The 56,809-nt window shown below is 59.0% G+C and carries 48 protein-coding genes (1 of these 48 only partly in view); 18 read left to right on the top strand and 30 right to left on the bottom strand.

The window, feature by feature from the left end:
• Nucleotides 1-165: 165 nt before the first annotated feature.
• The 5 genes from BLQ12_RS06905 (at nt 166) to BLQ12_RS06885 (ending at nt 5,549) form a co-directional block, all read left to right on the top strand.
• The gene (locus BLQ12_RS06905; protein ID WP_175469559.1) at nt 166-1,632 is read left to right on the top strand and encodes a DHA2 family efflux MFS transporter permease subunit; all 1,467 of its coding nucleotides are present in this window, start codon (nt 166-168) and stop codon (nt 1,630-1,632) included.
• Between the two features lie 134 nt (nt 1,633-1,766).
• A complete protein-coding gene (locus BLQ12_RS06900; protein WP_092209611.1) occupies nt 1,767-3,434 on the top strand; it encodes an aminotransferase class I/II-fold pyridoxal phosphate-dependent enzyme in 1,668 nt (555 codons plus the stop codon).
• A gap of 338 nt (nt 3,435-3,772) precedes the next feature.
• Nucleotides 3,773-4,225 (top strand): DUF1499 domain-containing protein, encoded by a 453-nt coding sequence (locus BLQ12_RS06895; protein WP_092209609.1) that lies wholly within the window; start codon nt 3,773-3,775, stop codon nt 4,223-4,225.
• Nucleotides 4,222-4,980: a helix-turn-helix transcriptional regulator gene (locus BLQ12_RS06890; RefSeq protein ID WP_092209607.1), complete on the top strand. Its 759-nt coding sequence runs from the start codon at nt 4,222-4,224 to the stop codon at nt 4,978-4,980. Before BLQ12_RS06895 ends, BLQ12_RS06890 begins: the two co-directional genes overlap by 4 nt.
• Nucleotides 4,981-5,060: 80 nt before the next feature.
• Nucleotides 5,061-5,549, top strand: a complete 489-nt coding sequence (locus BLQ12_RS06885; RefSeq protein WP_092209605.1) for a C-GCAxxG-C-C family protein — start codon at nt 5,061-5,063, stop codon at nt 5,547-5,549.
• 85 nt (nt 5,550-5,634) lie between these two features.
• On the opposite strand, the gene BLQ12_RS06880 is transcribed toward BLQ12_RS06885, so the two are convergent.
• Nucleotides 5,635-8,109 (bottom strand): hybrid sensor histidine kinase/response regulator, encoded by a 2,475-nt coding sequence (locus BLQ12_RS06880; protein WP_175469558.1) that lies wholly within the window; start codon nt 8,107-8,109, stop codon nt 5,635-5,637.
• A gap of 49 nt (nt 8,110-8,158) precedes the next feature.
• Nucleotides 8,159-8,821 (bottom strand): response regulator transcription factor, encoded by a 663-nt coding sequence (locus tag BLQ12_RS06875; RefSeq protein WP_175469557.1) that lies wholly within the window; start codon nt 8,819-8,821, stop codon nt 8,159-8,161.
• Between the two features lie 633 nt (nt 8,822-9,454).
• Here BLQ12_RS06875 and BLQ12_RS06870 point away from each other — a divergent pair.
• A complete protein-coding gene (locus tag BLQ12_RS06870) occupies nt 9,455-10,207 on the top strand; it encodes a hypothetical protein (protein ID WP_139163881.1) in 753 nt (250 codons plus the stop codon).
• Between the two features lie 77 nt (nt 10,208-10,284).
• Here BLQ12_RS06870 and BLQ12_RS06865 read toward each other — a convergent pair whose 3' ends face one another.
• From BLQ12_RS06865 to BLQ12_RS06840, 6 genes are all read right to left on the bottom strand, one after another.
• Nucleotides 10,285-10,770 carry a hypothetical protein gene (locus BLQ12_RS06865; RefSeq protein ID WP_092209597.1) on the bottom strand — a complete coding sequence of 162 codons (486 nt, stop codon included), beginning with the start codon at nt 10,768-10,770 and terminating at the stop codon, nt 10,285-10,287.
• Between the two features lie 454 nt (nt 10,771-11,224).
• The gene (locus BLQ12_RS06860) at nt 11,225-13,069 is read right to left on the bottom strand and encodes an Lnb N-terminal periplasmic domain-containing protein (protein WP_175469556.1); all 1,845 of its coding nucleotides are present in this window, start codon (nt 13,067-13,069) and stop codon (nt 11,225-11,227) included.
• 64 nt (nt 13,070-13,133) lie between these two features.
• Nucleotides 13,134-13,598, bottom strand: coding sequence for a DUF3015 family protein (locus tag BLQ12_RS06855; RefSeq protein WP_092209593.1), 465 nt, complete (start codon nt 13,596-13,598; stop codon nt 13,134-13,136).
• Nucleotides 13,599-13,868: 270 nt separating this feature from the next.
• Complete coding sequence (locus BLQ12_RS06850) at nt 13,869-15,605, bottom strand: VWA domain-containing protein (protein ID WP_092209591.1); 1,737 nt, start codon at nt 15,603-15,605, stop codon at nt 13,869-13,871.
• Between the two features lie 412 nt (nt 15,606-16,017).
• Entirely contained in the window at nt 16,018-17,436 is a 1,419-nt protein-coding gene (locus BLQ12_RS06845) for an MFS transporter (protein ID WP_092209589.1), read from the bottom strand.
• Nucleotides 17,437-17,556: 120 nt separating this feature from the next.
• Entirely contained in the window at nt 17,557-17,952 is a 396-nt protein-coding gene (locus BLQ12_RS06840; RefSeq protein WP_092209587.1) for an acyl-CoA thioesterase, read from the bottom strand.
• Nucleotides 17,953-18,503: 551 nt separating this feature from the next.
• Here BLQ12_RS06840 and BLQ12_RS06835 point away from each other — a divergent pair.
• Entirely contained in the window at nt 18,504-20,756 is a 2,253-nt protein-coding gene (locus BLQ12_RS06835; RefSeq protein ID WP_217640249.1) for a vitamin B12-dependent ribonucleotide reductase, read from the top strand.
• Between the two features lie 560 nt (nt 20,757-21,316).
• Here the strand turns inward: BLQ12_RS06835 and nadB are convergent.
• A complete protein-coding gene (gene nadB / locus BLQ12_RS06830; RefSeq protein ID WP_092209583.1) occupies nt 21,317-22,957 on the bottom strand; it encodes an L-aspartate oxidase in 1,641 nt (546 codons plus the stop codon).
• A gap of 138 nt (nt 22,958-23,095) precedes the next feature.
• Nucleotides 23,096-23,728, bottom strand: coding sequence for a TIGR04211 family SH3 domain-containing protein (locus BLQ12_RS06825; protein ID WP_092209581.1), 633 nt, complete (start codon nt 23,726-23,728; stop codon nt 23,096-23,098).
• 509 nt (nt 23,729-24,237) lie between these two features.
• On the opposite strand from BLQ12_RS06825, the gene BLQ12_RS06815 reads away from it, so the two are divergent.
• Nucleotides 24,238-24,666 carry a DUF1178 family protein gene (locus tag BLQ12_RS06815; RefSeq protein ID WP_092209577.1) on the top strand — a complete coding sequence of 143 codons (429 nt, stop codon included), beginning with the start codon at nt 24,238-24,240 and terminating at the stop codon, nt 24,664-24,666.
• Between the two features lie 21 nt (nt 24,667-24,687).
• Here the strand turns inward: BLQ12_RS06815 and recD2 are convergent, their stop codons facing one another.
• The 3 genes from recD2 to BLQ12_RS06800 are packed head-to-tail and all read right to left on the bottom strand — an operon-like array spanning nt 24,688 to nt 28,164.
• Nucleotides 24,688-26,865 (bottom strand): SF1B family DNA helicase RecD2, encoded by a 2,178-nt coding sequence (gene recD2 / locus BLQ12_RS06810; protein ID WP_092209575.1) that lies wholly within the window; start codon nt 26,863-26,865, stop codon nt 24,688-24,690.
• Between the two features lie 12 nt (nt 26,866-26,877).
• Nucleotides 26,878-27,438: a D-glycero-beta-D-manno-heptose 1,7-bisphosphate 7-phosphatase gene (gene gmhB, locus BLQ12_RS06805; protein WP_092209573.1), complete on the bottom strand. Its 561-nt coding sequence runs from the start codon at nt 27,436-27,438 to the stop codon at nt 26,878-26,880.
• 9 nt (nt 27,439-27,447) lie between these two features.
• Nucleotides 27,448-28,164, bottom strand: a complete 717-nt coding sequence (locus BLQ12_RS06800; protein WP_092209571.1) for a septal ring lytic transglycosylase RlpA family protein — start codon at nt 28,162-28,164, stop codon at nt 27,448-27,450.
• Between the two features lie 440 nt (nt 28,165-28,604).
• On the opposite strand from BLQ12_RS06800, the gene BLQ12_RS06795 reads away from it, so the two are divergent.
• The 3 genes from BLQ12_RS06795 to BLQ12_RS06785 all read left to right on the top strand — a co-directional run bounded on the left by BLQ12_RS06795 (nt 28,605) and on the right by BLQ12_RS06785 (nt 31,699).
• Entirely contained in the window at nt 28,605-29,450 is an 846-nt protein-coding gene (locus tag BLQ12_RS06795; protein ID WP_092209569.1) for a M15 family metallopeptidase, read from the top strand.
• Nucleotides 29,451-29,452: 2 nt separating this feature from the next.
• A complete protein-coding gene (locus tag BLQ12_RS06790; RefSeq protein WP_092209567.1) occupies nt 29,453-30,859 on the top strand; it encodes a M14 family metallopeptidase in 1,407 nt (468 codons plus the stop codon).
• Between the two features lie 306 nt (nt 30,860-31,165).
• Entirely contained in the window at nt 31,166-31,699 is a 534-nt protein-coding gene (locus BLQ12_RS06785) for a dihydrofolate reductase family protein (RefSeq protein WP_092209565.1), read from the top strand.
• Nucleotides 31,700-31,731: 32 nt separating this feature from the next.
• Here BLQ12_RS06785 and rocF read toward each other — a convergent pair whose 3' ends face one another.
• Nucleotides 31,732-32,613 carry an arginase gene (gene rocF, locus BLQ12_RS06780; protein ID WP_092209563.1) on the bottom strand — a complete coding sequence of 294 codons (882 nt, stop codon included), beginning with the start codon at nt 32,611-32,613 and terminating at the stop codon, nt 31,732-31,734.
• Nucleotides 32,610-33,698 carry a putative NPN-dependent ornithine cyclodeaminase gene (locus BLQ12_RS06775; RefSeq protein WP_092209561.1) on the bottom strand — a complete coding sequence of 363 codons (1,089 nt, stop codon included), beginning with the start codon at nt 33,696-33,698 and terminating at the stop codon, nt 32,610-32,612. Before BLQ12_RS06775 ends, rocF begins: the two co-directional genes overlap by 4 nt.
• 554 nt (nt 33,699-34,252) lie before the next feature.
• Between BLQ12_RS06775 and BLQ12_RS06770 the strand changes: the two genes are divergently transcribed.
• From BLQ12_RS06770 to BLQ12_RS06755, 4 genes are all read left to right on the top strand, one after another.
• Nucleotides 34,253-35,326, top strand: coding sequence for a formylglycine-generating enzyme family protein (locus BLQ12_RS06770; RefSeq protein ID WP_092209559.1), 1,074 nt, complete (start codon nt 34,253-34,255; stop codon nt 35,324-35,326).
• Between the two features lie 108 nt (nt 35,327-35,434).
• On the top strand, nt 35,435-35,905 hold the full coding sequence (locus BLQ12_RS06765) for a universal stress protein (protein WP_092209557.1): 471 nt from the start codon (nt 35,435-35,437) through the stop codon (nt 35,903-35,905).
• Nucleotides 35,906-36,137: 232 nt separating this feature from the next.
• A complete protein-coding gene (locus BLQ12_RS06760; protein ID WP_092209555.1) occupies nt 36,138-38,264 on the top strand; it encodes a DUF3141 domain-containing protein in 2,127 nt (708 codons plus the stop codon).
• Between the two features lie 6 nt (nt 38,265-38,270).
• Nucleotides 38,271-39,194, top strand: coding sequence for an MBL fold metallo-hydrolase (locus BLQ12_RS06755; protein ID WP_092209553.1), 924 nt, complete (start codon nt 38,271-38,273; stop codon nt 39,192-39,194).
• Nucleotides 39,195-39,512: 318 nt separating this feature from the next.
• Here the strand turns inward: BLQ12_RS06755 and BLQ12_RS06750 are convergent, their stop codons facing one another.
• The 5 genes from BLQ12_RS06750 to BLQ12_RS06730 all read right to left on the bottom strand — a co-directional run bounded on the left by BLQ12_RS06750 (nt 39,513) and on the right by BLQ12_RS06730 (nt 44,353).
• Entirely contained in the window at nt 39,513-40,508 is a 996-nt protein-coding gene (locus BLQ12_RS06750; protein WP_092209551.1) for a 4Fe-4S binding protein, read from the bottom strand.
• 589 nt (nt 40,509-41,097) lie between these two features.
• A complete protein-coding gene (locus BLQ12_RS06745) occupies nt 41,098-41,652 on the bottom strand; it encodes a hypothetical protein (RefSeq protein WP_092209549.1) in 555 nt (184 codons plus the stop codon).
• Nucleotides 41,653-41,673: 21 nt separating this feature from the next.
• Entirely contained in the window at nt 41,674-42,468 is a 795-nt protein-coding gene (locus BLQ12_RS06740; RefSeq protein ID WP_092209547.1) for an ABC transporter ATP-binding protein, read from the bottom strand.
• Nucleotides 42,465-43,352: an ABC transporter permease gene (locus BLQ12_RS06735; protein ID WP_092209545.1), complete on the bottom strand. Its 888-nt coding sequence runs from the start codon at nt 43,350-43,352 to the stop codon at nt 42,465-42,467. Before BLQ12_RS06735 ends, BLQ12_RS06740 begins: the two co-directional genes overlap by 4 nt.
• A gap of 14 nt (nt 43,353-43,366) precedes the next feature.
• On the bottom strand, nt 43,367-44,353 hold the full coding sequence (locus tag BLQ12_RS06730) for an ABC transporter substrate-binding protein (protein WP_092209543.1): 987 nt from the start codon (nt 44,351-44,353) through the stop codon (nt 43,367-43,369).
• 461 nt (nt 44,354-44,814) lie between these two features.
• On the opposite strand from BLQ12_RS06730, the gene BLQ12_RS06725 reads away from it, so the two are divergent.
• Nucleotides 44,815-45,798 carry a DUF3187 family protein gene (locus tag BLQ12_RS06725; protein ID WP_175469555.1) on the top strand — a complete coding sequence of 328 codons (984 nt, stop codon included), beginning with the start codon at nt 44,815-44,817 and terminating at the stop codon, nt 45,796-45,798.
• A 3-nt stretch (nt 45,799-45,801) separates the two neighbouring features.
• Here the strand turns inward: BLQ12_RS06725 and BLQ12_RS06720 are convergent, their stop codons facing one another.
• The 4 genes from BLQ12_RS06720 to serC form a co-directional block, all read right to left on the bottom strand.
• Nucleotides 45,802-46,458, bottom strand: a complete 657-nt coding sequence (locus tag BLQ12_RS06720; protein WP_092209539.1) for a metallophosphoesterase family protein — start codon at nt 46,456-46,458, stop codon at nt 45,802-45,804.
• A 232-nt stretch (nt 46,459-46,690) separates the two neighbouring features.
• Nucleotides 46,691-47,215 (bottom strand): peptidylprolyl isomerase, encoded by a 525-nt coding sequence (locus BLQ12_RS06715; RefSeq protein ID WP_092209537.1) that lies wholly within the window; start codon nt 47,213-47,215, stop codon nt 46,691-46,693.
• Between the two features lie 143 nt (nt 47,216-47,358).
• Nucleotides 47,359-48,021, bottom strand: a complete 663-nt coding sequence (ung, locus tag BLQ12_RS06710) for a uracil-DNA glycosylase (RefSeq protein WP_092209535.1) — start codon at nt 48,019-48,021, stop codon at nt 47,359-47,361.
• Nucleotides 48,022-48,224: 203 nt separating this feature from the next.
• On the bottom strand, nt 48,225-49,310 hold the full coding sequence (serC, locus tag BLQ12_RS06705) for a 3-phosphoserine/phosphohydroxythreonine transaminase (protein ID WP_175469554.1): 1,086 nt from the start codon (nt 49,308-49,310) through the stop codon (nt 48,225-48,227).
• 920 nt (nt 49,311-50,230) lie between these two features.
• Here serC and BLQ12_RS27345 point away from each other — a divergent pair.
• Nucleotides 50,231-50,395 (top strand): hypothetical protein, encoded by a 165-nt coding sequence (locus BLQ12_RS27345; RefSeq protein WP_175469553.1) that lies wholly within the window; start codon nt 50,231-50,233, stop codon nt 50,393-50,395.
• Between the two features lie 97 nt (nt 50,396-50,492).
• Here the strand turns inward: BLQ12_RS27345 and BLQ12_RS27340 are convergent, their stop codons facing one another.
• From BLQ12_RS27340 to BLQ12_RS06685, 4 genes are all read right to left on the bottom strand, one after another.
• Nucleotides 50,493-51,176 (bottom strand): AMP-binding protein, encoded by a 684-nt coding sequence (locus tag BLQ12_RS27340; RefSeq protein ID WP_254782015.1) that lies wholly within the window; start codon nt 51,174-51,176, stop codon nt 50,493-50,495.
• Nucleotides 51,177-51,217: 41 nt separating this feature from the next.
• Complete coding sequence (locus BLQ12_RS06695) at nt 51,218-52,318, bottom strand: AMP-binding protein (RefSeq protein ID WP_092209533.1); 1,101 nt, start codon at nt 52,316-52,318, stop codon at nt 51,218-51,220.
• Nucleotides 52,319-52,446: 128 nt separating this feature from the next.
• Entirely contained in the window at nt 52,447-53,304 is an 858-nt protein-coding gene (locus BLQ12_RS06690; RefSeq protein WP_092209531.1) for a CoB--CoM heterodisulfide reductase iron-sulfur subunit B family protein, read from the bottom strand.
• A 4-nt stretch (nt 53,305-53,308) separates the two neighbouring features.
• Nucleotides 53,309-53,836: a 4Fe-4S dicluster domain-containing protein gene (locus BLQ12_RS06685; protein WP_175469552.1), complete on the bottom strand. Its 528-nt coding sequence runs from the start codon at nt 53,834-53,836 to the stop codon at nt 53,309-53,311.
• Nucleotides 53,837-54,036: 200 nt separating this feature from the next.
• Between BLQ12_RS06685 and BLQ12_RS06680 the strand changes: the two genes are divergently transcribed.
• Entirely contained in the window at nt 54,037-54,690 is a 654-nt protein-coding gene (locus BLQ12_RS06680; RefSeq protein ID WP_092209527.1) for an endonuclease III domain-containing protein, read from the top strand.
• A 390-nt stretch (nt 54,691-55,080) separates the two neighbouring features.
• Here the strand turns inward: BLQ12_RS06680 and BLQ12_RS06675 are convergent, their stop codons facing one another.
• Nucleotides 55,081-56,271, bottom strand: coding sequence for a vWA domain-containing protein (locus BLQ12_RS06675; protein WP_092209525.1), 1,191 nt, complete (start codon nt 56,269-56,271; stop codon nt 55,081-55,083).
• A 135-nt stretch (nt 56,272-56,406) separates the two neighbouring features.
• Nucleotides 56,407-56,809, bottom strand: the 3' end of a protein-coding gene (locus BLQ12_RS06670; protein WP_092209523.1) for an AAA family ATPase. The gene runs 452 nt beyond the window's last position; 403 of the gene's 855 nt are visible here — the last part of the coding sequence; its start codon lies off the right edge, out of view; its stop codon occupies nt 56,407-56,409.

Here is a 56,809-nt window from a genome sequence, read left to right as displayed (position 1 = left end):
TTATTTTCAGGCCTTCTTATATCAACCCCCAGGGGGCGGTGTCAAACAGTGTGAACCGAAGTTCATGTTTTGCAATTGACAACCTGAACCATAGTTCATATTGTGGGGTTAACATGAACTATGGTTCAGGTATGGCTACGCGGACTTTTTCCAAGGAGAGCAGGCATGGCTTCAAGCACATGTGCCCGGGGCACAGATATCAAAGAGGGGCATCCCCGTGATGCAAAGTGGCGGGTACTGGCTGCCGTTTCCACCGGGGCCTTTCTGGCCTCCCTGGACAGCAGCATCGTCAACATATCGCTTCCGACACTTGTCAGGGTCTTTGACGCCGGGTTTGTCCGGGTTCAATGGGTGGTCCTGGCGTATATGGTGACCGTGGTGTCGCTGATCCTTCCCCTTGGCCGCATCGGGGACATTCTGGGCAAGAAGAACATATACCTGGGTGGTTTTATCGTGTTTACCGCGGGCTCTGCCCTTTGCGGCACGGGGGCAAGCCTTTCAGGTCTTATCGCGTTTCGGGTCATCCAGGGGGTGGGGGCGTCCATGATCATGGCCCTGGGATTTGCCATTGTCACCGAGGCTTTTCCGGCACAGGAGAGGGGGCGGGCCATCGGGATCCTTTCGGCATTGTGCGCCGCAGCCATCGCCCTGGGGCCGGTCCTCGGCGGTGTGTGCATAGAGGCCCTGTCCTGGCCATGGATTTTTCGGGTCAATGTCCCCCTGGGGATTATAGGGTGTGCCATGGTGCATGGGTACGTTCCGGGCGACACCGTCAAAAAGGGGGAGTCCTTCGGGGGTTCCGGTGCCGTGTCGCTATCCGCGGCTCTGGTCTTTCTTTTTGTGGGGATCACCTGGGGCCAGGTTCACGGATACACCCCCCTTACGGCCCTGGCCGTGGGGGTAGGGTTTGTGTTTAGCTCAGCCGTGTTCATCACGAGTGAAAACCGGGCCGTCCAGCCCCTCATTGATGTCTCGCTGTTTTCGGATCGGCAGTTTACACTCAATCTGGTGACAGGGTTTATCGCCTTTGTGGCGTACGCCGGGATGGTGCTGCTCCTGCCCTTTTACCTGGAAGAGGTTGCCGGGTACCCCACCCGGAGGGCAGGCCTCTTGATGGCTGTGGTCCCGGTTTCCCTGGGGGTGATGTCTCCCCTTTCCGGGGCGCTTTCGGATCGATTCGGGTCGCGGCTTGTGACAACGGCGGGCCTTTGTGTCTCCCTTGGGGCCTATTTTGCGGCGTCTTCCCTTGACGGCGGCACCTCCGTGCCGGGCCTCGTCGCACGGCTGGTGGCCCTGGGGGCCGGTATGGGGCTTTTCATGTCGCCCAACAACAGCGCCATCATGGGCTCTGTTGCCCGCGACCGGCTGGGGATTGCCTCAGGTCTCCTCACGGCCGCCCGGACCTTGGGGCAGGCCATGGGGGCCGCTGGGGTGGGGGCCTTCTGGGCGTTCAGGGTTTCCGTATATTCCGGCCGCACACCGGCTGTGTCTTCTGCGGATATCTGCGGGTTTCACGACACGTTTATGGGGCTTTTTTTTCTGACGGCGGGCGGGATCGTGGTGGGCCTTTTGGGGTGTGCCCCGCACCGGGGCACCTCGGACGCACCGGCACGGCAGGGGGCCCAGCGGTGAGTGCACGGCTTGACCGGTGGCTTTTTTTGTCCCATTGACAATGGTGGAGGCGGGCGGTACCTTTTTTCTTTCCAATGGACCAGATATGACGGTGAGATACCACCGGGACGTGTTGATGTATGGAGGAGATGGAGATGCAAGACGAGATGATCAGCCTGGCCAGTGACAACTATGCAGGGGCTCACCCTGAGATTGTTTCCGCGGTGGGGGCCGCGGCCGTGGGCACGGCAGGAGCCTATGGGGCAGACCCCTGGACGGCCGTGGCCGAGGAGCGGTTTAAAAAGATCTTTGGCGAGGAGACCTCCGCCTTTTTGGTGATGACCGGAACAGCCGCCAATATCCTTTCCATCGACGCCGTGACCCGGCCCTTTGAGGCTGTGCTTATCTCAGACTGTGCCCACCTGCATATGGACGAGTGCGGTGCGCCGGAGCGATTCACCGGCAGCAAGTTCATCGTGGTGCCGTCGGTGCAGGGCAAACTCACCGTGGAGGGTCTCCGGCCCTGGGTGGAGCGGGAACCGGACTACCACAGGGTCCGGCCCAGGGTGGTCTCCATCACCCAGACCACGGAGTTCGGCACCGTCTATTCCGTGGATGAGATAAAAGCCATCACCGGGTACGCCCACGAACACGGGCTCCTGGTCCACATGGACGGCTCCCGCATCTCCAACGCCGCCGCATCCCTGGGGCTCGATTTCCCCGCGTTTACAAAGGATGCCGGGGTGGATTTTCTCTCCTTCGGCGGCACCAAAAACGGCATGATGTTCGGCGAAGCCGTGGTCTTTTTTACCCGGGATTTTGACGAAGCCTTTCAGTACACCCGCATGCAGGGCATGCAGCTTGTCTCCAAGATGCGCTTTGTGGGGGCCCAGTTCGAAGCCTTTTTAAAGGATGGCCTCTGGAAGCGCAACGCAGACCACGCCAACACCATGGCCAGAAAGATTGCAGAAGCCCTTGACGGCGCCCCGGGGGTGACCCTCACCCAGCCCGTGGACGCCAACGCCGTCTTTGCCCTTCTGCCGCCGGAAATGATCGAAGCGCTTCAGAAGCGGTTTCACTTTTACGTCTGGAACAACCAGACAAACGAGGTCCGCCTCATGGCCTCCTTTGCCACCACGGAGAACGAGATTCAGGCCTTTGCCGAGGCTGTGAAAGCCCTTGTTAACCTGGAGAGCTTTATGACAGACAGCCTTAAGACCACCATTTCCACCTACGATGATTGTGCAGACGCTTACGCGGACAAGTTCATGGATTACCCCGCGTACCGGGAGATGATGATCCGTTTTCGTGACACCTATGTGAAAAAAGGGGCTGCGGTGCTGGATATCGGTTGCGGTCCGGGAAACAACGCCGCGCTGCTGAGTGAAAAAAAGGTGGCCCTGACGGGTATCGACCTCTCTGCCGAGATGGTGAACCGGGCCAGGGCCCATGTGCCGTCGGGTGATTTTCGGGTGGGGGACATCCGGGACCTCTCAGGGCTCGGCACCTTTGATGTGGTCATCGCCTCGTTTTGCATCGTGCACATCACGCCGGAGGAGGCCCGGGGTGTCATCAAAGAGGCGGCCTCTCTTCTGGTACCGGGCGGGGCCCTGTACTTAAGTTTTATGGTGGGGAAAAAAGACGGCTACGAGACCACCAGCTTTTCGGGTGGCGGCGAGATTCATTTTACCTACCACGATCCGGAGGCGGTCAAAGGCTGGCTTGCGGAGAATCAGCTATCCGTGGTGGAAACCCATCTGAGCGACTATCCGGAAGGGGACGGCAGCATCACAACGGATACCTTCCTGTTTATCCGTAAATAGAGCCGGCAGATATGGGCAACGTGCATAAAAAAGAGCCTCCGGCGGCCCTGCCGGGGGCCAAACTTTTGAAAAGTTTGACAAACAGGTTTTGCTCAATTTAACAGAAACCTTCGCGGAAGCCCTCTCCCTGGGGAACGAAGGGGGAGGGCTTTCGCAACCTGGGGTCAAGGGGATCATCCCCTGGCCACCGGAGGCAGGTTTTCCCTGCCCATTTTAACCATAGAAGGCATCTTTGAGCCCGGATTCCAAAAGCTCCGAACGATTGCGTGTATTTTATGGTATGGTGACCGGCACGTCGCACCGGTTTGTCCCTGTCAACCCGATTTCAGGAGGCCACCATGACCCTCAAGACCTTTCTGCTTGTTCTGTTTGTTCTCTGCGTCTTTCTCGGCTGTTCATCCACTGCGGCAAAAAAGTCCGGTGGGTTGGGCGTCACCGACGGAAGGCTTGCTCCCTGCCCCGATTCACCCAACTGCGTCTCTTCCCAGGCGGAAGATGAGGCACACCGTGTGGCCCCGCTGCCCCTTGAGGACTCCCCTGCCGATGCCATGGACCGCATCGTTTCCTGCCTCATGGCGACCCCCCGCGTTACCCTTGTCACCCGCACCGACACCTACCTCCACGCAGAGGTCCGCTCGGCCCTCTTCCGGTTTGTGGACGATGTGGAGGTCTCCATCGACGAGGCCGGTCAAACCATTCATTTTCGATCTGCTTCCCGCACAGGGCACAGCGATCTCGGCGTTAACCGAAAGCGCGTGGAGCGTTTGAAACAAAAGGTGCTTGCTCGTTGAGTCTGCATGGTATTGCCCCCCCCCTGGCATGGGCGCCCTTCATCGCGTCATACTGGCATCTGGATGGTGATTCCGTTGTGGATATACATGGCGGGGTGGCCCTTGTCTTCAACCTGGGAGATCCCGTCACCGTGGATGTTCAGGGGCACGATTCCCTGCAGGTCGCCTCTCCTTTTCTTTTGGGCGGGCTGTCGCGCCGGGTAGGGTTTCGGGCAGACGGCGACCTGCGGCTGTTTGGCGTCAGGTTTCGTCCCTGCGGGGTGTTTCCTTTTTTTTCCATGCCCCAGATGGAGTTTGCCGGGCAGTGCGTGGTCCTGGACGAACTCTGGGAGCTCAAGGGCCTGGGGGTCGTTGAGGCGATGGCCCGGGGCAGGGGTGACGCGCCGGATGATTACGCATGCCGTTTCAATGAATTTTTTGCCGCACGCAGGGACTCGTTTTTATCCTATGGCCGAGTGGTGGCGATGGCTGTGGCCGTTATCCGGCGGGAGTGCGGAAATGTGACCATGGCCGCCCTTGCCGCAGAGTGCGGGGTGAGCCGGAGGCACTTGGAGCGGCTTTTTGATGAGCGTATCGGGGTGACTCCGAAGCACCTTGCCCGTATGTTTCGTCTTTCCCTCGCCCTGGGGCATCTTCCGTCTTCGGACGCCGCCGACGTTGCCGCCCGCTGCGGTTACTTTGATCAGCCCCACCTGATTCGTGAGTGCCGGTGTCTGACCGATTACTCCCCTTCCCAGATGCATCCCTCATCATAAAAAAGCGGTCCCTGTCGCATTTGTCCAATACCGGAGCCTTCCCCCTGTTGCAGACTCCTTGCGACGGAAAGGAACTTGCCATGGAACACCTGACGACCGGAACCGAAACGATAAAAGGGGAGAACATGACGACAACGACGCGCGTGACCGTTGCCATGGATTTGCTGCAGGCCGGGTACTCCTGCTCGGAGGCCCTGGTGCTTGCCTATGCGGACGATTTACAGCTGGACTCCTCCCTTGCCCTGAAGCTTGCATCGGGTTTTGCCGGGGGCATGGGGGACAGGTACGGGACCTGTGGCGTTATGACGGCGGCCTGCCTGGTGATCGGCCTTGTGGCGGGACCTGATGAGATATCGAACCCTGCATCACGGAATCGTGTCAGGGGTCTGGTGGCTGCCTTTCGAGAAGGGTTTGCTGCCGACCACGGGGCCCTGGCCTGCGGGGACCTCAACGGCGGGTTTGACCCCGCCAGCCAGGAAGGCAAGGTGGCGATTCGGGCCGGGGGAAGGGTTCAGCGGCTTGTGGCCCGTGCTGTCCAACGTCTTGACGCATTGCTGGACCGCCCATGACCGACAGCCGGGTTAGGGGCGGGTCAAAAATAAAACATACAAAAACGATGCCTCCGGCGGCAAGGTGAGCCACCTTGAAAGCGGGTTACCCCGTGGCTTGCTCCAGTTCCGCGATGAGGTTGCGGGCCTCGTCCATCACCTTGTCCGCAGCCCGGGCCAGGGGAGCAAGCTCCCCGATGCCGATGGCTTCCCCTGCCTCCAGCCGCTGCTCCAAGGCTGCCGCCGTGGCTGCGGGGCCAGGGGCTCCGATGTTCATCAGGGCACCCTTGAACCGGTGGACCCTGACCTCCAGATCCGAGAAACGCCCCTCCCTTGCCATCCCCTCCATGAGGTGCATGCCCTCCTTATGATCCTTCAGGAAAACCCGCAGCAGTTTCAGGTAGAGGTCGGTGCCGTATTTTTTTTCATACGCAGCGCTGTCCACGGAAGGCTCAGGTGCGGGCTTTATGGCGTTGCCTGCAATGATTTTCTCTTTCGGGAGCCAGGCCAGCAGGGTCCTTCGAAAGGTGGTGACGTCGATGGGCTTTCGGATGAAGGCATCGAAGGGGCCCTGCTTCACGGGTTCCACGGTGTCCACGGCGCTGAAGGCGATGAAAGGCGGCAGATCAGGGGGATGGATGCCGGCTTTTAACCGTCGTACCACGTCGCGACCGTTGATGTCCGGGAGTTTCATATCGGTGATGACGAGGTCGAAGGTGCGGCCCGAGGCCATGGCGTCAAGGAAGGCCTGGCCCGTCTCGGCGGTGTGGATCACCATCCTGTGGCCCTTGAGGAGTTCGGTGACCATGGTGCGGCTCAAGGGATCATCCTCCACCAGGAGTATGGATACCCCGGGGGCGGTGAAGTCATGGACGAGACCCTGGGCGCAGGAGGGGGCGGCAGGGGGCACCTGGGGCTTTTTCGGAGAGGCCTCGATTTTTTTGCACACGGGTTTTTGCATCACATGGAAGCTGAACCGGGTTCCTTTGCCCGGCCTGCTCGTGCAGGAGATACTGCCTCCCATACGCTCCACCAGCTGCCGGGTGAGGGTGAGGCCCAGGCCCGTGCCCTGGACCGTGGTTGCAGCAAACTGGGTGAACTCATCGAAAATATGGGGGAGATGTTCCGGGGCGATGCCGGAGCCGGTGTCGGTGATGGTGAACTTCAGGCAGAGCTGCTCCCCGTCCGTCCGGCACCCGATGCGAAGGGAGATGATGCCGGTGTCGGTGAACTTGACGGCGTTTTGCAGGATGTTGAAGAGCACCTGCTTCAGTCGCATGCTGTCCCCTAACATGGCGTGGGGAATCTCCGATGCGGCGGAGACGTGGAGTCGGATGTCCTTGCCCCTTAAGGTCTGTTCCACAAGGGCCACGATGTGACCGATGAGATCGTGAAAGAGGTAGGGCTGCTCCACGATGCGGTATTTTCCGGCCTGCATGCTGGAAATGTCCAGGACATCGTTGACGATACCGGAAAGGTGTTTTGCCGCCGTCCGGGTATGGCCTACGTAGGTCTTCTGCTTTTGGCCCAGGGGTGTCTCGCTGAGGAGATCGATAAACCCCACCACGGCATTCAAGGGCGTTCGGATCTCGTGGTTCATGTTTTTGAAAAAATCCTGTTTGGCCCGGATGGTGGCCTGCTCCACCCGCAGGGTGTTCCGTGCGAGGCGGGACCCGGTGATGCCCACAATGAGAAGGATCACCCCGGCAGTGAGGGTGTAAAGGAGAATGTAACTCTGCCGGATATCCTGGAGGGTGCACTCCGAGACAAAGGTGAGGATTTTGAGTTTGTATTGGTCGATCTCCCGCATGTAGGCGGTGTACCGATTGCCGTGGATGATGACTGTCTCGCCGTTGACGGCACTGTTGGCCAGGGCAAGGTCCCTGTTTTCCGGTGTGGACAGGCTGGTATACCCTGCGGAAGGGTCCTGGGAGTGGGCGATGAGGGAGGCGTTGTTGTGGGTGATGACGATGAACCCGGACTCAAAGGCTAGGTTCTGCATGATGGTGTGGTACCGGGAAAAAAGAAAATCAACGCCCACCACCCCTGCGACGTGCCCGGAGGGCCCCTTGATGGCAAGGGAGATGGAGGTAATATCCTCGCCCTCGGGCATGCTTTGGTAGAGGTCGTTGATGAAGGGGCTGCCGGGTTTTTTGAGGGCGCCGGTGTACCACGGCCGGACAACGGGTGTGTACCCCTGGGGCATGGCAATATACCGGTCCACGATGAGGGAGCCGTCCTCTGTGCCCAGGTAGACGTACTTGAAGCGTGCGTTGAACTGTCGGTAGTGGTGGAACAGATTCTGGGCATCCCGGAGCAGAGCCTCGCTCCTTTCGCCTTTCGGTGTGGTCAGCAGGGTGGCCACCGTCTTATGGTCGGCGATTTCCTCCACATGGGAAAAGGCGGTGCCTATATCTTCGGAGAGGGTCGTGGCAATGGAGGTCAGGGCGATGTTCGCCGCCTCTTTAAGGTTTCGTTTGGCCTGCCGGATGGAGATGTTGATGCCGATGACCGCCATGACCATCAGGGCGGAGAGTACGCTGACATAAAAGATGCTGATCACTTTCAGGGAGAGTTTCATGGGGCGGTCCGCCGGGGCAGAGCCCCTGTGACGCGTCGTCCTGGGTGGGTCATGCTTCGGACCCGTCGGCATCGGTGAGCCTGTAACCCCTTCCCCATTTGCTGACAATGGCAAGGGGACTCTCGGCCTGGGTGAGTTTCTTACGGATGTGGGAGATGTAGGTACGTAATGCCCCTTTGGCGGTCTCCAGTCCTGCCCTTCCCCAGACCGCCTCGATGAGCTCTTCCGAGGTGATATAGGTGCCGTACCCGAGGCGCAGGCGGTGGAGAAGCCGGTGCTCGATGGGGGTGAAGTCGATGCGCAGGACGTCGGCACCGGGCAGGGGTTCCGCGTCTGTGGCCACGGACAGGCCCGGGGTTCGTCTCAGGACACACTCCAGGCGTGCCGCCAGTTCTTCGATGTCAAAGGGTTTACGGATGTAGTCTTCGGCCCCGGATTTCAAGGAACGCACCACGTTTTCGGGCATGGATTTGCTGCTGACCATGACAAAGGGGATGTCATGGTTTTTCAGGTGGGCCGTGATCTTGTGACCGTCCCCGTCCGGCAGGAGGATGTCCACCAGGGCAAGGGCGACAGGTCCCTCATGGATGGCCCGGACGGCCTCCCGGCATCCTTCGGCGTGGAGGACGGTGTACGCATCGTTTAACTGCTCAATGGCGTGCTTGATGAGGAGAAAGTCCGTCTGTTCATCTTCGACTACAAGAATGGTCATGGCAATCACTTTGTGTGGTCTTTGCATCAGCACGTCGCCCGAGTGATCCATGGAGCTGGAACAATCGGTGTTCCCTTGGGGCTCACCTTTGCTCCCGGTGCGCCCGGTCGAGATTGTTATTGTCTCTTTTTTAGCAAAATAATCATAGCTTATATGACAGAAGGAATAACCAAGTCAATTGATAATCAACGCATTGAGCGATGTGTTGTAGTTAACTTTTTTGGCCTTCTTTTAACTTTTTTTACTGACGCGGCGACGGTATACATCCAGCGGGACGATGTCAGCTGAGGCAGATGACTGGACCGTGGCGTTGCCCTGATACACGAACAGGGAACGGGCAAACAGCTTTTACGGTGGCCCTGCCGGGGGCTAAGCGTTTGCCTGATCTTAAAACGACGGGTTTGATAAACAGGTTTTAAAAACAGATTCAGCTTAACCTGAATCAATAGCGAATGTGATTTTCCCTGAGGAACGAAGGGGAAAGCGCATTCGCAACCTGCTTTCGAGGTGGCACACTTCGCCGCCGGAGGCATCGCTTTTGTTTTCTTAAAATTCCGTCCCTTAGGTAGGGGCTCCTCGGGTGGGAAAGGGGGCCGTGGATGAATGTCTTATTTTCGAATGTGGAGGTTTGTTGTGAAAAAAGGTTGCATGAGTTGGAAGGCGACGGCCACCGTCCTGGTGGTTCTGGTGTCCGGCATGATGCTGTCGGGGTGTGCGTCCACCTGGGTCCAGAAGGACGCGGACTGGATGAACAAAAAGCACGTGCCTGTGCTTGTGGGGCATTACAAGGTGGTCAGTGACGGCGGTGCGGATGTGATTGACCTGGCCAAGCAGGTGTCAGGGGGGCACTCCTTCGGCGATGTGGGCATGGACACCTACAAGGAGATGAAAAAGGCCCTTGAGCCCTTCGGGTTCGATTTGAAGACCGATAAACGGCGGGCAAAAAAGCTGGATCGCATCAAAGATTTCAAGACCGGAAACAGCCAGGTGGATGCCCTGCTTTCGAGCCTGACCTGTGAATGGAACCACCCCTCAACCTCCAACCGTGAGTTCCACCGCATCATGGCCGGTACCTCCCTGCGCAAGCAGGTGGTCAATGAATTGAAGGGGAAAAACAGGAAAGAGGCCTTCCTCTCGGCGGACCTCAAGATCGAAGACCAGGATCAGTATCTGTTCTTCAAGCGCTATCGGGTCGCTTTGGCCATTCAGATCCTGGATCAGAAGGGCGAGGCCGTGTTCCAGGCCAAGGCCGAAGGCTTTACAAACCTCTCATTCCTGCGAAATCCCTGGAGCGAGAAGCGGATCCAGAAGGCCCTGGCCGACGGGCTGGCAAAAATGCAGACCGTGGAAGTAAAGCCCAAGGTATCCATGTTTTCGTCCCTGTAAGGCCCAGATGACAGCCCGGTACAGTCCGGGGAGGTGTCATGACGGGGAGATGTGCGCAACGCGTGTCTCCCCTTTTTTTATACCTTTTTCCGGCCTCCGAAGACCAGTTTCCCGCCCAGGGACCCGGCGCGGATGGTGGGAGCCAGCAAAAGGAGGTAGGCCGCTGCAAGGATTTTTGCCGATGTGGTGAGCCGGTGCACGTTCACCGGCCAGAGGGTCTGGACGAGAAGGATCAGCCCTGCGCCTGCAAAGACCAGGACGCTGCAGATCAGCTTGGTGCGGAACAGGGGCGTTGAAGCCCCTTTGTACCGGTGCTGCCATGAGGCGATGCCGGTGGCGATGACCCCCGGCATGGAGAGAAAGATAACGGCCAGGTTCACGTAGGCAGCAAAGACCAGCCCCTGGACTTCCAGCAGGCAGCCTGCGGCCATGAAGAGACCGGCCACCGGGACCATGCCGTTGGGGATGTGCACGGCGATGGGGTGAAGCTGTCTTTGGTCGTTGAGCCTGTAGAGGCCAAGGAGCCATTTTGGTTTCGGGTGACCATGGGGGTGTGGTTTCATGGGGATGCACCTGTGTGGTTTAAGGACCGTGGGGGAAAGCGTATTTTCAACCTGCTTTCAAGGTGGCGCGCCTTGCCGCCAGAGGCTGTTCGGCCAAAGATGCCTCCGGCGACCCTGCCGGGATCTAAACTTTTGAAACGTTTAACAAACAAGTTTTAGAAAACAGATTCGGTTTAATCTGAATCAATAGCGAATGTGATTTTCCCTGAGGAACGAAGGGGAAAGCGCATTCGCAACTTGCTTTCGAGGTGGCACACCTCGCCGCCGGAGGCATCGCTTTTGTTTTTTTTATCCCTTTTGACCTTGTGGTTTGTCGGACTTTAACCATAGAAGGCTGTTTTTTCAATTGCTTTTGCCCTGAAAGGCAAACTGAATAATTCGTGTTTACTCTACCATGGAATCTTTGAGGGCCGCAACGTGTCTGGGGCGGGGAATCACCCCGTGGCCCCCGGCACTAAAAATAGCGATGCCAGGAAAGGCTGGTTTCCCAGGCGCCGTTGCTCTCCACATCGGTGCGGGAGACGGACAGGCCCATGCGGTTGTTGCGGTTTACCGTGAGGTTGGTTTCAAAGGCGACCCGGGACTCGGTGGAGTCGTCGGGCATGCGGCGGGTGATGTTTCCGGAGAGGAGCATGCGCCACCGGTCCGCCGGGGAGAAGAGAATCCCCGTCCGGAGCCCGGGGCCCACGGAGGCCCCTTTGTCGAGGCCCTTTGAGGCGAGGAGCTCGGCTTCGGGCAAAAGGAAAAAGAGGCTCTCGTCCGTGAGGTTCCATGCCATGCCCGTGGCCGCCCGCAGGGAATAGGCGCCCTTCATGTCGCCGGTATCGGTCATCCTTTTTTCATAGCCCGCGTGGAAGGTCCAGGAGAGGGGGCGGATAAAGGGGTTCCGGGGGGACAGGGAGATGATGTCCAGGATGGTCAGGGCCTGGAGGTCCAGTTCGCTCTCCTCGTTGTCGAAACGGGCCTGGGCGCGCAGGAATTCAATCTGGATGCCTTCGCGTTTGGTGTAATCGGTGTTGAGGAGGTTTGTGAAGGCCGGGGTGATGGTGAGCTCTTCGAAGCTGTCTCCGTCGTAGACGCCCACTGTGGCGGAGATTCGGGCCGCGTCGTGTCCTGTGGTGGGCTCCGGGGGCGCCGTGATCGCCTTTTCATCGGGGGCGCCCTTGCCCAGGGTTTTGCGGGCCTTGAGGGTGCCCAGGAACAGGGGCTTGAATTCGTCCTGGGAGAGTTTTTTCTTGGCGCGCCTGTAGCGGTTCACGTCGGTGACCAGGTCCAGGGTGAGGCGTTTGGTTCTGTCCGTCAGGTCCATGGCGAGGAGCTCACCTGGCGTAAGGGTGCCGTCGCTGAGGTCCCGGGCTATGCCCACCTCGTTTTTGTCCAGGCGTCCCAGGCCGGCCTGGATACGGCTTCCGATGGACGGGCGGTACCTGGCTTCGGTGATGAGGCCCGCCTTCTGCATGGCCTTGATGGTGTCGATGGGGATGACGGTGAGCCCTTTCTCGTGGGTGAGGGAAAGGCCCGGCCGGGCCACTTCAAGGAGGAACTGGAGCATGTAGGAGCAGTTTTTATCAAAGAAATAGTAGTAGCTGTAGCTCTCTTTCAGCTCCAGGATATGAAGGACCATGCGGCGGGTCTCTTCGGGGGTGAGGGTCAGAGGGTACTCCCAGATGTCCCGCTGAGCCATGTCCCCGTACTCCTGGATTTTTTTGTAGTAGGGGAGGATGGCGTAGTATCCCTTGAAGGATCCGACGATGCCCTTGAACATATAGGTGATGGGGTTCCGGCTGTCGGGCAGGGCCGCGTAGTTCACGGCGTCGGCCAGCATGGGCGCCTGATAGTCCGTTTCAATGGTCAGGAAGGTGTGCCCGAACATGGAGGCCGGGTTGTTGAGATGGTAGGTGGGAAAGATCAGGGTCGCCGAAGAGGGATGGAGTCTTTCCGCCTCATCGCAGATCAGGGGCGGCGCGTCGATGACATCGGCAAGCTGCTCGTACACCCAGGTGTAGCGGGCAATGAACCGGCAGAGGGGAACCTCGCTGGGAGCCTCTCCGAAAAACGTGCGGATCAGGGCGGAGAGCTCGGCGTCGGCATCGGTTTTACCTGTCTCGGCCAGGAAAAAGGCGGGGTCGTCCACAAAGCTCCGGTAGGGCGTTAAGCCCACGGGGCAGTGGAGCAGGGTGCGCCAGTACGGGGTTTCGGAGAGCTTCCTCTCGCGGGCGATGCGGACGAGCTGCTCCGTATCCGGGGCAGGGGCCTCGGCAAGGAGCGGCGCGGGAAGCAGGGCCACAAGAAGCAGCAAAAAAGCCCCCGCCAATCGGCAATATACTGCCGAAAGGCGGGGGCGATCCGATGCAGATATGATGCTAAATCTGTGCAAGAACGCCTCGGATGGACTGAGCCACGGCGGTGTTCTCGACGTCGGCGGTGGGGTAAATGGTGTCGAAGTTTGCCTGGAGGGCCTGGCAGGCGGCGGCCTTGTCGGCACCGGATACCTGGGCAATCTCCATCAGGGCATCGAGGTTTTCGCCGTTACCGGTGGCAATGTCCACGGCAAGGCTGTCCATGTTATCTGCGACAAAGGTGTCCATGCGTTCGTTGCTGACGAATGCATCGGGCTTTTCGCAGCCCAGGGTCCCGGAGGAGATACCGAAGGTCTGGTTTCCGCTGGTTCCGTTAAGGGAGGTACCGAGGATGTTCCAGGCCAGGCCTGTCTTTTCGCCGATGAGTTCTTTGCCTAGGCCGCAACCGCAGTTTTCAGTGACGGTGGCTGCGTAGGATGTTCCGGAGAGCACCAGGAGTGCTCCAAGGGCTGCAATGTACTTCTTCATGATTCTTCCTTTCAACTATTCAATACGTTATAACCATTTCTCAGAGATGCGGGGTATCCGTTGACGGCTCAATCGCCCTGGTAGGCGTGGCGATGAGTCGTGTGGGGTTCCCTGATCATCAATGAAGAGTATATACATAGTAAATTATTTGTCAGGATTCTATGAAATAAATCACAGCCGTGAAAAATTATCGTTTAAACGGCAGGGTGTGATTCGCTGTTGATTTCGCGGGTCGATACCCTGTTCCCTGTGTGCTGAAATAAACCTGTGTCAGTCCCAGGCTGACGGGAGAAGTGTTCCCTCCATGAGGATCCGGGTGGCCGAGAGTATTTCGCCGGTTTCAACGCGAATGAGCCGGACGATGACATCGGCCCGGGAACCGGATTTGACGACGCGACCGGCCATGAGCAGCCCGGCCCCAGTGAGGCGTCCTGCCTCCGCAGCGGTCTTTTCGTCCACATACCCGGAGAGGCCCAGGGTGATCTCATCCACAATGGCCGAGGTGTTGTCCCGCTCCACCACGGTGAACAGGGGATGGCGGGTGGCAGCGATGAGAAGGGCCGAGGTGAGGTACGCCGAGTCTGCCGTGGAGAGCTCCGAGGCCAGGGGGAGGATGGCCGTGGCCGGTTTGTCCGACAGGGACATGGCGGCGTAGTCTGCCAGCTGGGCCACGGCCTTGGTGAAGAGCTCTTCCGTGACCTCTTCGGGCTTTGTGCTGCCGGCCACCCCTTCAAAATACTCTCCATGTGTTTCGTCGGGTTGTGTGACGAGGTGGTTCAACTCGTTTCTGGCGATGTTGATGATGACAGCCTCAAGCTTGTCGGAGGTGAAGTTGGCGCCGGTGTGGTGGCTGACGCTGCCCGGGGCGCCGCCTTCGCTCTCTCCTCTCTCCCCGTAGGTAAGAAAGATGTAAGCCCCGCCCGTGAGCTGAGAGAGTTGTCTCAGCACATATTCCCCGTCCAGGGAGAGCCCCCCGGTGCCCACGGAGAAGATCTTGATGCCCTTTTCCCGGGCGGTGCGTGCCGCATCCATGTACGTGAAGGCGTGGTCGTAGTCGAGGTGGGGAGGGGCATCGGTGATGGCAAAGGCCAGCTTGACCCCCTCATCGTTCCAGTTTAGCTCATCAATGCCTTTTTTCAGTGCGCTCTCCAGGTCTTCGGGGGTGTCCCCGCCCCCTTCGGCGCGGATGCCTGCCAGCTCCTTGCTGAAATCTTCCAGCCTGGAGGTAAAGGGGACCGTCTTGGTGACATAGGCATCGCCCGTGTCCCTGTACAGCACCATGCCGTAACGGATCAGGGGCCGCACGGAAAGCTGGGAGAGGTTGAGGTTGATGAGGTCGATGCTGGTTTTCAGCTGGTCGATCTCTTCGCCCATGCTGCCGGTGGTGTCCAGGATAAAAAGCAGGTCCAGGGGCACGGCATCTGGCAGGGCGCGCCGGGTGTCCAGGGTGACGGTCACCTCGCGCCGTCCGCTGCGATCAAGGGCAATTTTTTTCGACAGGCTGTTGTAGCGGAGGGTGGCCTCAAGGGTTTGCGCCTTGCCCGCATACAGGGCGGGAAAGGTCCGGAACATGCCGTCGGCTGTGGTTTTGCCCCTTTCCACCACTTTTCCCTTCAGGGAGATGGCAACATCGCAGTCGGGCAGGGTGAGCCCTTCCTTATCCAGCACGGTGAGGGTGATGCGCTCGCTGACATCGGCGGGGATGTGGGGAACCTCTTTGTAGGTCTTAAGAAAGTCGAGGTAGAGATTGAACTGGCGGTTGTCGTCTGCGTAGGCGGCCCTCAGCCCGGAGGCCGACGGCGCACGATGGCCCCTTTTCCCTGCTGCGGGGGCGCCTTTTTTTTCCCGGGACATGAGGCGTTCGTCAACCGGTGCGCTGAAGGTGGGGACAGGGGCCATGGATTTCTCGGCCTCAATTTCGTCTGGTGAGACCGGGCGGGGGGCCTTGGTCTCGGTACACCCCCAGACAAGGAGGACGAGGCAAAGGAGGGGGGCAAGTCGTTTCATGGGCGATCTCCTGATGTGATGCTGCAGGTGGTGGTCATGATGGTTTCCTTGATCCGGCTGTGCACCCGTCGCAACCTGCTTTCAAGTGGCACTCCTTGCCACCGGAGCCCGTTCGGTTAACGATGCTTTCGGCGGCCCTGCCGGGGGTCAAGCTTTTACCGGATCTTTAAAAATCGGGTTCGACAAACGGCTATCTGACAAGATGGCTTCACCAGACCTTGAATGAAAGACGGGTGTGATTTTTCCCGAGGAACGAGGGGGGAAAGCACATCCATAAGCTGCTTTCAAGGTGGCACACCTTGCCGCCGGAGGCGCATACATAAGGCATAAGCCGAATCGTTTCGTGGTCGCTAAGGAGACAGCTTATACGGCAGTTTTCAGGGGCGTCAATGCTCTGGATCACACCGGGGGCTTACTTGCCTTGTGTGTCCGGTCCCCGCAGCCATGCCAGAAGGCTTCCCAGGGCGGCGGTGGCCGCGCCGCAGAAGAGGGCGTAGCGGAAGGCGGTGAGAAAGGGCGCCTGCAGGGCCTGGGTGTAGGTGGAGAGGCCGTTGGCCCCTGACAGGGCCGTGTAGGTGTGGTTGAAGACGGCACCGGCCAGGGCCACGCCGGTGACCATGCCCAGGTTTCGGGCGGCGCCCACCACGCTGCTGGCCACCCCTCGCCGAGGGGCAGGTACCGAGCTCATGATGGTGGTGTTGTTGGGCGGGAGGAACAGGGCCACGCCAAAGCCTGCCAGGGCCAGTTTAAAGGCGATGGGGGGAAAAGTGGTGAGCTGGGTGGGCCAGGCCAGCAGGGCCAGGGCCAGGCTGAGGGTACCCATGCCCAGGACGCAGAGGATCCGGGAGCCCATGCGGTCGGCCAGGGCCCCTGAAATGGGAGGGACCACAAAGAGCAGGGCAAAGGGGATCATCATGACCGTTCCCACCTGGGCTTCGGAGTAGCCCATGGGAAAGAGCAGGTAAAAGGGCATGAGAAAGACCATGGTGAACAGGGCCGTGTAAAGGGCAATGGCCGAGAGCACCGGGAGCCTGAAGATGCGCTCCTTGAAAAGGCTGGGGTCCATGACCGGGTGGGCGGTCCGATTTTCATGGGCTACGAAGAGAAGGACCAGGGCAATGGCGGAGCCGGTGAGGCCCAGGACGCGCAGGGAGCCGTATCCCCAGGCGTGGGCATGGGTAAGGCCGGTGAAGAGCGTTCCGCAGGCCAGGGCGATGAGCAGGCCCCCCGTCAGGTCAAAGGGCTCGTCACGCCGGGTGTCGGCCTCGGAGCCTTTGAGGATCCGCGCGGCAAGGACAGCCACGGTGAGTCCCACGGGGATGTTGACGGCAAAGATCACCCGCCATGAAAAGTGGGAGAGGATGAACCCGCCGATGGCAGGGCCCGAGGTGAGCCCCACGGCCACCACCGTGGCGATGCTGCCCAGGGCCTTTCCCCGTTCGTTCTCCGGGAAGGCGTCCACGATGAGGGCCTGGCTGCAGGACATGATCATGGCGGCGCCGGAGCCCTGGAGGGCCCGGGCAAAGATCAGGGCACCCACGGAAGGGGAGAGGGCGCAGAACAGGGAGGAGAGGGTGAACAGGCTGTGACCGGCGACCAGGACAAGGCGGCGCCCCACAATGTCGCTTAAGCGCCCGAAGCTCAGGATCAGGGAGGTAAAGGCGATCAGGTAGATCAGCACCACCCATTCAATGGTGACCATGGTGGTGTTCAACCTGCCCATGAGGGTGGGAAGGGCCACGTTGACAATGCTGGAGTCCAGGGTGGACATGAAACTGCCTGTGGTTACCAGCGCGAAGACCGTCCATTTTCCGGGGGAGTGCTGTTTCATTGCGGCTCACTTGAAGACTGTATAAACGGTTGGCCCCCGGCGGGGCGGCCGGAGGCGTTTGGGCCCTGTTTAACCCGGATATTTCATGAGTCGAGTGCACTTTTTCATGAAAGATTCGGGTTACGCTGCAAAGGGCTCCAGCATGTCCCGGATGTCCCCTTCAACGGGCAGGGCCTTGCCTTCGGGGCCGGCAATGACAAAGGTGACGTCCGCCTCCACAACCGGGGTGCCCGCCCCTTTTTTGGTCATGGTCTGCTTGAGGGTGCAGCTCTTGCCTCCGAAGCGGGTGATGCGGCTGTCGATCTCGATGGTGTCCCCCAAGGTGGCGGGGCTTTTGTAGTTGATGTTGATGTTGACCACGAAAAAGGAGTAGCCCTTTGCCGCAAGGTTGCCAAGGTGCTCTTCAAAAAGGGCCCAGCGGGCCTCTTCGATGAATTCAAGGTAGCGTGCGTTGTTGACATGTCCGTACAGGTCGAGGTGATAGCCCCTGACTTTGATCTCCGTGTGATTCTTCATGCGGCTCTCCGTTGCGTGGCGGGGGACGGGTTCCCGGTATTGAGGGTCCGGCAAAGAGAAAAAAGCGCACTGCCGATCTTCCTGCCTGCATACCCGGTTCAAGGCCCTGTAACGCTGATGCTTTTCACCGGACAAGGCGGCCGTTTCCTGCTCCTGACCGCTGTCATGGTTCCGGTCCCCTTACCGTCTGTAATCGTTGAAAAGTCTCGGTAAACTCAAAACGATACCAGTCGGTCTGTATCCTGTCAATATCGCTACATGGTGCGTAAAATGTGATTGACGCCACAATATCTTGTGGTAGAATGGTTTTTAGAGCGGTTGAGCCCATCCAGAGACGGCCGGTGTTCCCGGAGGCGTTTTCCTGACAACACCCATCCAGAATAAAAAAGAGCGGTTTACGGTGCATGGAAGAGAAAAAAAGCAGGTGATTCTCTTTGACTCACCTGTCTGCCCGGGTGGCCGGTGCGTTGGTCCCCTGTGAGGATACCGGGCCACCGTCAAGACATGGATGCACCATTCGGTTGATACGACCTGTGAATAACGGAGAGAACATGACAGCGACAGCGCAAGAGGGAATCATGGAAAAGAGCGGCATGCTGACCATATCGGATAATACACGAACGGTTCTTGAACGGCGGTACCTGAAAAAAGATACCGAAGGGAACCTTGAGGAGACGCCTGAAGAGCTTTTCATGCGTGTGGCAACCTGCATTGCCGAGGCCGAAGGGGCTTACGAGGACGGCCTTGAGCCGTCGGCGGTGGCCGAGGCCTTTTACCGGGTGATGACAGAGTTTAAATTTCTCCCCAACTCACCCACCCTGATGAATGCGGGCAACGACCTGGGGCAGCTGGCAGCCTGTTTTGTGCTGCCCGTGGAAGACAGCCTGGACGGGATCTTCGATGCGGTGAAAAACGCGGCCCTCATCCACAAGTCCGGCGGGGGCACCGGCTTTTCCTTCTCGCGCCTGCGCGCCAAGAATTGCCGGGTGGGCTCCACCGGGGGCGTGGCGTCAGGGCCGGTCTCCTTTATGAAGATTTTCAACACCGCCACCGAGCAGGTGAAGCAGGGGGGGACCCGGCGAGGAGCCAACATGGCCATCCTGCGGGTGGATCACCCCGATATCCTGGAGTTCATCGGTTGCAAAGAGGACAACGAGGCCCTGAACAATTTCAATATCTCGGTGGGGGTAACCGATGCCTTTATGCAGGCGGTGCGACAGGGGGGGGATTACGATCTCATCGATCCCCGCAACGGCGAGCCCCGCGGCTCCCTGAACGCTCGCACCGTCTATGAAACCCTGGTCCACCAGGCGTGGTTCAACGGCGACCCCGGCATTGTCTTTCTGGATCGCATCAACCGGGACAACCCCACCCCGGAGATCGGGGAGATCGAATCCACAAACCCCTGCGGCGAACAGCCCCTGCTGCCCATGGAGGCGTGCAACCTGGGATCCGTCAACCTCTCCCGGTGCGTGGTCACCGAAGGGGGGACAACACGGGTGGATTACGAGGCCCTTAAGGAGACCCTCTGGCTTGCCGTGCGCTTTCTGGACGACACCATCGAGATGAGCCGGTACCCCCTTTCCGCCATCGATGAGATGGTCAAGGGCAACCGAAAGATCGGGCTGGGGGTCATGGGCTTTGCCGATCTTTTGTTTATGATGGGGATCCCCTACAACACCGAGGAGGCGGTGGCTCTGGCGGAAAAGGTGATGGGGTTTGTCCAGGCCGAGGCCCACGAGGCCTCCCGGCACCTGGCTGTCTCCCGCGGCCCCTTTCCCAACATCGACAAGAGCGTGTTTAAAGGGGATGAGAATCGAGCCTACCGAAACGCCACCTGCACCACCATCGCCCCCACAGGGACCCTGAGCATCATTGCCGGGTGCTCCAGCGGCATCGAACCGGTGTTTGCTCTCTCCTTTGTGCGCCGGGTCATGGACGGGGACGAACTGGTGGAGGTGAACCCCCTGTTTGAGGCCACGGCACGGGCCCGGGGTTTTTACAGCGACGAGCTCATGGCCCGCATCGCCAAAGTCGGGACCATCGCCCACATGGAAGAGATCCCCGAAGATGTGAGGGCCGTGTTCGTCACCGCCCACGACGTCTCCCCGGAGTGGCATATCCGCATGCAGGCGGCCTTCCAGAACCACACCGACAACGCGGTTTCCAAGACCGTGAACCTGCCCAGGCAGGCCACCGAGGACGAGGTGCGGGACATCTACGACATGGCCTTTGACCTTTGCTGCAAAGGGGTAACCATCTACAGGGACGGCAGCAAGGAAAACCAGGTTCTCTCCGTGTCGGATGCCAAAGGCGAAAAGACCCCAGCCATTCCCTCCCATCAGGTGCTGGATCGCCCCGAGATCCTGGAAGGGTTTACCTCCAAGATCAGGACCGGTATGGGCCAGCTCTACGTCACGGTGACGGAGATGGACGGACGCCCCTTTGAGGTGTTTGCCACCATCGGAAAATCAGGGAAATCCACCACGGCCAAGACCGAGGCCATCGGTCGGCTCATCTCCCTGGCCCTGCGCACGGGGGTGGACGTTTCCGAGATCGTCCATCAGGTGAAGGGCATCGGGGGCGAGCACGCCGTGTTCCAGAAAGGAGGCCGGGTCCTCTCCATCCCCGATGCCATCGGCCGGGTGCTGGAGAAACGCTACCTCAAAGGCAAAGGGGCGGCAAACGGCATCAAGGTCGAGCCCTCCCTCACCGACGACCCCTGCCCGGACTGCGGCGGCGCCATGGCCCACGAAGAAGGGTGCGTCACCTGCCACCTCTGCGGGTACACCAAGTGCGGGTAAGGGCATAAAATCGTGCCTTCAGGCTCCGCCTGGGAAGGATGCGTCGGAGGCAGTTAAGTTAAAGATGCCTCCGGCGGTCCTGCCGGGGGCTAAACTTTTAAAACGTTTAACAAACAGGCCTTAAAAAACAATTGGTGAGTAACTTCTGATTTTTAAAGCGGATGTGATTCTCCCCGAGGAACGAGGGGGGGAAGCACATTTGCAACCTGGGGTCCAGGGAATCATTCCCTGGCCGCCGGAGGCATGCTTTTTCTGGCCATTTTAACCATAGAAGACTTGCTGTTTGAACTGGCGTTGGCCATAGAATGCAAGCTGAGTCGTTGTTTTTTTTGCAGCGCAAACACGAAAGGGCCATGGAGTTGATCTCCATGGCCCTTTTGGTGCGTTTGGGGCACGATTTTTTGTGGGGTTTCCGCTCAATCTATCCGACAGGAAATCATAGAATGGCTCCATGGAAAGACCGCTGTGATGTGGCCCGAGGAACGAGGGGCAAATGCAGCGGTAACCCGCTTTCAAGGTGCCTCACCTTGCCGCCGGAGGCGCTTTTTGTTGTTCCTGTCCTATATATTGGTGAGGGTGCGTTTCAGCACGGTTTCCCTCAGCCATTCGGCGTCGTTTTTCTCGGGGCAGTTGATGGTGTAGTGGAGCCCCCGGGATTCCCTGCGTTTCATGGCGCTGCGGATGATGAGCTCGGCCACCACGGCGATGTTTCTCAGCTCGATGAGATCGGCGGTGACGCGGAAGTTCCAGTAGTACTCCCGGATTTCGCTCTGGATGTTTTCGATGCGGTTCAAGGCCCGGGAGAGGCGTTTGTCCGAGCGCACCACGCCCACATAATTCCACATGAAGCGGCGGATTTCATCCCAGTTGGTGGTCAGAAGGCTCACCTCGTCGCTGTCTGTGGCGCCCACGTCGTCCCAGCGGGGAAGCTGGACGTCTGTGGCCTTCCAGGCTTTGGCGTCTTCGATGGCCCGGTTGGCCGCGTTGTGGGCATAGACCAGGGCTTCCAGAAGGGAGTTGCTGGCCAGCCTGTTGGCGCCGTGGAGGCCCGTGCAGGCGGTCTCCCCGATGGCGTAGAGGTGCTTGATGTCGCTGCGGCCGTCCAGGTCCGTTGCCACCCCGCCGCACATGTAGTGGGCTGCGGGCACCACGGGGATCGGGTCTTTTGTCATGTCGAAGCCGAACTTCAGGCCCTGGCGCCAGAGGTTGGGGAAGCGTTTTTTGACAAAGGCGGGATCCTTGTGGGAGATGTCCAGAAAGACCGAATCGGCCCCGCTGGTTTTGAGCTCGGTGTCGATGGCCCGGGAGACCTTGTCCCGGCAGGCCAGGTCCTTCAAGGGGTCGTATTTCTCCATGAAGGGCTCGCCCTTTTCGTTTTTGAGCACGGCCCCTTCGCCGCGCACGGCCTCGGAGATCAGGAAGTTTTTGGCGTCCGGGTGGTAGAGGCAGGTGGGGTGAAATTGCATGAATTCCATGTTGGCCACGGAAGCCCCTGCCCGCCAGGCCATGGCAATGCCGTCTCCGGTGGCCACGTCCGGGTTGCTGGTGTAGAGGTAGACCTTGCCCGAGCCCCCGCAGGCCAGGACAGTCACCTTGGCGGTGATGGTCTTGACGGTGTCGGCGGCCTTGTCCAGGACGTAGGCCCCGCAGCAGGTGGTGTCCCGTGTGGTGGTGATCATGCCGCTTTTGACCCGGGTGGAGAGGGTGATGAGGTCAATGGCGATGTGCTCTTCCAGGAGGGTGATCCCGGGGGTGTTTTTGATCTGGGCCACCAGGGCGCGTTCGATCTCCCGGCCCGTCATGTCCTCGGCGTGGAGGACCCGTTTTTCGGAGTGGCCCCCTTCGCGGCCCAGGTCGTAGTCGGTGCCCGGGGCCTTGTGGGCATCATCGTCGCAGAGGCTGAACTTGACGCCTAAATCGATGAGCTCTTTGACGCGTTCGGGGCCGTGGGTGACCACCATGTCCACCACGTCCCGGTTGCAGAGGCCGTCTCCGGCGTCAAGGGTGTCCTGGATGTGAAGGTCAAAGGAGTCGATGTCGCTCTGGACGGCGGCGACCCCTCCCTGGGCGTAAGCGGTGTTGGATTCGGAGACTGCCTTTTTGGTCACGATGGTGACGGTGCCGTGGGCGGCAACTTTCAGGGCAAAGGTGAGCCCGGCGACACCGGACCCTATAACGAGAAAATCAGACGTGATGTTCATAAAGGCCTCGGAACGAATAAATCATGGCGCAGTGCGATGCGTAATATCCTGGCGCGGATGCCTGTGTTCGGGCCTGTTGCCCCTGAAACCTCCAGGGGCGATCTTTTCGTTTGCCGGGCCCCGGGCAGGACGCGTCCTTTAATAATACGAGCTTCTCTTTTTCCGGGAGCTGGAGCCGATGATAAAACCCACCAGCAGGACCCCGGCCCCTGCCAGGAACCAGATCATGTTCTTCTTGGCCAGGCGGTCGTTTAAGATGTCCGCCTTTTTGGAGAGATTGGCCAGCTGGTTCTTGGTCTCCTTGTAGTCCTCTTCCAGCTGCAGAAAGTTGCCGGATTTCTTTTTCAGCTGCTGGTATGACTGGCCGGATTCGGCGGCGAGTTTTTTGGTTTCGGCCAGGCTTGTCTTGAGGTCGCTGTTCTCTTTTTTCAGCTCCGCCAGTTGCCCTTTCAGCTCGGTGCGAGCCTTGAGGACCCGGTCGTGCTTGACCTGGAGTTTATCAAGGAGCACTCCTTTGGTGGGGGTGGGCACCAGCCACTGGGTCAGCACCCAGCCTTCGACGTCTCCGTCCACGGTGACACGGGTCCACTTGTCTCCCTGCTCAATGACCTTCACGGCCGTGCCCGAGGGAAGGCCCCTCAGGATACTGAATTGGGTTCCCGGGCCCCCTCGAAAGGTGGCGTTGATACGGTCGGTGATGTACAGAGTCTCGGCTGCGGCCTGGGCCGCAGAAAAGAGCAGACAAGCTGTTACGAGAGCTTTGATTTTCATGTTTAACTCCTGCGCGTTGGGCCCCCTGGATCAAGAGCACGTGAGGGTCATTGGAACGGGGCTTTCGGGAACCGATGTCGAATCGCTTCTCGGGTTCATGGTTCGGATAGGCGTTCCGGTGTTTTTCAAGTTAAAGGGGCCCGGAAAAGTGAGCGTGTACGGACATGCCTGTCGGCCGCCGTGGCGGTGATCCGTGGCATGGGGCCATGGCCCCGGGGTTGTGTGTCCGGTTCGTCTTTTCCGTTTCCCTGATGAACCGTTGAATCGGTCCAAATGGACATCTCAATAAAATAGTACGTTATCTCCCATGTCGATGACTCATGGTCGCCAGGGCGGGGGTGAACCCACCCGTCGGGATGGTTTACCATATACAAACTCACCGTCCCATTGGAAGGAAAAAATCACTGTTTACCCATGGTTCAAGTATGGTATGTATACCCTTTCCATGGCGGGCAGATTCCGCCAGAACTCTTTTTGATACCATGCGATCCCATCGATACCGGTGATATATGATAGCCTTTGACCTGCAGTGTGCCAACGGACATACCTTTGAAGGGTGGTTCGACGACAAGACAGCCTTTGACGATCAGCAGAAACAGGGGCTGGTCACTTGTCCCTTTTGTGATAACAGCAGCGTGTTTATCGTCCCCAGCACCTTTGCCATCCCCAAGGCGGTAACCACCCCGGCGGGCCCCCGGCAGAGCAGCGGTCTGGCCGTGGGGGATGTCAGCGCCAAGATCGTGGAATTCATGGAACAGAATTTCGACGACGTGGGGGCCAATTTTGCCAAGGAGGCCCTGAAGATCCACTACGGTGTTTCCGAACCCCGGAACATCCGGGGCGTGAGTTCCCCTGAAGAGGAAAAAGTCCTCGAAAAAGAGGGGGTCCCCCTGTTCAAGGTTCCCCTTCCTTCCAAAAAGGGCACCGAAGACGCCTAACGCGTACCTTTCCAGATGACATTACGCCATCTCGGCCAGCCGCCGGTCGAGGTGGGAGCACCGCATGTTGGGCCGGTTGTTGGACAGGGCGATCTCCACGGCCCGCCGTGTGCCGATGAGGATCACCAGCTCTTTGCCCCGGGTCATGGCCGTGTACAGAAGGTTCCTCTGCAGGAGCGGGTAATGCTGGGTGGTGACGGGCATCACCACCGCCGGGTACTCCGACCCCTGTGATTTATGGACGCTGATGGCATAGGCCAGGGTCAGCTCGTCCAGCTCCTCGGTTTCATAGGCCACCTTCCTCCCCTCGTAGTTCACCGACAGGGTTTTCTCTTTTTTATCCACCTTACTGATGATCCCGATATCCCCGTTGAAGACCTCTTTTTCGTAGTTGTTTTTCAGGTGCATCACCTTGTCGCCCTCGCGAAAGGTGCGTCCCAGGGACTGGAGGGCGTCGCCTTTTTCGTTCAAGGCCTGCTGGAGGGCGACGTTTAAGCTGATGGTCCCCACGTCCCCTTTGTGCATGGGGGTCAGCACCTGGATCTCCTCCAAAGGGGTGTAGCCGTACGTGGCCGGGATCCGTGTCGCGCAGAGCTCCACCACCCGCTGCATCACCTTCACCGGGTCGCCGGTTTCAATGAAGTAAAATTCCGAGGGGCCCTCTTTCTCTTCCGGGTGAAGGTCCGGGAACTCCCCGGTGCGGACCCGGTGGGCGTTCATGACGATGGGGCTCTCCTGGGCCTGCCGGAAGATGCGGGTAAGGGCGTAGGTCTTGAGGCACCCGGAGCCGATGAGGTCTGAAAGGACGTTGCCCGGCCCCACCGAGGGGAGCTGGAAGATATCCCCCACAAAGACCACGGTGGCCTCAACGGGAACGGCGTCCAGGAACCGGTGCATCAAAAGGGTATCCACCATGGAGACCTCATCGATGATGAAGACGTCGCCGGAAAGGGGCTTGTCCCGGTTGTGCTCAAAGGCACCGGAGTTGAAATCGAATTTCAGGAGCTTGTGCAGGGTGGAGGCCTTTTTGTCGGTGACCTCGGTGATGCGCCGGGCGGCCCGTCCCGTGGGGGCGGCCATGACGGTCTCATGGTTCAGGTGGTCGCACAGGGCGGCGATGGAGCGGACCAGGGTGGTTTTCCCCGTGCCCGGTCCCCCGGTGATGACGGCCACCCGGTGGCAGAGGATCTCCTCCAAGGTGACGAGCTGTTCGTCGGAGAGCTTGATGGCAAGCCTGGCAAGGACCGTTTCAAGGATCTCTTCCCGGGTGATATCAGGGGCCTCTTCGGGCATGGAGAGCATCATGGCAAGGCGCCGGGCGATGCCCTCTTCGGCCCGGAAGAGCTCCGTGGGGTAGACGGCCTGGACGGTCTCTCCGTCCCGCTCAAGGGTCTCGGAGACAACCCGGCCTTTGGCCTTGAGCTCTTCAAGGGCCGAGGCCAGGGGCTCGTGTTCCATGTGGTGCTGCTCCATGCAGCGGGTGATGAGGCTGCCGGCCGGGGCAAAGACATGGCCGTCGGAGGCAAACTGTTCCAGCACAAAGAGAAGGCAGGCCCGGACCCTTCTGGGGTCGTCTTCGGCAATGCCCAGGGAGAGGGCCGCATGGTCCACGGTGTTAAAGTCCATGCCGTTTATGTCGAAGAGTAGAGTAAAGGGATTGGAACTGATGCACTCGGTGGCCTTTGTGCCGTAGTGCTTGTGGATGGGGGCGCAGTGGGAGACGGGGATGCCGTGTTCCTTTAAAAAGGCGATGAGCCGCTTGACCTCCATCTGGCGGGTCAGGGCCTCACGCAGGTTCTCCATGGTTTTTTTGCCGAATCCCTTTAAGCCGGTGATCTTTTCCGGGCAGGTTTCGATGACGCTTAAGGTGTCGCTGCCGAAGCGCTCCACAAGGGTTCTGATTTTTGGGGATGAAAGGCCTTTGACCCCGAGGCGTTTGAGGTAGGTTCGGATCTCTTCGCCGGTTTCAGGAAAAATCAGCTCGTATTCGGTGATGCGGAACTGGTCGCCGAAGCGCTGGTGTTTTTCCCAGGTGCCTGAAAGGCGCAGCCGGTCCTCCAGGTCGATGCCCGCAAGGGTCCCCACCACCGTGATGGTGACCCCGGTGTCGTCGGTGATGAGATCGGCGATGGTGTAGCTGTTTTCCTCGTTTCGGTATCGGATGCGCTTGATGCGTCCGGACAGGGTGATGGTGTTCATGGCCTTGCCTTGCTAGGAGATCAGGGTGTCGATGACCCAGCGAACCGCGTCAAAGAGGGTATCAGCCACATGGTCGGGATGCTGGCCTGCGGCGGCGAGGTCGGCCAGGGCTTTCTCCGCGTTGCCGCTGCGCACCAGCACGGTGGCGGCGCACCCGGCGGCTTTGCCGCAGAGGACGTCCTTGGCACTGTCCCCGATCATCACCGAGGTGGTCGGGTTGATGTCGTGGGTCCGGCACGCCTCCATGATGAGGCCGGGCTTGGGCTTCCGGCAGGGGCAGCCGTCGTCCGGGGTGTGGGGGCAGAAGAAGATGTCGTCCACCGAGCCCCCGGCCTTTTCGATGCCTTTAGTCATCTTTTTGAAGATGGCGGACAGGGTCTCCGGGGTCACCCATCCCCGTCCGATGATGGACTGGTTGGTGATGACCATGGCCGAGAGTCCCCGGGCCTTCAGGAGAGCAAAGGCTTCCGGGCTGTCGGGCAGGAAATGGAATTCGTCGACGGTTTTTATGTAATCGGGAGAGTCCCGGTTGATGACTCCGTCGCGGTCGATGAACACAGTGGTGATGGGCATGAGTCCGTCCTATAGGGAGAGGATAAAAGCGTGGGTGAAGCCGTCTTCCATTAATCGGAGCTTCAGGTCCACGGCGGCTTCCCGGTTGAGGAGGCGTCCCACCACCACCCGGTTGAGCCCGTCGGAGCCCTGGACGGCTTTTACGGGAAGGTTGGCATACCGGTCGGAAAGCCTGGCTGCGTAGCTTTCCGCATTGCTCCGGTCGCCGAAGGCCCCGACCTGGACCCCGAAATCTCCCCGGGTGAGGGTGGTCGCAGCTGTTTTCGGGCCCTTGAGGGCCGTGACACGCACCTTGGCCGTGCCGGTGCCCACCATGCCGATGGCATGGGCCGCCTTGTTGGAGAGGTCGATGATGCGTTTGCCCACGAAGGGGCCTCGATCGTTTATTTTAAGGGTCACCTCTTTGCCGTTCCCCAGGTGTTTCACCCTGACACGGGTTCCCAGGGGAAGGGTCTTGTGGGCGGCGGTCATGGCGTGCATGTCATAGGTTTCACCGCTTGCCGTGGGCTTGCCGTGAAATTTGGGGCCGTACCAGGAGGCAATGCCCACCTCATCGTAGCCCTCGGACGTGGCCAGGGGCTGGTACCATTTGCCCAGGACTTTGTAAGGGCGGGGGGCGTTGGCAGGCCGGGCGGGTGGCGAGGACTGCTTTGTGGCACATGCCGAGGTGAAAAGGAGAAGCGCTGCAAGGAGCAGGGGGTAAACGGCGTGTCCGGTGCGATTCATATCGTGACTCCCTGGTGGTGCTTAAGGTGTTGTAAATCATGTGGTTGTATCGGGCACTGGGCGAAAGGAGAGCCCTCCGGGCATCGGAAATGCGGCCCCGGGCTTCTATCTCAGAAGGGTCATATCACAGGTTTATGACAGGGGGAAGACAGGAGGACCTGCTTCCCGGGGCAGGGGCCTTGCCCGAAACGGAAAAGAAGGATCCGTGTGTGAGCGGGAAAAACTGAAGGGGAATCACGGTGTGGGACTCCGGCCTATTTTTTTAAATTGAGCATTGTATACGGCCGTAAATTGTGACTGCATTTTCTCTCCACAGGTTTGATCCGGGTGACGTGTTATGGTAGGTTGATACGCAATTATACACTGTCGATTCAGGCTGTGAGGGGGGCAACGACATGGCAACTCGACAGTTATATTAACGTTTTATTTTTCTGGTGATTATGAACAGAAGAGATTTTTTAAGGCTTGCTGCCGCAGGTACCCTTGGGTCGATGATTCCGTCTCCGGTTCATGCTGCGTGGATGTCTGTGTTCAAAGATGAGGTGCAACCCATCGATGATCGGTACATCAAGGATTACCTGAATAAGATTGAGAATTTTGATGAAAAGCACACCGAAGACATCTTCCTCGGTGCAGACCAGAAACTGATCCTTAAAAGTTCCTTGAGTCGCCTGAAACGCATTCAACGCATCGTGGGACACGGGCACTTTGCGCTGTTGAGCTTCGACGCCGCCATAAAAACAGGCAAGGCCTACAGCAGCGTGGGGCCGTTTACCAAGGAAGAGCTGGCCTTTTTGGAGATGATTTTTTACGAGGACAGCCTTCTCTACGGGTTTATGGGTGACAAGCCCTTGAAAAATCTTACCGATACCATCGATGAGCCCAAGGCCATCAAGATTCCCTACACGGGAAACTACCTTTACAAGGGGCTTCCCCTTGAGATGTACAAGAAAATCAAAAAAGACATCGGCGAGAACGTCATCCTCACCTCGGGCCTGCGAAGCGTCACCAAGCAGTTCATGCTCTTTTTGAACAAAGCGCACAGCAACGACGGCAATCTCTCCCTGGCATCGCGTTCCCTGGCCCCGCCGGGCTACTCCTTCCACGGCGTCGGTGATTTTGACGTCGGCCAGGTCGGCTTCGGGGTGTCGAACTTTACCGAAAAGTTTACAGATACCCCCATTTACAAAAAACTCGAAGACCTGGGCTACATCAAACTCCGGTACAGCAAAGGGAACTTTCTCGGGGTCCGTTTTGAACCATGGCATATCAAGGTAAAGTTGTAACCATGCTGAGATTCATCGTGCTATCTGCTTTTGCAATCCTGTCAACGTCGGTGGCCTGTGCGTCGTCTCTGGATTTTTCCGTTCACAAGATGACGTCCGGCGTCCCGGGCAATACGGTTCTCATCGTGGGGGGCATCCAGGGGGACGAGCCCGGGGGATTCAACGCGGCCTCCATTATCACCACCCACTACAAGATCACGTCCGGGAATGTCTGGGTTGTTCCCAACCTTAATTTTCTCAGCATCATCAAGCGCTCCAGGGGGGTGTACGGGGACCTGAACCGGAAATTTGCCGACATAAAGAAAAGCGACCCGGAATACGAAACCATTTTAAAGATAAAAGACCTTATCTTAAACGACGAGGTGGACCTGGTCCTGAACCTGCACGACGGGAGCGGGTTTTACCGTGACACCTATGTCGACAAGCTGCGCAACCCCAACCGCTGGGGGCAGTGCATCATCGCGGACCAGGGGGCCCTTTCCGGCGTTCGGTTCGGCAACCTGGCGGAGCTGGCGACCCGCACGGTAAAAGAGGTCAACAACGCCCTTCTCGACCCTTCCCACACCTACTCCTTCATGAACACCCGAACGCGTGAGGGCAATGTTGAGATGGCAAAGACCCTGACCTACTTTACCATCTTGAACAACAAACCCGCCTTCGGCATCGAGGCCAGCAAGTCCCTGCCCACCCATGAGCGGGCGTACTACCACATACGCGCCATCGAGTCCTTTCTCAAAGATCTCGATATCACCTTCGAAAGGCGCTTTGAGCTGACCTCCAGCGGTGTGAAACACGCCATCAACGACAACGTGAGTTTTGCCCTGAACGACAAGCGCATTGTCCTTGACGTTAAAAATGCACGGAACAACCTGCGGTACATCCCCTTGAAAAAAGAGGATCCCATGGAGTTCTCGCCGAGCAACCCCCTTATGGCGGCCATCGACACCGGCAAGGGGTATCGGATTTATTACGGGAACAGGCGGGTCACCTGGCTGCACCCGGAGTATTTTGAGTACGACACCTCCATTGATTCCGTGGAGATGACCGTGGACGGGGTGAGCAGGCAGGTGAACTTCGGGGACATCGTCCCTGTGCGGGATGTGTTCAAGGTCCATCCGATCTCGGGCCTGAGGGTCAACGTCATTGGCTTTACGCAAAAGAATGTCCAGAACGAATCCGGAATCCCCATCTCCCAGCACAACATCCAGCGGCGCTTTTCCGTGGACAAGGCGGGCATGCTCTACAGGGTTGAATTCTACAACCAGGAGAAATTTTCAGGGATGGTCCTGATGAATTTTTCAGGGGATGCCGTAGCCAGAGAGGATAGCAGAGGCCTTGAGGAGCACAGCGGGGAACTTGTCGGAGGGCTCGACGAAGGGACGGACCGCTTAAACGCCAGCGGCGTGTAAAAAATGATTTAAAAAAAAAGGCTCTTGCATTGCCTCCGGCGGCCCTGCCGGGGGCCAACCTTTTGAAACGGTTTCCAAACAGGATTTTTCAGAAAACAGGGTCCCTGGCCAGCCAGGGGCTGGCATGCAGAGTCCCGTATTCTTTAGTGTTTTTCTATGGTCGTTTCTGCCCCCCCCCACCTGCCTTGTCTACTCAGACACCACGTCACCAGAGCAAGTCCCCTGTATTCATCTTTATACGACCCGGTGCCCCCGGTTTCAGGCTGGGCGCAGCCGGCAACCATTCACGTGTTATCGGAGGCAATCATGTCAACCATTGTGTACTTAGGAATCAGCCTGGACGGCTATATTGCGGACAGAGACGGCGGGCTGGACTGGCTTCAGTCTGTGCCCAACCCGGACAACCTTGATTTCGGGTGGGCGGACTTTATGGACCGCATCGACGCCATCGTCATGGGGCGCAAGACCTTTGAGGCGGTTTGCGGTTTTGAGTGCGACTGGCCGTACAGCAAGCCCGTTTATGTCCTGAGCCACTCTCTGCCGTCGTTGCCCCACGGGTTCGAGGGGAAGGCCGAACTGATCGGCGGGTCCCCTTCGGAGATTGTAGAGGCCCTGCATCGCACGGGGCATCGGACCCTTTATATCGACGGCGGCAAGACCGTCCAGGAGTTCCTGAAAGACGATCTCATCGATGAGATGGTGCTTACCACGGTTCCCGTGTTGCTCGGGGGCGGAACCCCTCTGTTCGGTGACCTTCCTATGGCTATGGCTTTTAAGCATGTGCGGACGGATGTCCATCTGGAGGCCATGGTGCAAACCCACTATCGACGCAAGAGATAACGTGTCGCAAACAACACATGTACACGTATAGCTTACAGGATGCGTTTGCCGAAGAGGGAGACGGCGAGTTTGACGGCGAGGGTGGCCGTCTGGTTGGAGGTGTCCATGATGGGGTTGATCTCCACGATGTCCATGGAGCTCAAAAGGTGGGAGTCAGCCAGGATTTCCATGAGCAGGTGGGCTTCCCGGTAGGTGAGCCCGCCCGGGACCGGGGTGCCGACCCCCGGGGCGCCTGCCGGTTCCAGGCTGTCCATGTCGAGGCTCACGTGGAGGCGGCCGAGGTGGCTGAGCTGGGACACAGCCTCCCGGGCCACACGGCTCATGCCCATTTCATCGATATCCCGCATGGTGAAGGTGGTGATACCGGACCGGGTGAGGACCTCTTTTTCCAGGGGGTCGAGATCCCGGATGCCCACCAGCACGACGTGGCTCGCATCGATTTTTGCCCCGGTTCGGCCGCAGTTGACGAGGGCCTCGTGGCCGTTGCCAAGGAGGATGGAGAGGCTCATGCCGTGGACATTTCCCGAAGGCGAGATGGCCGGGGTGTTGAAGTCTGCGTGGGCGTCGATCCAGATTACCCCGCAGGGGGTGTCGTGGGTGACGCCGCCCACGGATCCCACGGCAATGGTGTGATCTCCGCCCAGGAAGATGGGAATGGTCCCGTCGGCCCTGGCCTGCCGGGCCTGGGCGTAGCAGGCCGATGAGGTCCGGGCAATCTCGGTGACCATCTGCACCTCAGGTACGGTGTCCCGCACCGGCACATGGATGTTGCCCTGGTCTTCCACGTGGTACCCCAGCCGGGCGAGGTGCTCGGCAAGGCCGGCGTAGCGGATGGCGTCGGGGCCCATGTTGACCCCGCGCCGGGGCTGGCCGAGGTCGATGGGAACGCCGATGATGCGGATGGTCTGGTTCATGGGATCAGGTTGTTTGCAAGGTTGATCATAAAATCCTGCACGTTGGTGAGGATGGCCGTGGACTGGGCAGACCCCCGGTTGGCAAGCTTGTCGGCGGAAAATTCGCTGATGTCCACCACATAGAAAAAGACGGGGCGCACCGTGCCGTCGCCAAGGACCCGGTAGGACGGGGTCATGTTGCCGAAGGCGATGGTGTGGAGCTGGGTGGCCAGGGTGATGACACAGGTGGCCTGTGCGGCAAACACGCGCATGCGGTCCTGGGCCCGGCTGGTGTGGGTCTCCACCTCGGGCAGGGGGCCGTCATCCCGGATGGACCCGGCCAGGACGTAGGGCACCCCGCAGGTTTCGCAGGCATGCATGATACCGTCTGTGATGTTCAGGCTGGCAAGGGCCTTGGGAATGGACCCTGCACGGCGCACCTTGTTTAATAAGTCCAGGTGGTGGTAGTGGCCCAGGGGCTTGAGCTCCCGCGTGTAGATGTCTTGGCCCAGGCCCGTGCCGTAAACCCCTGCCTCCATGTCGTGGGTGGCCAGGGCGTTTCCGGCCATGAGGGCATGGCAATACCCCTCCCGGATGATGCCGGCCATGGCGTTTCGGCTGTCTTTGTCAAAGGCCACGGCGGGCCCCAGGACCCAGGAGATAAAGCCGTTGGTTTTTTCGTGGCGAAGGATATCGTAGAGGTGATCGTAGCTTCGCGAGAAGGGGGTCTCCCTGCTTCCCCGGGTCATGAAGGCGAATTTTTTCGCAGGCCCCTCCCCTTGGGCGAACCCGTCGGTATGGATATAGACGCCTTTTTCTCCCTCTTCACCCCGGCCCACCACCACCAGATCCCCTTTTGTAAGCCGCCGCGCCTCAACGGCCTCGACCCGATTTTCCTCCAGCCGAATCACCGTGTCCATTCGGTTTTTGCTAAGAAGGACCCAGGTTCCCGGGGCGATATGGACGTACTCCGGATGGTTGCTGGTGGCGTGGAATCCTTCCGGGGCCACGCCGTCGGCAGGCGCTTTTTCTGTGGTGACCACCGGGGCGGAGGCCAGGGGCTCCACGGAAAAGTCCGGGGGGGTGTAAGGGGGGATGAGGGCCATGGGAGCCTCGCGGGTTGTCGGGGTAACGGTTGACAAGCTCAAGGGGCAGAGGGGTTTTGCGTCTTGCTTTGATGAGGTATGCCCCTAACTATACCACCGGTTATCGGCACGGGGAACGAAAAAAGGTTACGATTCAGCCCATGTTTGCCTCCGACGGCCCTGCCGGAGGCAACCGGAACAGGACCACGAAAGGGAGCCAGCGGCAGGATACCATGTGTTGACATTTTGCATCGCTGAGTCATAATAAGAGTAATGCTATCCTGCTTTATTGTCTGCTGATCCCCCTTGGTTGTATCTGTCGATGTGCAGGGCGATCGTTCCTTTCCGTTTTTGGTACCTGTTCGCAGCGTATCTGCTTAACGCTTCTTCTTGTCTTCTTCTATTGCGTGACGTGCACACACGAGCACAGCGCCGGCAGCGCCCCGGGGCCTGCCCATGATGCTTTTTTCCTCCCCCCCCTTTTTTTTGTGGCCGATGCCTTTGGCAAGGCGCTTCTTACTCTGTTCTAAGGACACCTGTCGGATTCATGATGCATTGCGTACCGGGAGGGTACGATGACGATGGTCCGTTTGATCCCTTTTCTATTGTGCCTTCTCTTCTGCCCGGTGGCCTTCGGGCAGGGGCTTGTGGTGTTTCCCTTTGATGCCCCCGGCCGTCCCGAAGCAGAGGCCTCGTTTTTTCAGGAGACGCTTTTGCTGCATCTTGCCCCAGGATTCCGGCTCTTTGAAGGGGACGGGGTAACCGCGGCCCTTGGCCTCTGCGGCGAGGAGGCGGCCTCCATCACCTCCTGCCTGTCCTTTGTGGGGGAGGTGTTTGAGGCCGATCTGGGGGCGCGCGGGCGGTGGGCCGACACAGGTGACAAGGGCGCTTTTTTTCTGGAAGTGGTGGACCTTGGTTCCGGCAGGGTTCTTTTTTCACAAGGGGACATGGACGGGGAGCTCTCCTCGGAAGTCCGGCTTGCGGCCCTTGCACGCCGTGCCCGGGTCCAGGTTGCAGGGGAACCTGAGGCAACGGTTGCCGTGATGCCGGGCATGGTTTTTGTCCGTATCCCGGGAGAGGGAAACGAACCGGTTTACATCCAGGCCAGCGAGGTGACCCAGGCCCAGTGGCGTACCGTGATGGGATACAACCCGGCATGGTTCATCGCCTGCGGGGAGGGCTGCCCTGTGGAGAGCGTCACCCGCCATGAGATCGATACCTTCGTTGCCCGCATGAACACCATGGGCCTGGGCCGGTTTCGGCTGCCCACCTTCGTGGAGTGGCAGCGGGCCCTTGCCCTTTCGGGGCCGGAAACCCCTTGTCTTTCCGGAAACAACTGCGTGGATTATGAGGGGTACCCCTGCGGGGCGTGGAGGCAGGGGGGCCCGCCGTGTGACCGGTGCGGCCCAAGGCCCGCCGGTACCGATGACAATGCCCTGGTGAACATGGTGGGCAATGTCTGGGAGTGGCTGGACGAGCCCGGAAAAGGCGGTGCACCTGGCTTGATTGTTGGGGGCGGCTGGGCCGATGCCACCCATGACGCAGGCCTGATCCTCCGGCCCGTGGCATCGTCACGCTTTGCGGCCGACGACGTGGGGTTTCGGCTTCTCCTGGAGGGCGATGCCACCCCGGGGGGTGATACACATTGATTTGCCCTCCCAACTTCTTTATAATGATTCCCATCCTCTACACCTCATCAACGATGCCGGTTCACACCGAATCCCTTCGGTCCGCCGTGCCGACATGAAGGAGGGACCATGACCTTCCAGACCATTGCCTGTTGCACCGATTTTTCCAAAAATGCCGATGTGGCGGTCCGCACCGCCGGAACCCTTGCCAAAAAATTTGATGCGGTCCTTGAAGTGATCCACGTGGTGCCGCCTCCGGTGAACCCCGTGGTGACGGACTTCGACAACCCCGTGTTCACCTCGGTGACCTTCGACGATTCCGTGGACAGCAACCTCGTCCTCCAGGTGGAAGAGAAGCTTCAAAAGCACTATACCTCCATGGTTCCCGGGGACGTGAAGGTGCGTTACGTGGTCCTGGACGGTCATGTCTCCACGGAGATCCTCAACCATCTGGACGAGTCGGGCTGCGATCTCGTTGTGGTGGGGTCCTACGGTCTTTCCGGCATGGGGCTGGTTATTTTCGGCAGCATCGCAAAGCGGATAGCCCACAAGGCCAACTGCTCGGTGATGATTGCCCGGCCCTCTGAGAAAAACTCCTGAGGGACCTGAAAGGCTGATCACAGGGCAGGGGCGGCACCCATCGGGCGCTTTCAGGGGCGCCATTCGGGCCCTGTGCAGCCATCCTTGTGGACAACCTGTGAATTCCGCGAGATCTCCTGTTTTCCCATCGCCCTCGGCGGCCGGTGATGTGTTGCCCTTCCACGCCTTCGGCGTCACTGCGACATGTGCAATCCCAACACATAAACAATCCGTTTTTTCAGGGGAGGAACCCATGGAAAACCCCTTTACCGCCTATATGTCCATGTGTATGCACGGGGCGGCCTTTATGAATGAAGTCCTTGAGTACCAGATTGATTTCGGACAGCGCATGACCCTTTTCCTTGATACCAAACGGGAGCAGGGAGACAATTTCATTGAGGAGAACCGCAAAGGGCTGCCTCCGGTGCTCCATTTTGACTATGAGGTGATCTTTAACGGCCGTGACCTGGACAACCCCGTGAATTATTCCTTGGCCCGCATCACCCCGGAGGAGGGGCAGGAGATTCCTCCCGACGCCCGGCCCGTGGTGATCATCGACCCCAGGGCCGGTCACGGCCCCGGCATCGGGGGGTTCCGCAAGGAGTCGGAGGTGGGCATGGCCATGCGGAAAAACCATCCCGTCTACTTTTTGATCTTTACCCAGGAACCGGTGCGGGGCCAGACCCTGGCCCATGTGTTCAAGGCTCATATCGAATTTCTCAAGGTGATCCGGATGTTTCACCCCGAAGCGGAGCGCCCCTCCATTATCGGCAACTGCCAGGGGGGATGGGCCGCCGCCCTCATTGCCGCAGATCGTCCCGATATCACCGGGCCCCTGATCCTCAACGGCTCGCCCCTCTCCTACTGGGCGGGACGCGACACCCAGAACCCCATGCGGTATCGCGGGGGGCTCTTCGGTGGTGTTTGGCTGGCCTCCCTCTCCGCGGACCTGGGCAACGGCTTGTTCGACGGAGCCCAGCTGGTCTGGGGTTTTGAAGACCTTAATCCGGCCAACAGCCTCTGGATGAAGGATTACAACCTCTGGCGATCGGTGGACAAAGAACGGGACCGCTACATCTTTTTTGAGCGGTGGTGGAACGGGTTCGTGTTCATGACCAAAGAGGAGATCCAGTTCGTGGTGAGGGATCTTTTTGTGGGCAACCGCCTGGAAGAGGGGCAGGTGGAAGGGGGCAGCGGTGAGATCGTGGACCTCCGAAAACTCAAGGACCCGGTGATCCTGTTTGCCTCCAGGGGAGACAATATCACGCCCCCGGAGCAGGCCCTGGGATGGATCGAGCGGGTCTGGGGGTCGGTATCAGAGATCAAGAAACGCAATCAGGTGATCGTTTACCTCCTCCATGAAGAGGTCGGTCACCTGGGGATCTTTGTCTCACGCAAGGTGGTGGAGCGGGAGCACAAGGAACTCATCGATTGCGTGGACCTGGCCAAACGCCTAGCCCCCGGGCTTTATCAGATGATTCTCAAAGACGACGGGGAAGCCCGCTTTGAAGTGCGGGACCTCTCGCAGCTACGGGGGGAGGGAAGCGATTACAATGCCCGGCCCTTTGAACATGTGCGCAAAGCCTCGGAGATGATCGCCGAATTTTACGAGACAAGCCTGAGCCCCATGATGAAACCCTGGGGCACGGAGGTGACGGCCACGGTGATACGGGAGAGCTCCCCCTTGAGGCAGCGGTTGTATGCCGTGTCCGGCATGAACCCCGTGACCCGTGCCGCCAGCGCCTGGGCCCCTTATGTGCGGGCAAACCGCATGGAGGCCCCGGAAGACAACACCTTGCGTAAAGTGGAACACGCGTATTCCGATACCGTGGCCGCCCTCCTCAACGGGTACCGGGACCTCCGGGACAGTGCCTGCGAGCTGCTTTTTTACGGTATGTACGACAACCCCATGGCCCATTTTATCTTTCAGGAAGCCTTGGATATTCCGGATATTCCCCTTGATGTGGGGTGCGGTGACCTCGAAGCCGGGTCCCGCGGTGATCACTGGATTTCCCGGATGGTGGAGGGTGGCTTTTTTCAAGGGCTCATGCGCGGCCTCGTGGCCCTTGGACGCGTGAAACAGACGGTGGACAAGCAGGAGCTGATCACCTTGAAGGCGTTGATGAAGGGGCGCAAGCACCTTCAGGACATGACCAAGCGGGAAGCAAAGCGCGTGGTGGGCGAACAGGTGCAGCTGCTGAACTTTAACCGGGACCTGGCCATCAGCACCCTGCCGGAGTTGATCCGAACCCCGGAAGACCGCCTCACCGCCATCACCATATTCCGGGCAAGCCTGCAAGGTGCCGACCGCGAGGACCTGGCAGCAAAACGTCTCCTCAGTCACCTGGAAGAGCTGTTAAGGGACCGTCAAACCTTGTGAGAGCCCATGGAACATATTCTGTACAAAGTGGCGGATGATCTCTTTATGGTGGGGTTTAACCCTCCCATTGCCGGGTACGAGAGCTTTCTCTCCTCATGGATCTATGTGGGCGACGTCACCTTCCTGGTGGACACCGGCCCGTCGGTGACGGCCGGTGCCCTGGTCAAAGCCCTGGAATCCCTTGGCGTCAGCCGACTGGACTACATCCTTCTTACCCATGTGCATATCGACCACGCCGGGGCCGCGGGGGACCTGGCCGTCTTTTTTCCAGAAACCCAGGTGGTCTGCCACAGTCGGGGTATTCCCCACCTGGTCAACCCCCATCATCTGGAGCTCAGCACGGCCAAGGTCCTCGGGGACACGGCCGCGCAGTACGGGCCGGTGCGGCCTGTCTCCGAAAGCAGGCTCCTGCCCGCAGAGACCTTCATGTCCAACTCGGTGATGCCCGTCCCCACACCGGGGCACGCCTCCCACCACGTGAGTTACCAGACGGACCGGTACCTGTTTACCGGAGAAGCCGCCGGAGCCTGTTTCCCCGGTGTCCTGGGGATCTCCTACATGCGTCCCTCCACCCCCCCGCCTTTTTATTTCGACATCTCCATGCAAAGCCTGGAGACCCTCATGGAACTCAAACCGGAGCGACTCTGTTACGGTCATTTCGGCAGCTTCGAGTTCGGAGAACGGGTGCTCTGGCAGCACAGGGAGCAGCTTCGGTTGTGGGAATCCATCGTGACCTCGGAGATCAGCCGGGGGCAGGTGGGCCTTGACCTGGAGCTCAATGTCCTGAAATCCATCCTTGAGAACGATCCCCTGGTCCTGCCCTTCCTCGACATGGAAGGCCCCTTGCGGCTTCGGGAACTGTTCTACATCCAAAACAGCATCAAAGGGTTCATCGGCAACGCCAGCCGACACTCCGGCCCCCTCTCCTGATGCCATTATTTTTCATATAAAAACAAAAAGCATGCCTCCGGCGGCAAGGGGCTGAGCCCCTTGACCCCAGGTTTGGGAATGCTCTTTCGCCTTCGTTCCTCAGGCTCATCACATTCCCTGACGGGCTGTGCCTGTGCTCAACGTCAGCGTTAGCTCGGTCGCTTTGGTATTCAGTATGCCTTAGGGACGGCGTTTTTTGAAAAAGCCACCACTGCGACAAGCAGCAAAACTTTTCGGTTGCAAGGGGCTGAGGGGAAAGGTTCTTGTAGAGTCGTTAAATCGGCATCAAAAGGTATGGCAACAAGCTTTCAAGGTGGCTCACCTTGCCGCCGGAGGCATCATTTTTTTCATTTTCATGACCTCCATCATGATCGTTCGATTCGATGTGTGGCTTTTCCAGTTGCCGGAGAGTCGGCCTGCACCGGCGGTGAGGAGGAAGAGCATTACCATGAGAAGGGCCACGGTCCTGGGCGACCAGGCGGCGCCCGTGGGTGAGGTGGAGAGGCGCAGGGCTTCTTTTTCCGGGCAGCTTTCCACGCAGGTGAGGCAGCCGGTGCATTCGTCGGAGACCATGGTCCTTTTTTTGTCCACGGCAAGGGATGAGGGGCAGGCCTTGGCGCAGCGGCCGCAGTGGGTGCAGGCCTGGTCGTTTCGGTGGATTTTCAGGATGCTGAAAAAACTGAGGAGGCCGAGCAGGGCCCCGTAGGGGCAGAGGTAGCGGCACCAGCCGTTTTTAATCAGCACGGGCAGCCCCAGGAGCAGGCCCAGGGTGATCAGCGAACCCGTGGAGGGCTCGGTAAAAAAGCGGAACATGCGAATGTCTGCGGTGAGGTTGTAGCTGTTGGAGAGAAATCCCCGGATGGCCGGTACCGGCATGTTGACAAGGATGTTCCAGAGGAAAAAGCCAAGGAGCATGTACTTGATGCCCCGCAAGGGGATGTCGAGGAACCTGGGCAGGGGGCGGGCAAGCTTTGCCATGTTTCCAAGCCGTCCTGCCATCTCACCCGCAAAACCCACCGGGCAGACAAAGCTGCAGAATCCTTTCTTTACAAGAAGGGCCGAGGCGCAGACGGCAAGGAAGAGGAGCAGGGCCGCGGGATGGGCCCCGTGGATGGTCCCTGTGCCCAGGGTGTACTTGAGGTTCATCAGGCCGCTCAAGGGGAGAAAGGCATCCACCGAGGGCGGACGGGTGACGGAGGGGAGCCTGCCCTGTTCAAGGGCCGTGGCCCAGAGGGCAAAGCGCCATCCGATAAAGAGGGTAAGTGAAATAAAAAAGAGCTGGGACATACGACGGGGGGAGATGCGGCTGAACATGGGTCTTGTTACCTCGGGTTGAACGGTTTTTTGTGGCGCGGCCTTCACCGGTGCAGGCGGTGATACACTGAGGGCTTATATCACATCTTCGGCTGAGCGGTCTGTCGGGATGGCGACACGCTCGCTCTGTTTAAGGACGGCACAAAAACAAAAATACAAACGCGATGCCTCCGGCGGCCCTGCCGGGGGCTAAACGTTTAAAAAGTTTAACAAACAGGCCTTGAGCACGGTTTCGGTATAGTCGGAATCCGTTGCTGATTCCTAACAATTCAGCCTATGCCCCCGGAGGCAAGCTTTTTCTACCCAACTTTAACCATAGAAGGCAGTTTGTTTGCGTTTTAGCACAGTGGGGTGTGTTGTCATTGACTTAGGTCAGGAAAGGGGCGGGGACTGGTGACGGAAGGGGATGTTCATCCCCTACAGTGATCATGGAAAGCACGGAGGTAAAATTCGATGCTTGTCGAAAACGCACAGGCCATTTGCCCTGGGGAACGAAGGGTAAATGGCCTGTGCAATTTGCTTTCGAGGTGGCACACCTCGCCGCCGGAAACTTGCGTTTGGCTTTTTGGGGTTCCCTTTGTGGTGAGGGTTAAAATCCCCAGGAGAGAAGCAGGTTGCCTGCGAGGCCGTTGTCGCCGGAGTCGGTGATGTCCTCCCATTTGTTGAAGACGTAGCAGCCGTAGAGGCCGAGGGAGGCGCGGGAGCCCAAGGGGAGTTCGATGCCGACAATGGCCTGCCAGTACACGTCGGTCCAGTCGGTTTCCCCGTCTTCGTCCACGTAGCTTGTAAGGGCCCCCAGGCCCAGGCGGTAGATGCTGTCTTTAAAGATCAGGTTGATCTGGGGGGTAAGGACCTCGGCGTCTCTGTCGGTGTTGCTCTCCGGGGTGTAGCCCAGGCCGAGCTGCCAGTAGGCGATGTTGGAGTGGAACTCATAGGCGAGGAGCCAGCTCAGGTCTCCCTGGTCATGGGGGAGCTCCGGGATGGCTTTGATCTGGTCGTGGATCCGCACCCCCAGGGCCAGCTTGTGGGTGCGCCCGCCGTCGTCGCTTCCCAGCAGGTACTCGGCCCCGTCGAAGGCGTGGGCGGGCAGGGTGAACAAGATCAGGGCGGCAAGGGTCAGGAGGGTGCGTCCGAGTGGGTTCATGTGTGGGCTCCGGTTGTGCGGTTAACGGGACAAAAGGGCTTCGTCGCTGGTGAATTTTTTGTTTCGGATGTCTGAGAACATGGCCACCAGTTTTTCCACGGTGAGGTTTTTCTTCTCCTCGCCGCCGATGTCCAGGACCACCTCCCCTGCGTCCATCATGAGGAGTCGGTTGCCCAGGTTGATGGCCTGCTGCATGTTGTGGGTAACCATCATGGTGGTGAGGTCGTATTCTTTCACAAAGTGGGTGGTGAGTGAAAGGACGATTTCCGCGTTGCGGGGGTCCAGGGCAGCGGTGTGCTCATCCAAAAGGACCAGGTCGGGGCGGGAGAGGACCATCATGAGCAGGGTCAGGGCCTGGCGCTGCCCGCCCGAGAGAAGTCCCACGTTGTCTTTCAACCGGTCCTCAAGGCCCATGTCGAGGAAGCGGAGCTGTTCCCTGAAAAACTGCCGACGTGCCCGGTTGAGTCCGATGCGGAGCCCCTTGAACCCTTTTTTGAGGCAGACCATCATGTTGTCTTCCAGGGTCATGTTGGAGGCGGTGCCGGCCAGAGGGTCCTGGAAGATGCGGCCGATGGTTTTGGCCCGCGTGTACTCAGGAGCCTTGGTGACATCCCTGCCGTTTAAGGCAATGCGGCCGGAGTCGGGGGTCACGGTACCGGCCAGGAGGTTGAACAGGGTGCTTTTTCCGGCCCCGTTGCTGCCGATGATGGTGACAAAATCCCCTTTGTTGACCGTGAGGTTGAAGTTTTCGAAGACCCGGTTTTCGTTGGGTGTTCCTGGGTTGAAGGTCAGGGTGGTGTTTTCTATGGCGATCATTTGGCCCCCTTTGCGGGCTTTTTCATCTGGGTGACCACAAGGGCGCCGATGATGAGGATGCCGGAGACAAGTTTCAGGTCGTTGGGGGTCAGGTGGATGGTGTAGCCGTAATACCTTCCCAGGAACATGATGGCCTTGTAGAAGATGGCGCCAATGACCACCCTCAGGGTGAGCATGGAGATGCGGTTGGAACGGATGAGAAACTCCCCGAGCATCACCGAGGCAAGACCCGAGACCACGATTCCCTGTCCCAGATTGACGTCGGCAAAACCCTGGTACTGGGCGGCAAAGGCCCCGGACAGGGCCACCAGCCCGTTGGACAGGCCCACGCCGATGACTTTGTAGGTGGCCGGGTTCACCCCTTGGGAGATCACCATCTGGGTGTTGCCCCCCATGGCCCCGAAGGTGAGGCCCATGTCCGTGTGGAAAAAGAGGTCCATGAGGACCTTGATGACCAGCACCACCAGGACAAAAAAGAGGAGCAGGGTCCAGGTCTCCGAGAGGGTGCCGTGGGTGAAGGCCGTGGCCTTGGTCAGGAGGGTCTCCTTCCGCATGAGGGGCAGGTTGGCCCGGTTGCCCAGGATGCGGATGTTCACGGAGTAGAGCATGGTCATGGTGAGGATCCCGGCCAGGAGGTGGGGGACCTTCAGCTTGTTGTGGATGACGGCCGTCACCGCTCCGGCGGCAATTCCTCCTGAAAAGGCGAGGAGGATCCCCGCGGACAGGCAGATCCCTTTCTGGATGGCCATGGCCATGATGACGGCTCCCAGGGGAAAAGAACCGTCCACCGTCAAATCCGGAAAATCCAGGATCCGAAACGTGAAAAAAACACCGAGGGCCATGATCCCGTAGATCAGGCCCTCTACAAAAATACCTTCAATCATTTCGCCTATCCAACTTATTGTTTGATGATCTTGCCATTTTTCACAAGGGTGGCTGCGTTTTTAACGGCCTCTTCGGGAAAGGAGAGACCCAGGGATTCGGCGACATCGAGGTTTAAGAGGAGGTCGATGTCCGAGGGGTCTGTCATGAAGATGGTGGGGACGGTTTCCGGCTTGGTCCCGGAGAGGATCTCGGCCACGAGGCGGCCGGTGCGGCGGCCCATTTTGTAGTAGTCAAAGCCCCAGGCGGCAAGGACCGGGATGGTTTCGGCGGAGCTGGGGTCGGCGCTCATGACGGGTTTGTTGTGTTTGGCGGCCACGTCTGTGATGGCGGACAGGGCCGAGACCACGGTGTTGTCGTTGCTGATGTAGATGCCGTCCACGCGCCGGATGATGGTCTGGATGGCCTGTTTCACTTCGGCGGAGTTGCTGACGGTGGCCGGGACAAAGGCGATGCCCAGCTCCCGGCACGCCTCTTCGGCCAGCTCGGCCAGGCGCACGGCGTTGACTTCGCTGCTGGAGTAGATGTGGCCCAGGCTCTTGATGTTTTTAACGCTGGCCAGGAATTTGATCTGTTCTTTGACGGGGGTCATGTCCGAGACCCCGGCGATGTTTTTTTCACCCCGGTCAAAGGAGCCGATGAGGCCGGCGTCCACGGGGTCGGTGACGGCGCAGTAGATTACCGGGCGGTTTTTGATGGTGTTTACAAGTGCCTGGGCCGTGGGGGTGGCGATGCCCACGGAGATGTCCACCTTTTCCGCCTTGAACTTCTGGGCGATGGAGGCGGCGGTGGAGATCTCGCCGTTGGCGTTCTGCAGGTCGAAGATGGCTCGCGGGTAGTCTTCGGTGATGCCGTCCATGACCCCTTTTTCAAGGGCGTCCAGGGCCGGATGGGCCACGATTTTTGAGATGCCGACAATGACAGGTTTTTTGGCCAGGGCCGGAGCGGTCGTGAGCATAAGGAGGCCCGCAAGGGCCAATATGAAGATGGTAAGGCGTTTCATTGTTTTTTAAATCTCCCCTTGGAAAAAGAGCGGTGTTCAAGGATGGACCCGCCTGAAATCAGTCGGCCTTGGGTTTGTCGACGTTCAGCGTTGGGTTTGATGACGACCGAATATAACCAAAAAAAAGCGGCTGCCGCAATGAAAATGTTTCTATCTATAAGAACGCGCTCCTACTTGCCTGTGTTTTTTCATCGGATGCTGTGCTAAGGAGGGGTGCGTATAAGGATGCTCCGGGGGGGGAGATAAGGGTTCCGGTAAAAAAAAATGCGCATCTGTCGATAAGGTAAAGGGATGACTGCCGTCATGGTCTGTTGGCAGGCATCACCGCTGAGGCGGCCTGCTGAGTTCATGTGTATTCTGATTCATTGCCCGAGCCCTGGGATATTCAAGTTGGTATGAGGTGTTTGATGCGTTGCCGTTGGGTGTTGTTGTTTGTGTTACCTTTGTTGTTTGCTTGTCAGGTGTTGTTTCCTTCCTCTGCCTCGGCCGGACTGGGGCCTTTCCGCATACCCGCCCTGGGGGCCGGTGAGTTTTTCAGGACGGTCCCCGCCTTTGCCAGCCCGTTCACCGATTCCATGCCGGGACGGGTGGAGCTGGGCATGGATGTTCGCTGGCTCAACACCTGGGTGTACCATGTGGAGTCGGACCGGTCCGTTGACTGGGTCGACTTTGACGATACCGATGAATTGAAGCACGGAAGCTTTCTTTTTGACGTGGAAACCCTGGCGTTTGTTCCTTCCGTTCTCTACCGGGTCGGCGATCGGGTGACCCTGGGGTTTGAGATTCCCGTGGCCATCCAGGGGGGCGGTGTTTTAGACGGGTTTATCGAGGGGTTCCACTCCATGGTGGGGGTGGGGCAGCACAACCGGGATGACTGGTCCCGGGACTCCAGCCACTACATTACCGTGGACCGAAACGACGTGGCCCACGACAAGAGCGATGAGTTGAACCGGGTCATCACCGGGGACGTGCAGCTTTCGGCTTCCATGCTGGTTTCCCAGTGGCCGATGCTGACGGCGCGTGCCATCGTGAAGCTTCCCACCTCCCGTATCTATGACAGCCAGGAGAACAGCGGTACCGACCTGACCCTCCAGGGAATCTGGAGCTGGCAGTGGGGCGCTGTGTCCGGTTATCACGGCGTGGGCGGGACCGTCTATACCCGGGACGGGGATGACAACCTGGACCTGGAACGTTTCCGGTTCTCCACCATGAACAGCCTTGAGTACATGCCCAGCGAGACCTTTTCCTGGGTCGTCAGCCTCAACCACGCCTCGGCCGTGGCGGATTACCCGGAACTTGACGAGCCGGTGGTGGAGCTGACCATGGGTTTTAAAAAGATCGTGGGGCCGGGCGTGCTGGAGTTCGGAATCATCGAGAATCTCTTCTTCTTCGACAACAGCCCCGATGCCGGGCTGCAGCTGGGATACACCCTCAAGTTGCTGTAGGTTTTAAAGGGTGCCAAGCTCCGCTTCGGCGCCCTTTTTCGTCACAACGACCCGTGCATACCGGCCCTGGGCCAGGGCGCCCGGGTTGACGATGAGGGTGCCGTTTTGTTTTTCGATGCCGCAGGATTCGTGGATGTGCCCGGTGAGGCAGGCCACGGGCCGGTGGGTGTCGATGAACTCTGCCACGGCGCGGCTTCCCGCATGAACCCCCGAGGCCAGGAGGTCGGCACAGGACTCCCATGGCGGCTGGTGGGAGACAAGCACCAGGGGAGGCGTTGCCGGAGTCTCTTCCATGGCACGCTCCAGCACGGATGCCAGCTCCTCTTCCCTGTACTCGTTGGGGGTGCCAAAGGGGGTGATGAGGGATCCCCCCAGCCCCAGGAGCGATACCCCGCCCATCTGCCGAACCCTTCCATGGATCCCCACCCCTTTTCTTGTCAGGCTCTCCTCCACCGCTTTTTCATCGCAGTTTCCGGACACCGCAACGATTTGATCCAGGGGCTTTTTGACGGCCTCAACCACGCGCAACGCGGCGGCCGGGCCCTGGAAGCTCGTCAAGTCCCCGCAGAGGCAGACGAGGTCCGCCTTCTCAATGGCGTCTTGGAGTTTGACGAGATGTTCGGTGTGGCCGTGGATGTCGGAGAGAAGAAGAATCTGCATGGGGAGTGGTCCTGGTATGAAAAACTATTCAGTTCTTAAAAAACGGCCTCCGGCGGCAAGGTGTGCCACCTTGAAAGCTGGTGACGAATGCGCTTTGTCCCTCGTTCCTCGGGTCAAATCACAGTCGTATGTGTGCAGGCGTTAACTGAAAAAATATGTCTTTAAGGCCTGTTTGTCGGATTTTCAAGAGGTTGGCCCCCGGCAGGGCTGCCGGAGGCTTTATTCGATGATGCTATGCTTTGGCGGGGAACTCTTTGTCCAGGACATTGTTCCACTCGGCGAGCTTGTCCGCGCATTTTTCAAAGAGGGCGTCGGTGTCCCCTTCGATGGTGACGGAGGTGATCTCATCGCCCATGACGATGCTGTTGACCACGTCCATGTCGGCCTGGCTTACAACGCTTCCGAAGACGGAGTGCTTGCCGTCCAGCCAGGGGGTGGGGACGTGGGTGATGAAGAACTGGCTGCCGTTGGTGCCGGGGCCGGCGTTGGCCATGGAGAGGATGCCGGGGCGCTCGTGGCGGAGGCTGTTGACGAACTCATCGTCAAAGCGGTAGCCGGGGCCGCCGGTGCCGGTGCCCAGGGGGCAGCCGCCCTGTACCATGAAGTCGTTGATGACGCGGTGAAAACTCAGGCCGTTGTAGAACCCGCGCTTGGCGAGGTTGGTGAAGTTGGCCACGGTGTAGGGGGTCTGATCGGCAAAGAGGGTAAGGCGGATGTCGCCTTTGGATGTCTTGAATACTGCGGTAAGGTCCTGCATGGTGTTGTTCTCCTAAGGTCGAAGGGTGGGTAATGATATGTCTGCATCGTTAAGGCGTCCTGATGCATGAATGAATAAAACGATGTAATTGGTCAGCTCTAAAAAAAGCCTCCGGCCACCTTGAACGCAGGTTGCGGGTTCGTTTACCAGCAAATGGGGATTTTTCCCTTTGATTCAAGGAAGCGGTTGGCCTCGGTAAAATGCCCGCAGCCCATAAACCCCCGGTGTGCCGACAGGGGCGAGGGGTGTGGGGCTTCGAGGATTCGGTGTTTATCCGCGTCGATCAGGTCTTTTTTGCCCCGGGCATAGCCTCCCCAGAGCATGAAGACGAGGTCGGACCGGCCCTGGCTCAAGGCGTGCACGAGGCCGTCGGTGATCTGCTGCCAGCCCAGCTTTGTATGGGAAGCGGCCTGTCCCTCCTCCACGGTGAGCACCGCGTTGAGGAGAAGGACCCCCTGGAGCGCCCAGCGTGACAGGTCGGTTGCGGCATCTTCGCAGGGGCGCCCGGTATCCCGCGCCACCTCTTTGAAGATGTTGCGCAGGGACGGCGGGGTCTTGATGCCCTCGGGCACCGAAAAGGCCAGTCCGTCGGCCTGGCCGCTGCCGTGGTAGGGATCCTGTCCGAGGATCACCACCTTCACCTGGTCAAAGGGCGTAAGGGCAAGGGCCCGGTAGACGTTTTTTTCGGCGGGAAAAACGGAGGCGAGGCTTCTCCTCCGGTTCACCGCTTTTTCCACCTTTTGAAAGGCGCTGCCTGTGAGCAGGGGCACCTTTTGTTTCCACGAATCAAAGGCCTTGTCAGTCATACTATAATGCTGTGATCTCTCTTTCATTGCAACGGGTTTTCTCCACGGGCCGGGCAGGGGCGGTCCCTTCGGGACTCGCGCACAGGATAAATGCGCTGTTTTAACGAAAGATGCCGCTACCTGCTTTCAAGGTGGCACACCTTGCCGCCGGAGGCATTGCTTTTTTGTCTGTTTTGTTTTTGCGCAGGCCCTTGGGATTTTGCTCAGCGGTTTGTTCGCCTGAAGTCATCCATGAAGGTGCACAGGGCTTCTACCGAGGCCTCGGAGACGGCGTTGTAGATGGAGGCGCGGATACCGCCCACGGATTTGTGCCCTTTGAGACCGGCCAGGCCGCACTCAAGGCTTTTTTCAATGAACAGCGGCTCCAGCTCGCGGTTTCGGAGGCGGAAGGTGGCGTTCATCAACGAGCGGCTCTCTTTTGCCGCCGTGCCGCAGTAGAAGTCGTCTTCGTCCATGAGGGCGTAGAGGGCTTCTGCCTTGCGTGTGTTCACGGCCTCCATGGCGGCAAGGCCTCCCACGGTCTCTTCCAGCCATTTGGTCACCAGGGAGATGGCATAGATGGGGAAGGTGGCCGGGGTGTTGAACATGGACTCCTTCTCCACATAGGTGCGGTAGGAGAGCATGGTGGGCAGGTTGTGGGGAATCTTTTCCACCATGTCTTTGCGAAGGATCACCACCGCCGTTCCCGAAGGCCCCATGTTTTTCTGGGCGCCGCCGTAGATCATGCCGAAGGGCCGGGTGTCCAGGGGGCGGCTCAGGATGTCCGAGGACATGTCCGCGATGAGGGGCACCCCGCCGGTGTCGGGCAGGTCGTGCCACTGGGTGCCGCGGACGGTGTTGTTGGTGGTGATGTGGACAAAGGGGGCCTCGGCGGAGAGGCCTTTGACCTCAGGGATACAGGTGAAGTCCTGGTCCCCGGAGCTGGCGGCCACCCGAACCCCTTTGTTCTGGATGCGGGCCTCGGCGATGGCCTTGGTGGACCAGGTGCCGGTTTCAATATACTCGGCGGTCTGCCCCTCACCGATGAAGTTCATGGGGACCATGGCAAACTGCAGGCTTGCGCCTCCGTGAACAAAAAGAACCTCGTAGGCATCGGACAGGCCGTACAGGCGCTTGATGCGCGTGCGTGCCTCGTCGATGATCCCCATAAAAAGATCACCCCGGTGGCTCATTTCCATCACAGACATGCCGCTGCCCCGGTAACTCAGCAGGTCCTCCTGCATCTCTTGCATCACGGCGGTGGGGAGGGCCGAGGGGCCGGCACTGAAATTGTGTATCCGATCGTTCATGATTGGTCGCCTTATTTTCTGGTGGCCTCGCAAATCGTCGCGTACGTGGAGAGTTTTTTTGCGGTTCAGCTTCCGTGTAACAGGTGATGGTCTTGCGAGGCGCGGTCGACGGTGACGTGTTCCGGCCCATCCTGCCGATGGCCGGGTAACCTGTGAAGCAGGGACGTTGTACCACTTTTAGGATGAAATGGAAACGGGCCGGGGGGCCCATCTTGCAAAGGTTGTCGTGTGTCTGGCGAAAAAAAGGGGGGGGCTCCGGTGCGGGGGGGCGCACCGGAGCGGGTTGGTTGAGTAACATGTGTTTTGCTGCTGTGTTTTGGAAATGGGCAGACGGAAGAGCCCGTCCGCAGGTGGGATGTCGTTTTTCAATGTGTCAGGTACGATAAAATAACCGGAGCCCCGCCCATAGCGGTGTGACTTGAACGGGGCTCCGGTGGTTTTGCTGGCAGAAGAATCGAGGGGGGGTGAGTCTTCTGCCGGTGCTCCGTTTCGTGTGAGAGGTATTGCATGAACGATGCCAGGTTTTTTATTTAAGTAATAACTATTGAATATAATGTCCTATTGATTCGAAGGGTCTGGGAAGGCGCGGGCAGGGGGCCAGGGACCGGCTGGGATAAAAAGTATCCATGGATACAGCAGGGTGGTTCAAAAGGATACAGCGGGGCCGTTTTCAGGGCTGAGCCTTCGGGCGGTCCGGAAGGGGGCCGAAGGGCAAAGGGAGACCGTATACAAATACGAGGGACTGGAAAAAAAACGCCATTCCTTGTACATCACTATGAGAAAGAGACAGTTGGTGGTCGGCGTCACGCGGTGTGATGAAAAGGGCCACGGATGTTTTCGGGACATCGTACTACGGCCCGGAAGGGCCGCTACGGCAGGGGTTGTGGCTAATTCATGTTTCGTGGAAGGATCATCGGGCGATGAAAAAAGTTGTGAAATTATCTGAATACAGAAAGAAAAAGAAGCGCGAAGCCCATGAGGGGCCCGGCAGGGAGAAGAGCACCGTGTGGATGGTTGCCGGGGTGTTTGCCGTGGCCGTGCTGGCTGTGTTTATATATCTGCTTCTCACCGGAAGCACCCCCTGAAACCACCGGCTGGTGTGATATCGTCTTTGGGCGAACCCGTTTTTTACGGCCCCCATGGCCCTGGTACAGGCTGTGGGGGCCGTGTTGTTTCCAGCCATCAGGCATACATCGCTTCAATGACCCGGGCGTAGCGCTCATTGATCACGCGGCGTTTTACCTTCATGGTGGGGGTGAGCTCTCCGGCCCCCTGGGTCAGCTCCACCGGGAGCAGGGTGAAGCGTTTGATTTTTTTCACGCGGCCCAGGCGCTGGGTGTACTGGTCGATGCGGTATTTATAGAAGCTGACGATCTCCGGGTGGTTTACCAGGGATTCTCTGTCTTCCCAGGAGAGTTCCATCACCTCGGCCAGGGATTCCAGGATGGGAAACGACGGGATCACCAGGGCGGAGACGTACGGCTTGCCGTCCCCGACGGCCACGGCCTGCTCCACATAGATGTCCTCTTTGATGGCGGATTCGATGGTCTGGGGGGCAATACTCTTGCCCCCTGAGGTGATGATGAGCTCCTTGAGCCGGTCCGTGATGCAGACATGGCCTGCCGGGGTGATGCACCCCACGTCGCCGGTCTTGAACCACCCGTCCGGCGTAAAGACCCTGGTGGTCTCCTCGGGCCTGTTCCAGTATCCCTGCATCACGCAGGGCCCCCGGGTCTGGATCTCTCCGTTGTCCCCCGTGCGAAGTTCCATCAGGGGGATGGGTTTTCCGCTGGTTTCAAGGGCGGTGTCCCCGGGGCTTCGAACGCAGAGGGGAAAGACCTCGGTGAGGCCGTAGCCAAGGCCGATGGGAATGCCCGCGCTGATGAAAAAATCAGCAATGTCCGGATTCAGGGGAGCCCCCCCACATGGTGAAACCGTGCCCGTCCCCCGGCTATGGCCCGGATTTTTCCCAATCCCAGAAAACCTGCCAGGACGTATTTGATTTTCAGGGCCAGTCCCACGGAGTGGCCGCTGTTCTTCAGGTGGTTTCGCCTGCCGCCAATGCCAAGGGCCCACCGAAAGAGGGCCTTTCGAACAGGGGATGCCCGGTGCCGTTTTTCCATGACGGTGGTGTAGACTTTTTCCCAGAGCCGGGGGGCGCTGACCATGTAGTGGGGTTTGACCTCGGCCAGAAAAGACCGGGCTTCGTCGGGGTCGTGGCAATAGACATTTTTAGCGCCCCGGCAGAGGACAAACCAGGTCCAGCTTCGTTCAAAGACGTGGCTCAGGGGCAGCAGGCTCAGGGAGACATCCTTTTCTGTCATTGGCGACGGGTGGCCGGTGCTGTAAAGCCCGGTGAGGATACTCTCGTGGGTGTGCATGGACCCCTTGGGGGTGCCGGTGGTACCGGAGGTGTAGATGATGGTGTAGAGATCGCTTCCCTTTGCCTCGGAGAGATGGTGGTCAAGGGCACGCTTGAGCCCCTGCTTGATGCCGAGGGAGAGAAAGGCGTCCAGGCAATAGCTTTCGACCTCCGGGCTCAGCCGAACCTTGGGGGAAAAGGCCACCACCGTCTTTAAGGGGCTCCCGGGACATGCCATGGAAATGGCTTTATCGTATTGCTCCTGGTCGTTGACAAAAAGGAGCGTAATCCCGGCGTCCTTTACAATGTAGGCGGTTTCGTCGGCGGAGTTTGAGGCATACACAGGGACGGTGACCCCGCGAATGGAGAGGATGGCCAGATCGGCCAGGGTCCAGGCGGAGCGGTTCTGTGAAAAGATGCCCACACGATCCCCGGGGCCGATACCGCATGCCAGAAGGGACCTGGCCAGGGCATCTGCCGTCTCTCCCATCTCTTTCCAGGTGATACTGATCCAGGGGCCGTCGGCCCGGTCTTTTAAGGCCACTTTGTTTTCGTAACGGGGGATCCGCCGACGAATCATCCGGGCAAGGTGCTGTTCACGTTCCAGAAAGATCCGGGACTCGTCGTGGTGCTGGACTGCCATCATCTGAACCCTCCGCGTCTGGTGGTGACCAATGTTTCATACGTGGAACATCCATACTATGGTATAGACGCTTGAATCAAGGGGGCTGATGAAAAAAGTGAGCGGCGCCGCGCCTTGGCGCGGGCCGGGTGTTAAATCAGGCCCTTGGCATCCAGCAGGGGCCGCGGGTCCACCAGGTGCTTCTTGAACCACCGGTCTGTGTCTTTCCCCCTGCCCAGGGCCAGGGTCAGGATCTCCGAGAAGTGGAGCACCGGCAGCCTTCGCCCCAGGTTGCAGCGGATCTCCAGGTTGAGCTGGCACATGGCGCAGGCCGTGATGAGGCATTCGGCCCCGGACTGGATGCCGCTTTGGACAATGCCGTTGACCACCTCGGTGACGGCATCGGGCCGTGCCACGGAGAGAAACGTGCCGCAGCACCTGTTCTGGCCCTGCCAGGTCACGGCCCTGGCCCCTAAGGTCCCGAGGATCTTTTCCATGAGGCCGTGGAAATTTTTCTGGCGCCTGAGCTGCGGCGGTCGGGCCAGCATGCAGCCGTAATACGGGGCATAGGTGAGGCCTGAAAGGGGCTTTTTTCCCTGGGCAAAGGCTGAAATATCCAGGCCGTCAATGAGCTCGAAGAAGTGCATGACCTGTTTGGATTCGTCAAAGGGGACCCCCCATTTCCCATGGAACCGGCTGCGGGCATCCGGGTTCTCCATGAGGTGGTGGTGGGCCTCCTTGAAGCGGAGGGTGCAGCTGGGGCAGGCCGTGAGGATGGGCCTCCCGGACGGGGCCAGGGCCAGGTTTCGGGCCACCAGGTCAAAGGCCAGGTCCCGGTCGATGCTGTGGGCCGAAGAGCTGCCGCAGCAGTTCCAGTCGGGGAGCTCCACGAGGCGGATGCCGATGGCCTCGCAGAATATCTTGAAGGATTCATGGTTTTCTATGGCCGATGTCTTCATGGAGCAGCCGGGGAACCAGGTGACTTCCATGGGGCGTGTCTCGCATTTCATGGCATTATCCCGCTTTTCTGAAAAGGTTTCGGATATCCCCCAGGGCCTTGATCCGCGAGGGCAGGATGTGAAGCTTTCGCCGGGAGAGCATTCGGACGCCTAAGTCCACGTCGCTGAAAAAATCCCGGGTGGCCATTTTGTAGCGCATCATGATCTCCAGCTTGTGTGTGCGCCCGTGGCGCTTGATGGAGCCCAGGATCTCCCGGTGGAAATGGTAGATCGCCTCATCGGGGACCTTGCCCCGGGCGATGGCCATCTCCCGCATGGTGTCCATGACCGCGGGGATGTCGATGCTGTTGGGGCATTCCATGCTGCAGGTGTTGCAGCCCACGCAGACCCAGGGGCCGGAGGCGGAAAGGGCCTCCTCTTTCAGGCCAAGCTGTACAAGCCGGATGATCTCATGGGGTTTTCGGTCCATGAGGTGGGCAAACTGGCAGCCGCTGGTGCAGGTGCTGCAGTTGTAGCAGCGGGTGGGCATGGTGCCGGAGCGGCGCGTGACCTCGTTGATGAAACTCGGCGTGATTCCTGCCATGATCTCTCCCTTGGTCTGGGGACCGTTCCGGTGCGTTGCCGGAAACGGTCCGTTGATAGGACGAAGGCCCATCATACCGACCCGGGAAACAATGGCCTTGACTCAGGTCAAATTACTGTGATTTTTAAAGGGATGTTGCAGGGTGACCGGATGTTGTCACCGGAGAGGTACTCAACCGAACAGAGACAAGAAGGACACCTATGGCTGTGGATATCAGGAAATTTGTGGATCGCTTGAAAGACGCCTACAAGGCGTGGGATGCACCGGTGATTACCTTTATGGCGGGCATTGGCGCCACCCCCTTTGAGGTGCTTATTGCCACCCTGTTGTCCCTGCGCACCAAAGACGAGGTGACGGCCCCTGCCGCCCGGCGCCTCTTTGCCGTGGCCAACACCCCCGAGGCTCTTCTGGCCCTGGGCGAGGCCGAAACCGCAAAGCTGATTTACCCCGTGGGTTTTTACCCCACCAAATCCAAACGGATCATGGAGATCTCCGTCCTGATCCTGGAAAAATACAACGGCGTGGTGCCCAACGACATCGACGAACTCCTCACCCTGCCGGGCGTGGGCCGCAAAACCGCCAACCTCGTTCTGGTGGAAGGCTACCAGATGGAGGCCATCTGCGTGGACACCCACGTCCACCGCATCAGCAACCGCATCGGCTACGTGAAGACCAAAAACGCGGACCAGACCGAAATGGCCCTTCGAAAAAAACTCCCCAGGGAGTACTGGGTTATCTACAACGAGATCCTTGTCTCCTTCGGTCAGGTCCTCTGCCGCCCCATTTCCCCCTTTTGCTCCACCTGCCCCGTGGCCGATCTCTGCCCGAGAATCGGTGTGACCAAGCATCGATAAGACGCATGCCTCCGGCGGCCCTGCCGGGGGCCAAACTTTTAAAAAGTTTGACAAACAGGTCTTAAGTAAGCCTTTCCAGGCTCCGCCGAAATAATTTTCACTTTTTCACATTCGAAACGTTTTTTGCGGAGCTTTTTTCCAAAAAAGCGACCCGCCGGAGGCAAGCTGAATAGTTACTAAAAGTTTAATAAACAAGCTTTAAGAACAGACTCAGTTTAATCTGAATCAATAGCGAATGTGATTTTCCCTGAGGAACGAAGGGGAAAGCGCATTCGCAACGTGCTTTCGAGGTGGCACACCTCGCCGCCGGAGGCATCGCTTTTGGTTTTTCCTTATCCCTTTTGACCCTGTGGTTTATCCGACTTTAACCATAGAAGGCATGGCTTTCCTCTATTTTTCCATCAGGTGGGTGACGGCGGCTTCGAGACCGTCCAGGGAGAGCTCGAACATGGGAAAGATCTGGCCGATGGCCTGGATGGTGCGGGTGTAGCCCCACATGTGCGCCTGGACGGGGTTGAGCCAGACGCAGTGGTGAAAGGTCTCTGAGAGGAACCTCAGCCGTTCGATGCTGGGCTTTCCGCTTCGGTCCTGGACATAGATGGAGCCGTCTCTGGAGAGGAGCTCATAGGGCGCCATGGAGGCGTCCCCCAGGATGATGAGCCGGGTATCCGGGTCGATCTTTGCAAAGTCATCGATGGGTTTGGGTTTGCGGTACCGGCTGGCATCGAGCCAGACGGTGTCGTAGATGGTGTTGTGGAAGAAATACGTTTTCAGGTCCTTGAACTGGGCCCTGGAGTAGTCAAAAAGGGTCTGGACCACATTGACGTACGGCTCCATGGACCAGCCGCCGTTGTCGATCATGAGGACCACCTTGAGGCGATCCCTTAAGCTCTGGTCGAAGATGAGCTCGATCTCACCCCCGTTTTTGATGGTCTGGTAGATGCTTTTGTCGACGTTGATCTTGTCTTTGGGGCCTGCCGGGGTGAGGTTTCGCAGGCGCTTCAGGGCTTCGCCGATGTGGGCCTGGGTGAGGGGCCCGTAGCCGGAGTAGTCCTTGTAGCGGCGCTCGCCCGCCACCTTCACCGCGCTTTTGCTCCGCGACTGACCGCCCACGCGCATGCCGCCGGGGTGGTGGCCGGAGTGGCCCACCGGGGAGTAGCCCCCCGTGCCGATCCATTTGTTGCCGCCGTCGTGGCGTTCCTTCTGGTCCTCAAGGCGTTTTTTGAAATACTCGATGAGCTCTTCCGGGGTGTATTTGGAGAGTTCGTTTTCGTCCATTCCCAGGGCTTCGGCCATCTCTTTGGGGTTCTGGAGCCATTCGTCGAGCATGGCTCGGGCCACCTCATCAAGCTCCAGGGCCTCGTCGTCCGGGATCTCCACTCCCTTGAAATACCAGGCAAAGACCTGGTCGTAGATATCAAAGTAGCGCTCGCTCTTGATGAGGATGGTGCGCGCGGCCGTATAAAAGTCGTCCACGGAGTTCACCAGCCCCGACGAGAGAGCCTTTTGAAGTCGTAAAAAGGAGGTGGGGCTCACCGGAACCCCGATCTCCTTGAGTTTGTAAAAAAAGTCGATGAACATGGTGAGTGTGCCTCCGGCGGGTCGCTTTTTGAAAAAAGCTCCGCAAAAACGTTCCGGTTGCAGCAGCGCTTTTCCCCTCGTTCCTCGGGGAAAAGCGCTGCTGCGAATTCATCAGGGGGTGTTCATGTCATTTTTCTAAAAAATCCGCCGACGCGTCACCTGATTGGCGGCGCGGCTGTAGTCCGGGCTTTTTTTGAAGAGCACGCCGAGGAAGGGGATATCCCCTTTGGCCAGCTGCTTGACCTTGAAGTCCGGGTCGGCCTGGAGGGCACGGATCCAGTTGATGAGCTCCCGGGTGGCCGGCTTTTTCTCGATGCCGTCTAATTCCCGGAGCTTGTAGAAGGTGGTGGTGGCGTTTTCCACCAGGTCGTCGCTGATCTCCGGGAAGTGGACGCGGATGATGCGGCGCATCACCTTGGGGTCGGGGAAGGCGATGTGGTGGAAGTTGCAGCGTCCCAAAAAGGGGTCGGAGAGGTCCTTCTTGGAGTTGGAGGTGATAAGGATGACGGGGCGGGTTTTGGCCGAGACGGTTTTGTCG

This window comes from Desulfoluna spongiiphila (assembly GCF_900101345.1).
Classification (GTDB): domain Bacteria; phylum Desulfobacterota; class Desulfobacteria; order Desulfobacterales; family Desulfolunaceae; genus Desulfoluna; species Desulfoluna spongiiphila.
This window is presented reverse-complemented; position numbering and strand designations above follow the sequence as displayed.

What these genes read in the sequence shown, in the direction of transcription:
- BLQ12_RS06755 (WP_092209553.1), top strand. Translation starts at nt 38,271, where the DNA reads ATGGAACATATTCTGTACAAAGTGGCGGATGATCTCTTTATGGTGGGG.
- BLQ12_RS06775 (WP_092209561.1), bottom strand. Translation starts at nt 33,698, where the DNA reads ATGGCCCTCATCCCCCCTTACACCCCCCCGGACTTTTCCGTGGAGCCC.
- BLQ12_RS06760 (WP_092209555.1), top strand. Translation starts at nt 36,138, where the DNA reads ATGGAAAACCCCTTTACCGCCTATATGTCCATGTGTATGCACGGGGCG.
- serC (WP_175469554.1), bottom strand. Translation starts at nt 49,310, where the DNA reads ATGAACGATCGGATACACAATTTCAGTGCCGGCCCCTCGGCCCTCCCC.
- BLQ12_RS06905 (WP_175469559.1), top strand. Translation starts at nt 166, where the DNA reads ATGGCTTCAAGCACATGTGCCCGGGGCACAGATATCAAAGAGGGGCAT.
- BLQ12_RS06720 (WP_092209539.1), bottom strand. Translation starts at nt 46,458, where the DNA reads ATGCAGATTCTTCTTCTCTCCGACATCCACGGCCACACCGAACATCTC.
- BLQ12_RS06690 (WP_092209531.1), bottom strand. Translation starts at nt 53,304, where the DNA reads ATGAAATGCGAGACACGCCCCATGGAAGTCACCTGGTTCCCCGGCTGC.
- BLQ12_RS06745 (WP_092209549.1), bottom strand. Translation starts at nt 41,652, where the DNA reads ATGAACCCACTCGGACGCACCCTCCTGACCCTTGCCGCCCTGATCTTG.
- rocF (WP_092209563.1), bottom strand. Translation starts at nt 32,613, where the DNA reads ATGAACCAGACCATCCGCATCATCGGCGTTCCCATCGACCTCGGCCAG.
- BLQ12_RS06795 (WP_092209569.1), top strand. Translation starts at nt 28,605, where the DNA reads ATGAACAGAAGAGATTTTTTAAGGCTTGCTGCCGCAGGTACCCTTGGG.
- BLQ12_RS06770 (WP_092209559.1), top strand. Translation starts at nt 34,253, where the DNA reads ATGACGATGGTCCGTTTGATCCCTTTTCTATTGTGCCTTCTCTTCTGC.
- BLQ12_RS06865 (WP_092209597.1), bottom strand. Translation starts at nt 10,770, where the DNA reads ATGAAACCACACCCCCATGGTCACCCGAAACCAAAATGGCTCCTTGGC.
- BLQ12_RS06800 (WP_092209571.1), bottom strand. Translation starts at nt 28,164, where the DNA reads ATGAATCGCACCGGACACGCCGTTTACCCCCTGCTCCTTGCAGCGCTT.
- BLQ12_RS06695 (WP_092209533.1), bottom strand. Translation starts at nt 52,318, where the DNA reads ATGATGGCAGTCCAGCACCACGACGAGTCCCGGATCTTTCTGGAACGT.
- BLQ12_RS06715 (WP_092209537.1), bottom strand. Translation starts at nt 47,215, where the DNA reads ATGCAGGACCTTACCGCAGTATTCAAGACATCCAAAGGCGACATCCGC.
- BLQ12_RS06840 (WP_092209587.1), bottom strand. Translation starts at nt 17,952, where the DNA reads ATGAAGAATCACACGGAGATCAAAGTCAGGGGCTATCACCTCGACCTG.
- ung (WP_092209535.1), bottom strand. Translation starts at nt 48,021, where the DNA reads ATGACTGACAAGGCCTTTGATTCGTGGAAACAAAAGGTGCCCCTGCTC.
- BLQ12_RS06855 (WP_092209593.1), bottom strand. Translation starts at nt 13,598, where the DNA reads ATGAAGAAGTACATTGCAGCCCTTGGAGCACTCCTGGTGCTCTCCGGA.
- BLQ12_RS06735 (WP_092209545.1), bottom strand. Translation starts at nt 43,352, where the DNA reads ATGATTGAAGGTATTTTTGTAGAGGGCCTGATCTACGGGATCATGGCC.
- BLQ12_RS06845 (WP_092209589.1), bottom strand. Translation starts at nt 17,436, where the DNA reads ATGAAACAGCACTCCCCCGGAAAATGGACGGTCTTCGCGCTGGTAACC.
- nadB (WP_092209583.1), bottom strand. Translation starts at nt 22,957, where the DNA reads ATGAACATCACGTCTGATTTTCTCGTTATAGGGTCCGGTGTCGCCGGG.
- BLQ12_RS06675 (WP_092209525.1), bottom strand. Translation starts at nt 56,271, where the DNA reads ATGTTCATCGACTTTTTTTACAAACTCAAGGAGATCGGGGTTCCGGTG.
- BLQ12_RS06785 (WP_092209565.1), top strand. Translation starts at nt 31,166, where the DNA reads ATGTCAACCATTGTGTACTTAGGAATCAGCCTGGACGGCTATATTGCG.
- BLQ12_RS06685 (WP_175469552.1), bottom strand. Translation starts at nt 53,836, where the DNA reads ATGGCAGGAATCACGCCGAGTTTCATCAACGAGGTCACGCGCCGCTCC.
- BLQ12_RS06825 (WP_092209581.1), bottom strand. Translation starts at nt 23,728, where the DNA reads ATGAAAATCAAAGCTCTCGTAACAGCTTGTCTGCTCTTTTCTGCGGCC.
- BLQ12_RS06740 (WP_092209547.1), bottom strand. Translation starts at nt 42,468, where the DNA reads ATGATCGCCATAGAAAACACCACCCTGACCTTCAACCCAGGAACACCC.
- gmhB (WP_092209573.1), bottom strand. Translation starts at nt 27,438, where the DNA reads ATGCCCATCACCACTGTGTTCATCGACCGCGACGGAGTCATCAACCGG.
- BLQ12_RS06680 (WP_092209527.1), top strand. Translation starts at nt 54,037, where the DNA reads ATGGCTGTGGATATCAGGAAATTTGTGGATCGCTTGAAAGACGCCTAC.
- BLQ12_RS06885 (WP_092209605.1), top strand. Translation starts at nt 5,061, where the DNA reads ATGGAACACCTGACGACCGGAACCGAAACGATAAAAGGGGAGAACATG.
- BLQ12_RS06815 (WP_092209577.1), top strand. Translation starts at nt 24,238, where the DNA reads ATGATAGCCTTTGACCTGCAGTGTGCCAACGGACATACCTTTGAAGGG.
- BLQ12_RS06730 (WP_092209543.1), bottom strand. Translation starts at nt 44,353, where the DNA reads ATGAAACGCCTTACCATCTTCATATTGGCCCTTGCGGGCCTCCTTATG.
- BLQ12_RS06850 (WP_092209591.1), bottom strand. Translation starts at nt 15,605, where the DNA reads ATGAAACGACTTGCCCCCCTCCTTTGCCTCGTCCTCCTTGTCTGGGGG.
- BLQ12_RS06880 (WP_175469558.1), bottom strand. Translation starts at nt 8,109, where the DNA reads ATGAAACTCTCCCTGAAAGTGATCAGCATCTTTTATGTCAGCGTACTC.
- BLQ12_RS06765 (WP_092209557.1), top strand. Translation starts at nt 35,435, where the DNA reads ATGACCTTCCAGACCATTGCCTGTTGCACCGATTTTTCCAAAAATGCC.
- BLQ12_RS06875 (WP_175469557.1), bottom strand. Translation starts at nt 8,821, where the DNA reads ATGACCATTCTTGTAGTCGAAGATGAACAGACGGACTTTCTCCTCATC.
- BLQ12_RS06895 (WP_092209609.1), top strand. Translation starts at nt 3,773, where the DNA reads ATGACCCTCAAGACCTTTCTGCTTGTTCTGTTTGTTCTCTGCGTCTTT.
- BLQ12_RS06835 (WP_217640249.1), top strand. Translation starts at nt 18,504, where the DNA reads ATGACAGCGACAGCGCAAGAGGGAATCATGGAAAAGAGCGGCATGCTG.
- BLQ12_RS06900 (WP_092209611.1), top strand. Translation starts at nt 1,767, where the DNA reads ATGCAAGACGAGATGATCAGCCTGGCCAGTGACAACTATGCAGGGGCT.
- BLQ12_RS06750 (WP_092209551.1), bottom strand. Translation starts at nt 40,508, where the DNA reads ATGTTCAGCCGCATCTCCCCCCGTCGTATGTCCCAGCTCTTTTTTATT.
- BLQ12_RS06790 (WP_092209567.1), top strand. Translation starts at nt 29,453, where the DNA reads ATGCTGAGATTCATCGTGCTATCTGCTTTTGCAATCCTGTCAACGTCG.
- recD2 (WP_092209575.1), bottom strand. Translation starts at nt 26,865, where the DNA reads ATGAACACCATCACCCTGTCCGGACGCATCAAGCGCATCCGATACCGA.
- BLQ12_RS27345 (WP_175469553.1), top strand. Translation starts at nt 50,231, where the DNA reads ATGAAAAAAGTTGTGAAATTATCTGAATACAGAAAGAAAAAGAAGCGC.